This window comes from Prevotella sp. 20925_1_30, assembly GCF_041433025.1.
Lineage (GTDB): Bacteria > Bacteroidota > Bacteroidia > Bacteroidales > Bacteroidaceae > Prevotella > Prevotella vespertina.
In genome coordinates this window covers 1-44,078 of record NZ_JAPWAR010000021.1, presented here as the reverse complement: position 1 = coordinate 44,078, position 44,078 = coordinate 1, and the positions used below count along the sequence as shown (strand labels likewise).

Below are 44,078 nucleotides of genomic sequence, written 5' to 3'. Positions count from 1 at the left end.
TTAAGAACATTCGAATAGGGTAGAGGAGAACCTTTCTTAATTTATAAATTAATCTATTATTATATTTCTTCTTGCCTATTTTCTTTCTTCTTTTAGTTTATTTATTAGAATAAGAAGAAGTATTCTTCAATTTAGGGAAGTTCTATCTCGATTACACACAGGCATTAATAGAAATAAAGGAAGCACATTATTAAAAGGAGACAAGTAATTACATCTTCAATAAGCAACAATATAAAGAATAAAAACAAGCCATAGATTGGCTTTAAAAAACAACTTTTTAAGTATCGAGAAACACATTAAATAGATAACTATTAAAACTCTATAAGACTTGAAAATTATACATTATAGACAACACGCTATCGTTTTTTTTTGGTAACTTTGCCTATATCAAAATGGCAAATTAATTATAACTATTTGATAAATAATTGTTTATTAAGAACATACTCGTTGTTCATTCGATTAAAAGTAGATTAAAATAGAAAACTTATAAATAGATTCAATGGATATAATAAAGCGTAATGGCGAATCGGAAAGATATAATAATAACAAGATAGCGATAGCCATTAAGAAGAGTTTTATCAGCACTGGTAAGACCATAAAGGACGAAGAGATAGCCGCAATGGTGGCTGAGGTTGAACAGATTATCATTGATAATCCAGACCAAAGAACCGTTGAAGAGATTCAAAACCAAGTGGAGAAGCATCTCATGATGCATGGTCATTATGATGAAGCAAAGAACTTCATCCTCTTTAGATACCAACGCAACGAGCAGAGAAAGGCTATCAATGATATCGCTCGAATGGCTGATGATACCGAATTAACCACTGTTCTGCAAGACGTGGCACGTGAGTATCGAGAGCGTGTATATAGTATGGTGACTCTTCAAGAGAAGTTTGCTAACCTTTGCAAACCAGGTATGTCGCATAAAGAAGCTATAGACACTCTTATCAAAGCTGCCGTAGAATTGACCACTCCTGAAGCTCCTGCATGGGAGATGATATCGGCTCGCATCTTATCATATAGGGCTGAACAGAAGATAAAGAAACAGGAAGATGAAATTGGAATAGATGGTTTCTACAATAAGTTGAAATACATGACTTCCGAAGGTCTATATGGTGAATATATCCTACAGAACTATACTGAAGAGGAAATCAATGAAGCGGCTACCTTTATCAAAGAAGAGCGTAACAAACTATTGAACTATTCGGGTTTGGATCTTCTTCTAAAGCGTTATGTCATTAAGAACTATGCGGGTAAAGCCATTGAGAGAGTACAGGAGATGTATCTCGGTATAGCCCTTCATCTTGCCATGCCAGAGCAGAAAGAGAACCGCCTCATGTGGGTTCATCGCATCTATGACATGCTTAGTAAATTAGAAGTTACTATGGCAACTCCAACGCTTTCGAACGCTCGCAAGCCTAATCATCAGCTATCAAGTTGCTTCATCGACACCGTTCCTGACAGCCTTGATGGTATTTATCGCAGTTTGGATAACTTCTCACAAGTAAGCAAATTCGGCGGTGGTATGGGTATGTACTTTGGTAAGGTGCGTGCCACGGGAGGTAATATCAGAGGATTCAAAGGCGTTGCTGGTGGTGTAATTCGTTGGATGAGACTTGTTAATGACACAGCAGTTGCGGTAGATCAGTTGGGTATGCGTCAAGGTGCAGTAGCGGTTTACTTGGATGTATGGCATAAGGACTTACCAGAGTTCTTACAACTTCGCACGAATAACGGAGACGATCGCATGAAAGCACATGACATCTTCCCGGCTGTTTGTTATCCTGACCTTTTCTGGAAGATGGCGGATGAGAATTTGGATCAGAATTGGTATCTTTTCTGTCCAAATGAGATCATGCGCATCAAAGGATATTGTCTTGAAGATTGTTACGGAGAGGAGTGGGAACGCAAGTATCTCGATTGTGTCAACGACCAAAGACTCACGCGTCGTGTGATAAGTATCAAAGATATCATCCGATTGGTTCTACGTTCTGCAGTCGAGACGGGTACTCCATTCACATTCAATCGAGATACAGTTAACCGTGCAAACCCTAATCACCACAAGGGCATGATATACTGTTCTAATCTCTGCACAGAGATTGCGCAGAACATGGCACCTATAGAGACTGTATCGAAGACTATCGAAACGAAGGACGGAGAAACGATTGTTGTCACAACCACCAAACCGGGTGAGTTCGTCGTTTGTAATCTAGCCAGTCTTTCTCTAGGTCGCCTTCCTTTGGAGGATGAAGAACAGATGAGAGAGAAGGTAGCAACGATAGTTCGTGCCTTAGACAATGTGATAAGTCTTAACTTCTATCCCGTTCCTTATGCAGAAATAACTAATCAGAAGTATCGCTCAATAGGGCTCGGAATCAGCGGTTATCACCATGCTTTGGCTAAGAGAAGAATAAAGTGGGAGAGTGAAGAACACCTACAATTTATGGACAAAGTGTTCGAAACTATCAATCGTTCGGCGATACTTGCCAGCTCTAATTTAGCCAAAGAGAAGGGCAGTTATCAGTACTTTGAGGGTAGCGACTGGCAAACAGGTCTATACTTTGACAAGCGTGGTTACGATAGCGATGAGTGGAAAGAAGTGCGCAAAACAGTGGCTTTACAGGGTATGCGCAATGCTTATCTATTGGCTGTTGCACCAACCAGTAGCACCAGTATCATTGCAGGAACTACGGCTGGATTAGACCCTATTATGAAGCGATTCTTCTTAGAGGAAAAGAAAGGAAGTATGCTCCCTCGCGTTGCTCCAGAACTATCTGACGAAACTTACTGGATGTATAAGAGTGCATATCTAATCAACCAGAAGTGGAGCATAAAGGCTTCTGGTGTTCGCCAGCGTCATATTGACCAAGCGCAGAGCATGAACCTATATATCACCAACGACTTCACCATGCGCCAGGTGCTCGACCTGTACTTATTGGCTTGGAAGAGCGGAGTAAAGACGATTTATTACGTTAGAAGTAAGTCATTAGAGGTGGAGGAATGTGAGAGTTGTGCATCTTAACTTTCCGAAAATAACTTACATTTAATTTGTATCTAACGGATGATTCTCATCATAAAAACAAGCATTTATGTCATAAACAACCATCAGTTGTAACTGTCTAATAGCTAACGTGTTATGAAAAGTATAATCGATTGAGAAAAAACGTATATTCGTTTTTAATAAAACGTATATCCATTTTTAGTAAAACGTATATCCGTTTTTGGTAAAATGTACCTCCGTTTTTAATGAAAAGTACGTTCGTTTCATCTGAAAGGTATAATCAATCAATGAAAAAGTATTACATATTTTAGGAGTAAGTAGGGTTGAAAAGGAATGAAAGGGAGTGAAGACAAATGTATTTATTAATGATAGATAAAGAAAAAAGAAGTATTCATAACTTCTCAAAGCAATGGAAGATAAACTAAAACGAAACACCCTGTTTAACCCTTCAGGGGATGTGGATTTGCGTTTAAGACGCATGATCGGCGGTAATACAACCAATCTGAATGACTTCAACAACATGAAGTATTCGTGGGTTAGTGATTGGTATCGTCAGGCAATGAATAACTTTTGGATTCCCGAAGAGATTAATCTTTCGCAAGACTTCAAGGATTATCCTCGATTGGATAAAGCCGAACGAACAGCATACGATAAGATTCTTAGTTTCTTGGTATTCCTCGATTCTTTGCAAAGTAATAACTTGCCAACTGTTAGTGAGTATATTACTGCCAACGAGGTGAATCTATGCCTTCATATACAGGCATTTCAGGAGTGCATACACAGTCAGAGTTATAGTTATATGCTTGATACTATCTGCTCTCCAGAGGAAAGAAACGACATTCTCTATCAGTGGAAAACGGACGAACACTTGCTAAATCGCAATAAATTCATCGGTGATTGTTACAATGAATTCCATGAGAAGCGCGATAAATTCAGCTTGATGAAGACTTTAATTGCTAACTTCATCCTCGAAGGTATCTACTTCTATAGCGGCTTTATGTTCTTCTATAATCTCAGTAGAAATGGTAAGATGTCAGGTTCTGCTCAAGAGATTCGATACATCAATAGGGACGAAAACACGCATCTCTGGCTCTTCAGAAGCATAATCCTTGAATTAAAGAAGGAGGAACCTGATATGTTCACCGAAGAAAAGGTAAAGGTTTACGAGGATATGATGCGCGAGGGAGTACGTCAAGAGATAGCATGGGGACAATACGTTATTGGAAATGATGTGCAGGGTCTAAACTCGCAGATGGTATCAGATTACATTCGTTATCTCGGTAACCTTCGTTGGTCAGGATTGGGCTTTGGTTTCCTCTATCCAGACAATCAGAAAGAACCAGAAAACATGAAGTGGGTGGGGCAATACTCGAATGCTAATATGGTGAAAACCGACTTCTTTGAAGCAAGAAGTACGGCCTATGCAAAGAGTACAGCTCTTATCGACGACCTTTAAAAAGCTATTTTATTTATTCATTACACCTATCATTCGGGCAAGTCAGCTATTCTGATTTGCCCGAATGATTGTATATAAAAGCAATCCCTCGTATCTCATCTTTCTAAAAACACAATCCTCATAAGTAGGAAAAGTTATCCACAAAACTGTTGAAAACTATGTTGAAAACACATTTCATAACCCTTTTATAACCCTGTGGATATCCACATCCCTCAGTAGAGATCCCCTTCTTAGTGGATATCCACATAGTTATTAACGGCATTTTAGATAAGTTTTACACAAGTTATCAGTGTAAAAAGATATAAACTTATTATCTTTGCACCACTTGTGGAAAGTGTGGATAACTCATAATAAAGGTTGAGTATCAATCAAAAGAAGTACGAATAACTTTTTAATAAGTATCTTTCTCAAGTTGATAAGCAATCTAACAAGAAAAGAGAAGATAAGTTCTGCACCAATCCACAGCCCATCATACTAAATCATTCTTTATCTTTCAATAAAAGAAATAAAGAATATATATAATATGAATTGAACTTTTAAACTGGTTAAGATGAAACACTTTAAGATTTATATAGTTTGTCTCTTGGCTGTTCTTAGCCTGCGCGTCTCGGCTCAATGCACGTTTCGTAACACAGCATTCAGCAGTGGAGAATATCTAACTTACAATCTCTATTACAATTGGAAGTTTATTTGGGTAAAGGCAGGAACGGCTTCCTGGTACACAGTCTCGTCTAATTATAAAGGTACACCGGCTTATCGTGCATCGTTGACAACGCGTGGCAATGGTAAGCTCGATAATTACTTTGTATTACGTGATACGCTCCTTGCTTATAACTCAAAGCAGATGGCACCATTGTACTATCGCAAGGGCGCAAGAGAGGGAAAGCGTTATACGGTGGATGAAGTATTCTATTCTTATCCTAATGGTAAGTGTCATCTTCTCCAGCATCGTATCAATAGTGAAGGGAAACATAAGTGGATAGAACGCACTTATGATGATTGTTGCTTTGATATGATGAGTATTTTCCTTCGTGCTAGGAGTTTTAATCCTGAGAGTTGGAAGAAAGGTGAGGTTGTAAACTTCCCTATCGTAGATGGAAACAGCCGTGATCCTGCACGTATTATATATAATGGTAAGGAAGATGTAAAGGCGGATAATGGTCATAAGTATCGTTGTTTGAAACTTACTTATTGGGAATACGATGATGGAAAGTGGCGTGACATAGCAAGTTTCTACGTTACAGACGATAAGAATCACATTCCTGTTCGTCTCGATATGCGCTTAAAGTTTGGTTCAGCCAAGGCTTTCCTTACCTCCATGAAGGGAATCAATAGTCCTGTAACAGCTGAAGTGAAATAAAGAAAGGAATCTTTTCCTTACGATATACAAAGAACTTATCTTGTTATTATTGATTTAAGCGAGAGTTTCTCAAAAAGGTCTTACCTTTTATATGAGATATTCTCGCTTTTTATATAGTATCATCCTTTCTCTGATGTTCGAAACACTTATGTTGATTGTAAGAGAGCCTCTCTTCTAATGTAAGAAGTGCTCTCTTATAATGAAGGAGAGCCTCTCTTGTTATGGAAGAAAGCGTTATATGGAATGGAGAAGAGTCTTATGTGGATAATAAAACCTAAAGTGAGGGAAAACAAAAAGGAGCTTGTCTCCCGACAAACTCCATTTTGCTTAATTAAAAAGTGATGTGAGTTTAATTAAAATTTCATTATTTAAAATTACCCAAATAACAAATACATATATACCAAATATCACAACGAAGTGTTTCAAATAACACAAAACCTAACTTTTACTTACAATTCTTTCGACCTATTCTTACGATAAACTTAAACCTATGAAATCATGAAAACCTTATTTATGAGTAAATTAGTCTAATCGTTTCTGTAGGCAAAATTACAATAAAAAGCGCAAGCTCAAAGCCTATATAAGGCTGTGCTTCTATAAATATAAAGGTTATAAGGTAATTAAAAGGAGGTTATTTTATTAAGTAACTGATAATCAGTATATTTAAAATACATTATAAGAAAGTAAATTATAAGCCTTGTTATTGGTATAAAGTCTTGTTATAAGATAATTTATTGGACGTTTTGAAACAAATAAATCATTTGTACTCAAGAGAGTGATAATGGTATGTAAATGGTTGATAATGAGTTGTTATTATTATTATTAAGGCTTATAATCTTTGTAATTGAAGTTTTTTTAGCATTTACACCTATTATTATAAGGAAGGAGAGGAGTGAAGAATTAGATTAGAAAAAGGCGTCAATAATTTTGTTACTGTCTAATAAAATCTTTATATTTGTGGGCTATAAAAAGACATGTCTTTTATTGGTTTACTAATAAAGAATACCTAAGATGAATACATCAATAAGACTATATCTATTATGTGTGCTGTTTTCTTTACCGCTGATAAGTTCAGCCTCTGATGGAAAATGGTCTGAAGAATTAAATAAGTTGGATGCGAGTTTATCTCAAAAGAGCGTCTATGAGCAAAGAAAACTTGATGAGATAAAGGCTTTGAAACGCAATTTGAAAACAGCATCACAGGCTGATAAGTTTAAAATCAATCGTATGTTGTTTGATCAATATTCATCTTATCAGTACGATTCAGCTTATGTTTATGCGAATCATTTACTCTCACAAGCTCTTAAAGAACGGAATTGTGATTATGAATTAGAGGCTCGCTGTGATATTGTCTTCTGTCTTCTTTCGGCTGGATTATATACTGAAGCGTTCAATGAGTTGGCTACAATTCGTCTTGAAGGAACCAATCAGCAATCTAGAAAGCTTTATTTTAAGATGGCATCACGCTTGTATTATGATGTCTCAGACTATACTAAGACCGAACCTTACCAAAGTCAATACATCAAACAAGGTAGTGTTTATACTGATTCGTTGCTTCATTATATTCAAAAAGACTCTCCAGAGTGGTATTATGCGGTAGGAATAAAAGAAATGAAGGAGCATAATTTTGCAGCTTCCCTTGATTACTTTAATCAATATATGGAGCAGAAAGGGGGCGATGTACATAGTAAAGCTATTGTTACCTCATGTCTTGGATGGCTTTATCTGTACCAAAAGGATTTAAACAAAGCTATTAAATATCTTGCACAAGCAGCCATTTATGATAATAAAGGAGTTGTAAGAGAAACCACAGCATTGTGTACTTTGGCAAGACTTCTTTATAAAGAAGGTGATATACAACATGCAACTGAATACGTCAGACAGTCACTTTCGAATGCAAATTTCTATGGGGCACGACAGAGAGTGATAGAGGTAAGTAGTATTCTGCCCATCATTGAGCGGGATAGATATAATATTATGCAGGGGCAAAGGAATGCAATAGCAGTGGCAGCTGTGGTATTTATCCTTTTTGTTATTGGACTTTTCGTGGCGTGGTGGTATATTCGTAAGCAAATGATGGAGCTAAAGAAAGCGCAAGTAATTATCGATCGACGTAACAAACAACTTGAGACTAAGAACAACCAGTTGGAAGAAGTAAACAAAATAAAGGATGAGTATATTGGGAGATCATTCTACATTAACTCAGAATATATTAATAAGGTAGAGAAACTCTATCGTACCATTGATAGAAAACTCATGACTCGCCGAATTGAAGACTTGCGTTCGTCACTCAAAGAGAGTGAATTGATAGCAGAAAGAAAGTCGATGTTCGTTGATTTTGATGAGACTTTTTTGAAGCTTTTCCCACATTTCATCGAGAAATACAATGAGCTTTTTGATGATCCGGATAGTAAGTGTCTTGATCCGAAACAGCTCACAACAGAGATGCGAATCTTCGCTCTTATTCGTTTAGGAATTACTGACTCTGAACGTATAGCAACATTCCTTAATTACTCAGTTCATACCATTAATACTTATAAAACACGTGTCAAGAATCGTTCTCACATAGACAATGATAAGTTTGAAGGCTATATCATGAAGATATAGTAGGCTTTTCTTTTATTGTAATGGTGCTTTCACAATACTTCTAAAGAGCATAGTCTTATGCTTAAAGAGGTTTAGTGTAAGTGCTATTAGTTCCTATTTGAATGTTTTAAAAAGCTTATTTTGTAGTTGAAAAATAGTTACTTCTTTATTATAAAGGCATTATAAGCCTAATATTTTGATTATATTTACCAACGAAAAAGATAATTGATAATACTTGATAATCAGCTTGTTGATAATTGATAAAATCATTTTCTGTTTATATAATAAGCAGTTTTATTTATTAAATGTGAAATCATCACTATCTTTGCGAATAAAGAATAAGAACAAAAGAATATATTTTAAATAACTAAAAACATGGTTCACTATGAGGAAAATCACAAGTAATTTGCTTGGTGCAGTGTTACTACTATCTTCAACGATGACGTTCCTAGGATGCTCAACAGTTGATGATGGCAGTTATACAGCACCCATTACACTGACCGAGAAGATTGGTAGTAAGTGGGTTGTGAACTCAGTTATGCAGACTGATGAAACTAACGCGCGAACAAAGACACTAACAAATCTACTCGACTTTGACACGTTTGTTATTAATCTTAACCAAGATGAAGCGGGTAATGCAACCACTTTCTCTGTTGAAGGTAATGCACCTGCACTACTGCCAACCAGCGGTACGTGGAAGATGGATTATAACTTCACAAAGAGTGACAATACAGCTAGTAATCTGATTCTTAACGATGGTAAAGCAGAAACATCTCTCACGGTAACAGCTGTACCGGGTAATACTAAGACTCTTGAATATCGTTTGACTCGTAAGACAAACGGACAGTCTTTTGTTTCATATACGTATAATTTAACGCAAGCTGTAAAGTGATTTGGCTATGAAAAAGATATTTTTAGCATTGATGTGCTTGTTCCCTTTGGTTTTATTTGGTCAAGGTACGGAATTAAGTACGGCTCCTAAGTGTTGGACAGTACCAGCAGTCTTCACTGCAGATGAGGAAGTTACGTTCTATTATGATATGACAGATGTGGGCTTTCAAGAAGGGGTTGATCTCTATTTATGGGCATGGCAACCAACAGAGCCAGATGCTGGTCATGGTGGTAACTCTTCGGATTTTGCCAAATTGGAGTACGTTGGTAACAACATTTATAAGAAGACAATGATACCAACACAATACTTCCATTGTGATGTATCAAAGTTCGAAGACGCTGAATGGCCAGGCTTTTGGCAACGCTTGAAGACGAAAGATGGAAGTCTATGGTCAGGTGTTTTTGCTGCTCCCGACAGCCGTTTAGAGTTTGCAAACTTCAAGAAGTCAGGTGCAGGTATAACCTTCTTTAGTGGTAAGAAGTCTACTGGTTTAACAGAAAAGTTCACTTTGGATGAGCCATTGACAGTCCTTTTCAACCCTGATGTGTATAAGTTAGGTGATAAGACATTGACAGAGTTGGCTAAAGATGCTGATTTCGTTCAATTTGGTGTACACTCAGCTTTAAATGATTGGACCGTGCAACAAACACTTGATGTATGGCGTCCTGCTGTATTAAAGAAGGCTGGTTTGAAGAAACTCTCTAATGGTCTCTATGCTTGGAACGTTGGAATACCTAGTGAGTATTATGCTTATAACCCTCAAGATGCAGGTCAAGCTGATAAGCCAACAATCCTTGCTGATCCTGATCAGAAGGCTAGTTTCCAACTTGAAAACATGAATTATATTATAATTAAGGTGATTAAAGATGCTAATGGAGCTAATCAGTGGGGTGTAAATAGTGGTGATCAAAAGCAAAAGGCAGGTTCTGCTGCACCTTATCCAGACCCTATGTTCTCTTATTTCCCTACACGAGTAAGTGCAAAGGATATCCTTACTTTGACCCGTGAATACAATGAACGAACATCTGGAGATTTAAAGTATACAATCGTAGCAGGCTCTAAGACTCTTACAGGAACTATGTCTGGTGTTCGTGACAAGCGTGAGGTAACACTTGATCTTAATAAGGAGTTAGAAGGCGTTAAAGCATCTGAATTGAAATTAACTATCAAGGAACAGCATGATAGAGTGGTTGTTGAATCAACTATACCACTTGTTGTAGCTGATTAAATAAGGTGATGGGAGAGGGATTCTCTCCTATCTTTATCAATCCATAAAAGCATTAAATTCTATGAAACTAACATTTCAAAATAAACTATTGGGGCTCATCCTCTTTATGATGATGTTGTTCTGTAGCAATGTATCGGCACAAAATATCACAGTTAGTGGTAGTGTTGTCGATTCAGAGAAAGAGCCACTTATCGGTGCTTCTGTAAGTGTTGTAGGTGGTAAAGTAGGTGCTATAACTGACCTTGATGGTAAGTTTAGTATTGAATGTAAGCAAGGTGACATGCTCGAAGTATCCTATATTGGGTATACAACACGTAAGGTTCAAGCCGCAAAAGACTTGAAGGTTGTATTGGAAGAGGATGCTAAGAAACTTGATGAGGTGACTGTTGTTGGCGTTGGTTATGGTAAGATGCGTAAGAGCGACCTAACTGGTGCTATAGCATCTGTTAGTTCTAAGGACATGAAACAAGGTGTTATTACCTCTACAGAACAATTATTACAAGGTAAAGTAGCAGGTCTTTCTATCGTACAAAGTTCTGGTGCTGTAGAATCAGGAGCATCAATTCGCTTACGTGGCGGTACATCTTTGTCTGCAAGCAATGGTCCTTTGGTTGTAGTTGATGGTATTCCTGGTGTTGATATCAACTCTGTTCAATCGTCAGAGATTGTTAGTATGGACATTCTCAAGGATGCATCAGCGGCAGCAATATATGGTTCTCGTGGTGCAAATGGTGTTATCATCATTACAACTAATCGTCAAGGAACAGATACAGAAGTAAATACTATCCAATATAATGGCTATGTTGCCTTTGCTTCAGCAGCTCGCAAACTAGATGTATTATCGGCTAATCAATGGCGAAGCTATGTACGTTCTACTGGTAATATGAGTGCTTTGGACTTTGGAGCTAGCACTGATTGGCAGGATGAATTAATGCGTACAGCTGTCTCACATAGTCATAATATCAACTTCTCATCATCGAAGAAAAATCATGGATATCGTGCTAGTTTCACCTATAATAATAATGAAGGTGTAATCAAAACTAACACTATGAACAGGCTTGCAGGTTCATTGTCTGCATATCAAACAGGGCTTAATGGACATCTAAGACTAGATGAAGGTATCAATACAAACTTCGATAGTTGGCATCCAATCGATAGTCGAATATTCGAGCGAATGATTAATCTTCAACCTACGTTCCCTGTATATAATTCAGATGGAACCTACGCCCAATTGAATGGTACAAACACGGAGAATCCAGTTGAATTAAATAATCATCGTACAGAGGACCGAAAGCGTCATCGCTTCCTTGGATATATGAAAGCTGAATTACAGATTATCGATGGTCTCTCTGCGACAATGAATACTTCTTATGAGTTTAATTCCGTTAAGTCAGGTCTTTATAAACCAACTTATGCGCGCATGGAAGGGCAGAGTGAGAAAGGTTGGGGTCAACGTCTTTATGATGATTATACCAATAAGCAGCTTGAACTTTACCTAACTTATGATAAGAAGTTTGCTGATATTCACCACTTAAATCTGATGGGTGGTTACTCTTATCTTGATAATATCTATGAGGGTTTCAGTGCTACTCGTTCTGGTTATGACTCTGATGCTTTCGGTTATAATAACCTAGGTGCTGGTAGTGATTATAGGCAAGGTGACGCCGGTTCTTATAAAGGAGGTTCTAAGCTAATATCGTTCTTTGGACGTGTTAATTATAGTCTTCTTGATCGTTACATGCTTACAGCAACCTTACGTCGTGATGGTTCTTCACGTTTCGGTGAGAACCATAAATGGGGTGTATTCCCCTCTGTTTCGTTTGCATGGCGTATCTCTGAAGAGCCTTTTATGGCATCAACTCGTGAATGGTTAGACAATTTGAAACTTCGTGCAGGCTTTGGTGTAACTGGTAACCAGAATGGTATTGGTGAATATAAGTCGCTCTCTATTCTTTCGGCAGCAGGTTCTGCTTATTACGATGGAGCAACTAATACATGGAAGAACTCCTACACACAGATTCAAAACCCTAACCCTGATCTTAAGTGGGAATCTACTGCTCAATGGAACCTAGGTGTTGACTTCTCTGTATTCAATAAGTTGAATGGTACTTTAGAATTGTACTATAAAAAGACATCAGACCTTCTTTGGACCTATCCAGTGCCACAACCTCCATATCTCGTTGGTACTATGTTAGCTAATGTTGGTGACTTAGTGAACAAAGGATTTGAGTTAACTCTAGGTTACAAAGCTGTTCGTACAAAGGATTGGACACTTGATGCAAACATGTCTCTGTCGTATAATAAGCAAGAGATAACCAAGTTGTCAAATGATCAATATCAAGCTGTTGGTTTGCAGGCAGGACCTTTGCATAGTGTACGTGGTATGTCTAACATCTATTCACAAGTAATTAAAGAAGGTTATCCAGCTGGTGCTTTCTGGGGACCACATTGCCAAGGTATCTCTGAAGATGGCAAATATATGCTTGAAAAAGATGCTGATGGTAAAGTGAAGGAAGGTTATCTTGGTTCAGCAATGCCTAAGTGGAACATTGGTTTAAGTCTAAATGCTACATGGAAGAACTTCGATGCTAGCGTTGCAGCCTATGGTATGTTCGGACAGAAAGTACTGAATGTTAGTCGTATGGTATTATATGATCCAACGCGTTTCCCATCACAGAATACACTTGACGACTTCATGACTAGTGGTATAACTGATAATCCAACTTTCTCTGATTACTTCATAGAGAAGGGTGATTTCTTCCGTCTTCAAGCTATAACATTAGGTTATTCTCTACCATTGAACAGCCTCAAGAAGCTAGGTCTCACTCGTCTACGTTTCTATGTAACAGGCGAGAATCTCTTCTGTATAACAGGTTATAAGGGTATTGATCCAGAGGTTAGTGTACCAGACAACGTACTTAACTCACCAGGTATAGACTTCTTCAATAGTTATCCACGACCACGTACTTTCTCTATCGGATTGAACGTTGGCTTCTAAGTTCATCGTAAATTCTAACTTTAAAAGATTCTATCTATTATGAAACGATTGAATTTCAATATATCAAATATGCTCCCTAAGAAGGCATGCTTAGGCTTAGGTCTTCTCTTGGCACTATCTTCTTGCACCGATCTAAACGAACATCTTTATGATAAAGTATCGCAAGACAACTATGGAAAGACATCATCAGAAGTGGCTACTATAGTCGGTGGTGCGTATGCCACATTACGTGGTTATGGAGCTAACACACCCGAAGGTGCAGGTGTTATTTGTTATCCAACTTGTGAGTACGTGTTCTTTACTCAGGAGTGTTCAAGCGATGAGGCTTGTATTCCAACACGTGGTACTGACTGGTTCGATGGCGGTCGTTACCAGCAGTTCCAGCGTCATAATTGGGACGTAAAGAACACGGGCATCCTTTCAGTATGGCGTTATAACTTCACCGGAGTATCGAAGATTAACGCTATTATTCATCAAGTAGAACAAAGTGGATTAAGCACTGAAGACAAGCAAAAAGTTGAGGCTGAGCTACGCGGTCTACGTGCTTATTACTACTACAACTTGCTTGATTGTTTTGGAAATGTGCCTATCGTGACCGACTTCACACAGAAGGAGTTGCCTGCAAACTCGCCTCGTAAGGATGTCTTTGCATTTATAGAGAAGGAGCTTAAGGATATACTTCCAATACTTCCATCAGGTACTACTTATGCTAAGTTTACGCAGAATGTGGCTAATACCTTGTTGGCTCGTCTCTATCTAAATGCTGAAGTTTACACAGGAACTCCGCGTTGGCAAGATTGCTTGGATGCATGTAGTAAGGTTCAAGGATATAGCTTAACTCCTAACTATAAAGCCAGTTTCGCCATCCAAAATGAGAAGTCTCCTGAAATTATCTTCTCTATTCCTTATGACCATAAACAAGGTACTGTTGGTAACTACTTAGCTAGTATGACCTATCATTACAATCAGAAGTTAGCCTTCGATCCAGCTGGTGTTTACCAGTGGTGTGGTAATGGTATTTGTGCACAGCCAGGGCTTTATTCTTCATTTGATGAGAAGGATGTTCGTCGCCAATGTCTGTTAATTGGTCAGCAGTATAGTGCTAAAGATGGTTCAGAAGTATTGATGGACGATGGTTCACCATTGAACTATACTGAAGAAATAGACAATTTCACGGATGCAGCGAAGAATGCTGGTGCACGTTTAAATAAGTATGAGTGGAGTGCAACTGACTCTTGGGAGCGTGATAATGATTGGGTTCTTATGCGTTATGCAGAAATCTTAATGATGCAAGCAGAGTGTAATTTCCGCCTCGGCTATACCCCAACAGCCCTCACATATATCAATCAGATTCGCAAACGTGCAGGTCTCAACGATCTTACAACATTGACACTTGAGGACTTAGATACCGAGTGGAAGCATGAGTTTGTATTTGAGAATCTTCGTCGAACAACCAACATTCGCTTTGGTACCTACTATCAAGCATGGTGGGAGAAACCAGCTGATCCAGCCGATCATCACACTGGTATCTATCCTATCCCACAAGAGGAACTGAACAAGAATCCTAATTTGAAGCAGAATCCAGGTTATAGTTCACAACAGTAAAAAGCGTTGAAAGCTCCATTATAAGTATATAATAAGGATGAAAAGCAAGATGGTTTTCTATCGTAATATATACTTATAAATGGAGCTTTTTCATGCTCTTAATTATCTTATAAAGGCTCTTTTTTGTGAGTAATGAGGCTTATTAATGAGTCTAAACTTATTGCCTTATCATGGAAAAGAGTTTCTTTATAATTGAAAAATAGATTAAAAATAGAAATAAATTAAACTAAAAAGGATACAAAAATAGATTATTTTCTTAGTGAGAACAATCTCTTTATTCTTTTAATCAGTTGTTTCTAGCGATAGAATCAAGTGTTTTAACCATGATAAGAGAGTGTTTTAAGCATTTAAGAGAATAGCGTTATGAGATAGTTAAAAGTTATTTTTAGATAAGAGAAAATGATTTTTTTGTTTAATTTTGTTCCTCTTTTTAACGATACATGTTGAGGGGCAGGATAACTTTTAACGTATCTCAGTATTACTTATTACATAATGGATAATGAATAAAAAGATATGGATTTAAAGTCAATACTTACTTTAGCAGCTACTGCTGGACTCTTATTTACATCTTGTGCAGATAGTTATGAGGGTGCACCCAAGAAGGTGGATGGAAGGCAAGAGGCGCATCAAGTGATGCCATTAGCTGTCCAGAAGACTAATAGTATGCAGGTTTATGCTCATTACATGCCATGGTTTGAGACAACAACGTCCAATCCGCAGAATGCAGGTAAGTGGGGTTATCACTGGACAATGAAGAATTGTGACCCTAACAAGATGGTTGGTAATGATAAAAGAGAGATTGCTTCGCACTATTATCCACAGATTGGTCCGTATGCAAGTGGCGATGAGGCAGTGCTAGACTATCAATGTTTGTTGATGAAATATGCAGGTCTTGATGGTGTAATGGTCGATTGGTATGGTGTAAATAGCGATAATTCTATTGCTCAACACAAGTCGAATACAGAGGCATTGTTCCGTGCTTTGAAGCGAGCAGGGCTCAAGATGAGTGTCGTCTATGAGGATCGTACATTGGACGGAGCGTCTGATAGGGTAGGAACAGCTCGTCAGGATATGCGCTATTTGGCAGAGACATTCTTCAAGGATGATAGTTATGTGAAGGTAGATGGGCGTCCACTTCTGCTCAATTTTGGTCCAATTACGATGGAATCACCGAAGGATTGGTATCGTGTCTTTTCTATCTTGACCACAAAACCGATGTTCCTTGTATTAGATGGAAAGCTCAGCAGCGTTAATAATACAAGCTATTCTGACAATGCGCAAGGCGTCTATACATGGGTAAATGCCAATCCGAACTATGCTATAGCTAAGAACTATAAGTGCTTTGTGGGTGGTGCTATGCCTGGATTCCATGACTATTATAAAGAAGGTGAGGGCAGTAATGGTTATACAACATACGATGCTGAGGGTGGAAAGTTGTTCCAACGCCAGCTAGATGCAGCCAAGAACGCAGGCTTAAAGTACCTTCAGATTAGTACATGGAACGATTACGGAGAGGGTACAACGATAGAGCCTACATTGGAATATGGCTACAAGTACCTCGAAATGTTGCAGAAGTTTACAGGCGTGAAGTATACAGTTTCCGACCTCGAAGTTATCTATCAATGGTATAAAGCACGTGTTGCCGAACCTAACAATCCTAAGGTTAAGGAAGCATATAATGCCCTTGTGCAACTGAAAATGGATGAAGCAAAGGCTATCATCGGCACTTTGAATAGAAAAAGATAAGGTAATTAATATCTCAATAAATGAAAACTAAGATTTTAAAACACTTCATTTTAGCAGTCTGTTTATCGCTGTTGCCAATGGCAATGGTGGCTAAGCAGGAAGCAATGGTGAGTTCACCATCAGGTAACATTACGCTGACGACTGGTGTAGATAATGCGGGTCGTCCTTATTACTCATTGAATCGTGGGAAAGAGGAGATACTTCTTCGTTCGGCACTTGGGTTGAAGTTGAAGGATGGCGACTTGTCTAATGACTTCCGACTCATAGGTTTCTCACGTGCAACTAAGGATGAAACGTGGCATCAACCATGGGGAGAAGAAGATGATGTACGCAATCATTATAACGAATTGACGATGAAGTTAGCACAGAAGAAAGGACTTCAACGCCAGCTGACCATTGTCTTCCGTGTCTTTGATGATGGTATGGGCTTCCGTTATGTATTCCCACAACAGAAGAACCTAAGCGACTTCATTATCACAGATGAGCTCACAGAGTTCTGTTTCAAAGGTGACCCTGAGGCATGGACATTGCCTTTTGATGCCGATTACTATGAGGGACTTTGGACGAAAGCACCATTGAGTAAGAAGCAGAAGGTGTGTACACCTGTTACAATAGAGGCTAAGCCAGACCTTTATATGATGTTACATGAAGCGAACCTGACCGATTACTCTTCATTAAATGTCAAGCCGATAGAGGCAAAAGAGGGTTATGTGCGATTGAAGGCAGAGTTAGTACCATGGTCAAATGGCGACTTGGTGCGTGCAAAAGCACCTTTCGTCTCTCCTTGGCGTATGTTATCAGTAGAAGACCATGTGGGTGGTTTGATAACAAACCGCGTCATGTTGAACCTTAATGACCCTTGTAAGATTAAGGATACATCGTGGATTACAACAGGAAAGTACGTTGGTGTGTGGTGGACTTACCACATGCAACATGCCACATGGGGTATTGGTCCAAAGCATGGAGCCACAACTGAGAATACAAAACGCTATATCGACTTTGCTGCCGAGCATGGTTTTAAAGGCGTACTAGTAGAAGGTTGGAACTATGGATGGGAGAACGACTGGGGCAAGGAAGGTGATAAATTCAACTTCACAAAGCCTTATCCAGACTATGACTTCGATGGTTTGCAGAAGTACGCATTGTCGAAAGGAGTCTCACTGATTGCTCATAACGAGACAGGTGGTGCTGCAAAGAACTATGAGGAACAGCTTGAAGCAGCCTTCTCTCTCTATGAGAAGATGGGAATTAAGGCTATTAAGACAGGCTATGTGAATAAGGTTATGGACAACAAGGAGCTTCAACACTCGCAATATGGTGTGCGTCATTATCGCAAAGTGATTGAGGCTGCAGCCCGACACCACATCATGGTGGTCAATCATGAGCCTGCTATGCCAACTGGTCTACAACGTACTTACCCCAACCTCATCGCTAGTGAGGGTGTGAGAGGACAAGAGTGGAATGCTTGGGATGGCGCTGGTGGCAACCCACCTTACCATCTTTGTGTGCTCCCATTCACACGTCAATTAGCTGGACCAATCGACTTCACGCCTGGTATCTTCAAGCTCGAAGGACAGGTTTATACGCATACTCATCCACACACAACGCTTGCTAAACAGCTTGCCGAGTATGTTGTCATCTACACTCCATGGCAGATGGCTGCTGACGAGATTGAGAATTACAAGGATCAACCAGCCTTCACCTTCATTGAAGCAATGCCTTCTAACTGGCAGAAGACGGTTATCCCAATGGCAGAGATTGGTAAGTACATCGTTACTGCACGTCAGAACCGTGATAATCAGGACTGGTTTGTGGGTGGAATGACCGATGAGAACGCTAGAGACATCAGTCTTAAACTCGATTTCCTAGCACCAGGTACAACTTATAAGGCTATTATCTATAAGGATGGACCTGATGCCGAGTATGACAAGAACCCTTATCCAATGACCATCGAACAGCTTGTTGTGAACCATGATAGTGTATTGAAACTACACATGGCAAAGAGTGGTGGCTTTGCAATTCAGCTCATTAAGCAAGCGTAAGGAGCAATAGCTTATAGCTTATTAAACTTATATTCATCCCTGCCTTATCATCTTGAAGGGCAGGGATTTTGGTTAATATTATGGTAAGAAATACTTGCCTTATATGTGATTTATTGTTACCTTTGTACCGTTTAGTACGTAATAATATGAGAAAATACAAGTTATTTGTAACATTTGGACTATTGACTATGTCTGTAGCGGTACATGGTCAGACCTCAACAATATCGGGAGTTCTACTCGACTCATTGACCCATGAGGGGGAACCCTACGCTACTGTTCGTGTTTATAAAGGTAAGAAAAGCGACAAGCCAGTGGCTATGTCGGTTACAGCTATTGATGGTAAGTTCTCTCAGCAGGTAACAGGACAAGGCAACTTCTTGGTTTCTTTCACTGCTATGGGGCGTAAGGAGGTTCTCCGAAAGGTGCAACTTACAGCCACAGGAGGCGTTATCGACTTAGGTCAACTGCTGGTTCAAGATGATACGAAGCAGTTGAAAGGTGTGGAGGTAGTGGCACAGAAGCCACTTGTTAAGATGGAAACGGACAAGATGTCGTATGATGTTCAGGCTGACAATGACGCTAAGACGAACACAGTACTCGACATGCTGCGTAAGGTTTCGATGGTAACTGTGGATGGACAAGACAATATTTCGGTCAATGGACAGTCCTCCTTCAAGGTTTATGTGGATGGTAAACCGAACGTAATGTTCTCTTCCAATCCCTCACAAATATTCAAGTCAATGCCCGCCTCGGCTGTTAAATCAATAGAGGTAGTGACTAATCCAGGTGCTAAATATGATGCTGAAGGAACAGGCGGAGTGCTGAATATCATCATGAACCGCGTTAATGGCAAGAGTGCCGTTAATATGAATGGATATAACGGAAACCTTGCTATCTCTGCAGGAAACAAGGGTTGGCGGTCGTCTGGGTTCCTTAGTGGACAGCAGGGAAAGCTGACGTATAGTGCTAACATCATGTATAACGCAGCAAAGTCGAAAGGTACTGTGACCGAGATGAGCCGTACTGCGAGTGATGGGTCACGTATGGACTATCGTCAAAAGGGCAATACTCACATCCCATTCACCATGGGTAACCTTAGTCTGGGCTATGAGCTTGATTCTATGAGCAATATTGGTGCATCCATCGGACTCACTTCCTTCGCTATGAAGAACGATGGTCACCCCATGACAACCTTCTCTGGTGGTCCTTACGGAACAGGTTTCTCGTATGGTAACGAGATGACCATGAAGAATAAGAACACCTCCTTTAATGGTAGCATAGACTATCAGCGATTCTTTAATAAGGCTCGCACAAGTAGTTTGACATTGAGTTATCTCTTCTCAACAACGCCTGCCGAGAACACAAACCTACGTGTTTATGATCCCTTACCAGCGGGTGTTACGATTCCATTAAAGGATCTTTATTCAGAGGCGAAGATGCGTGGAACGGAGCATACAGTGCAAGTCGACTATACCACACCGATAGGGAAAGGACAGACCTTAAGCACTGGTTTGAAGTTTATCGCACGTCGCAACTCTTCCGACTCGAAGTTTTATGACATCGTAAGTGGTGCTAATGTCTACAATGCCAACAACAGTGTGAATTATAGGAACACGCAGAGCATCCTTGCCGAATACGCTGAATATGCAGCAACAATGGGTAAGTTAGGTGCTAAGGTGGGGCTTCGTTACGAGCATACATGGGAGAACGTGAAGTTCATAGTAGGTCCTGGTGCCAACTTCAAGAAGCACTATGGCAACTTAGTACCATCTGCCAGCCTTACTTACAACCTATCAGCTGGTATGAATTTAGGCGTTAACTATTCTATGCGAATCAGTCGCCCAGGTATCAGTTATCTGAATCCTTACCACGACATAAGCAACCCGACCGCCGATAGCTATGGTAATCCTGACTTGCAAGTAGAGAAGAGTCACAACATAAAAGTAGTCTTCAACTCCTTCACACCGAAGTTTATGATCAACGTAACACTCGGTGAGAACTTTGCCAATAATCAGATAGAACAGTACTCATTCATGCATGGTTCGATACTGAATACCACGTATGGCAACATCGTTAAAAGCCGTTGGACGAACTTCAGTTCGTTTATGAATTACGCCGTTACTAATAAGACTCGTCTGATGCTAACAGCCAATGTTGACTATGGAGATATTCGATCAGAACAACTCAATGCACATAACTATGGATGGCAAGCCACTACATTCCTCGGTGTGCAGCAAACCTTCCCTTGGGATTTGAAATGGAGTATGTTCGTGGGTGGAATGACGAAGAAGTATTCTCTACAAGGCTATAACAGCGGCTTCAATATGTTTAATACAACGCTATCAAAGAGCCTTATTAAGGATAAACTCGACTTGAGTTTGATGTATTTCGTGCCATTCACTGGTAAGATAAAGATAAATCAGTATAGTCATGGAGCCGACTTTGAGAATCGTATGAACATCTCAATTCCTGCCCAGATGGTATCCTTCACACTTACATGGAACTTCGGTAACACCAAGAAGCAATACCAGAGTCATGAAACAAAGATAACTAACGACTTCCAAGAAAAGAAGAACGACCAGCAGATGAACGGCATGGGAATGGGTGTCGGGATGTAATCTTCCGTACTTGTTTATCGTTATTAATGTTCCTAATGGGCATTAATTAAAATCATAAAGGGCTGTAACACGAATGATGTTACAGCCCTTTCATTGCCTTAATAGTCTCTCTTTGAATCATTCGATAGTATCTCTTTTATTCGTTCGATAGTATCGCTCGTATCCACAAGATACTTTATTAACGGGATTATACACGTCTGTATAACTAATTATACACACCTGTATAACTGATTATACACGCCTGTATAACTGATTATACACACCTGTATAATTGATAGTACACGTTTGTATAATTGATAGTACAGCCTTGTATAAAAGTCTTCTAAGCCTTTCTAATGGATTGGAATACTAATAGAAAGCCTTTTGATGAGCTTCTTAAAGGAGGGAATAAGTCTATGGTAGTTAATTAAAGAATACTCTTTGCCATTTGAAGAGGGCGTTTCCTTGATGTGAGAAGAGCCTTTCTTCATATCAACGAAAGGCTTTCTTTAATTTGAAGAAAGCCTCTCATAGTTCGCTCCCGTTAGGCACTCCTCCCCTTGGGGGAGGTTGGGAGGGGTTTAAGTCAAGCGTCTTTACTCCTTTGTAATCATGTTACGTGAAAGTCTCATGAGGATGGCGAAGATGATACAAGCAGTGATGAAGCCAGCGATGGCATCGATGAGATAGTGTGCTTGAATATATACAGTTGCACAACAAAGGAGGATGTAGAATGGTGCAAGAACAGCCAAGAGACGATAGTTGCGATCGTGCCATAAGAGCAACATACACACTGTGCTCACGCCAACATGCGAACTCGGGAACGCAGCCGTTGGTCTTTCGCCTGCCGCCTTAGCGTCTTCAACGAGGTGATAGAATATGCCGTCAGTATAACCAGGGCTTGGTAAGCACTCTTGATGATGGTTGAAATAATCGTGCAAGTTGGGGAATACGCCCGCAGCAGCTTGTTGTAAGCCTATCGCCTTATAGTAGAATGTAGGACCAACGACTGGTAGGAAGATGAAGATAACATAATAGATAAAGAACGAAGAGAGAATGACGAAGGCTGCACGATTGAACTCCTTGTAATGCCAACCGAAGTAGTAAACGGCGGTTGCAGCTATCATTGGATAATAAGCAGCGTATCCCATGTCGAATAACTCACTGAAGATGTGCCCTGGAAGAGCCTTTGCAAAGAGCAAAGCAGGCTGACATCCGAAGAGAGATTGCTCCCATGTAGCTGCTAAATGGTCAAGGTTTGGGAGGTGGCGGTTGATCTCGTAAGTATCAGGATACCACCATGCGAGTAATGCCATTTGCACTCCTACACGTGTGAAGCGTGTTAGTCGACAGGGTGCAATGCGATAAACAAGCCACATAACAGCCGTGAGAGCAACGATGCGGATGCGCCCGTAGATCATAGCTTGTGGGTTATTGATACTCGTGTACATGAAGAATGTGATGATAAGTGTCAATACCAAGTAAGCCATTACCACCCATTCGTATGCCATAAGACCCTTAACAGGTTTCTTCTCTAGCTTAAATAAGTTTGTTATGAATCGTTTCATTGTTTGTTGTTATTGGTTTTATTAGCCCCATTAGGCTTATTAGCCCAATAGGGCTTATTAGCCTAATAATAATTAGCTAATCTATAGCCAACCCTCTTTCTTATACCAATCAATTGTCTCCTTCACCCCTCTCTTGAGGTCATACTTCGGTTGATAGCCCAGTTCGTCGATAGCTGGTTGGATGTTACAACGCCAGTTTCGCTGTTTAAGAATCTGATACTTATCATTGTTAAGAGCCGATATTTTACCCGTGATATGCCCTATTAGGTCGCCAAAGAAGGTCACAATGCGCAGCAACCAGATAGGAGCAGTAATGCGAATCCACCATGGTTTGCCCAGTTCCTCATGTATCAAGTCGCTGAAAGTGGTGCTTTGATAAACCTTACCATCGCTTAGGAAGTATGCACATCCAGCCTTCCCGTGCTCAAGCGATAGGAAGACAGCCTGCACAACATCCCTTACATAGACGAAGGTGATGTCCTGTTGCTTGTAACCAACAGCAAAGTCGGAATGCCCCTTGATACTCTTTGCCATCAAGAAGTAATCCTTCTCTCTCGGACCATATACCCCTGTTGGGCGCAGGATAATATAAGGAAAGTCGTCGGGGAGCATTGCTTCGGCCTTTAACTTGCTTTGTCCGTATGCCGTGTTAGGCTTTGGAGTGTCCGTAGGTTCAATCTCCTTGTAAGGTTGTTGTTCTCTGATAGCTCCAAAGATACTAAGACTTGAAATGAAGACAAAGCGTTTCAGTGCTGGTTGAGTAGCCTGAAGTGCCTTCACGAGATTGCTTGTTCCATCCGTATTGATGCGGAAGAAGTCTGTTTTATGCAAACACTTCGTCACACCAGCAGCGTGAACAACGTAGTCGAAGGCGTGCCCTGCAAGCTGTTCTGTCAATTTATCGACAGAAGAAAAGTCTAGTTCTATGAAATGAATGCGCTCATCTCTTAAATACTCTCTCGATGACGAGCGACGCACGGCGGCCCAGGTTTCATATCCTTGACGTATTGCCTCTTCTACTATAAATGACCCAATGAAGCCTGAAGCACCTGTTATTAATATCTTATTCATCGAAAATATCTTAGCAAACGTTTGCAAAGATACAAACTTTTTCGTTACTTTGTCGAATATATAAACATACTAATTCCATTATTTATGACGAAAGATAAGAAAGGTGGAAAGCGATTAACTAAGAAGCAACTAGCCGAACAGTTGACTTCTTTCTTTCAGTCGCAACCTAACGAAACATATAGTTTTAAAGAGATATTCCGTGCTTTGAAGTTAAAGACACATCCGGCTAAGATGTTAGCAATTGATGTGATGGAAGAGATGGCATGGGACGACTTTCTTGCAAAGGTAGGCGATAGTGCCTATACTCTCAATACAAAGGGACAGGTGCAAGAAGGTACTTTCATTCGCAAAGCTAATGGAAAGAATACCTTTCAACCAGACGATGGTGGCACTCCTGTATTCGTCTCCGAACGTAATTCAATGGCTGCTTTAAATGGCGATCATGTCAAAGTGCAGTACATGGCAAGACGCCAGAATCATATTAAGGAGGCAATGGTCATTGAAATATTGCAGCGCAAGAAAGACACCTTCGTGGGCAAGTTACGAGTGGAGAAGGACATTGCCTTCCTTGTAACTCTGGAGAATCTCTTTATCCATGACATACTAATTCCTAAGAAGAAGTTGCGTGGTGGAACCACAGGTGACCGTGCTTTGGTGAAGATAACACAATGGCCTGACGCAAACCACAAGAACCTTATGGGCGAGGTAGTCGATGTCTTGGGTGCAGCTGGTGATAATGACGTTGAGATGAACACCATTCTTGCACAATACGGATTGCCTTATAAGTATCCTAAACGTGTCGAGGATGCTGCCGAAAAGATAAGTGCTGAGATTACAGAGCAGGACTTTAAGGAGCGAGAAGACTTCCGTGACGTGTGGACTTGTACGATAGATCCAAAGGATGCAAAGGACTTTGATGATGCTCTCTCTATCCGAAGACTAGAGAAGGAAGGGCTTTGGGAAGTTGGTGTACATATAGCAGATGTATCGCATTATGTCAAAGAAGGCGACATAATTGACCGTGAGGCACAGCAGAGAGCGACCTCTGTTTACCTTGTGGATCGCACTATACCAATGCTTCCAGAGCGTCTTTGCAATTTCATTTGTTCGTTGCGTCCCAATGAGGAGAAGCTCGCCTTCAGTTGTATCTTCAATCTTGATAATGACGCAAATGTAAAGGCTTACCGCATTGTACACACTGTTATCAAGTCTAATAGGCGTTACGCTTATGAAGAGGCACAGCAATTACTGGAAGATAATGGTGTTGTTGATGGTACAGGAGAGCCTGCCCCAAAGCCAGGGAAGGATGGTTATAAGGGCGAATATGCCGAAGAAATCATAACACTAGACCGCTTGGCAAAACTTCTTAGAGCACGTCGTTTCAAGGGCGGAAGCGTTAAGTTCGATTCAGAAGAGCTCCATTTCGATGTAGATAACACTGGTAAGCCGCTCCGTTGTTACTTCAAACGATCGAAAGATGCCAACAAGTTGATAGAAGAATTTATGCTCCTTGCTAATAAAACAGTAGCGGAAAGCATTGGAAAGACCGTTAAAGGCAAGAAAGCAAAGACTCTCCCTTATCGAGTTCACGATAATCCAGACCCTCAGAAGTTTGAGAATCTGCGTGAATTCAGCGCTAAGTTCGGTTATAAACTTAAGTCTTCGAGTACGAAGGGGGCTACAGCTCGTGCGTTGAACAAGCTCATGGATGAGGTACAAGGTACTCGCGAAGAGAAGGTGATACAAACGATTGCTCTGCGATCGATGATGAAAGCGAAGTATACAACGCATAACATTGGGCACTTCGGACTAGCTTTTGATTACTACACACACTTTACTTCGCCTATTCGTCGCTATCCCGACACCATGGTGCATCGCTTGATAACACGTTACCAGAATGGTGGTCGTTCTGCAAACAAGGATCACTATGAAGAGTTGTGTGAGCATTGTTCGGATATGGAGTTGGTTGCACAGAATGCAGAACGCGACTCCATCAAGTATAAGATGGTTGAGTTTATGGGCGAACACATCGGTGAGTGTTACGATGCACATATATCAGGTATCCAGAGCTTCGGTATCTATGCAGAGATAGATGAGAACCATTGCGAGGGTATGATACCAATGCGTGACCTTGATGATGACTATTACGACTTCGATGAAAAGAACTATTGTCTAGTAGGGCGACGCCGTCATCACGTTTATCAACTGGGTGATCCTATCCGCATAAAGGTGGCTAAAGCGAACCTAGAACGCAAACAGCTCGACTTCACACTAGATGATGGTCGACCTGTGAAGACGCCCCAACAACCTGTAAAGGAGCAACCAAAAGATAGGAAGAAGAAGGAAAGAAGGCGGAGAAGATAAGGCTTTCTCTAATTCAAAATGCATAATTCACAATTCAAAATTGAGATTACTTCGAGTTGAAGAGTACACGAGTTGACGTGTAGACAAGTTGTTAGGTAGAGTTGACAAGTACACGAGTTAACGGGTAGACAAGTTGTTAGTTCTATTGGATGTGGCTTCTCTTGGATGAGAAAACACCTATCCTAACTAGCTCCCATTAGGCACTCCTCCCCTTAGGGGAGGCTGGGTGGGGAGTCCAGACGAGGGCGTCTGTCCCTACATCGTGGGGTTACTTTCAATTTAAGAAGAGCTTAACAATGGTAAGCATAATGATGGATTTTGAATGATGAATTATGAATTAAGACTGAAAAATGATTCTATTTTATGTGTAACAAACGACTATTTCTACTCTTACTCGGCGTTTTCTTTGTTCTAATAGTGCATGCGCAAGAGCAGAGATACACTCGTTTAAAGGGTTATTATCGTGTTTATCAGGCGACAAATAGCATGCTCTCTTATTTTGTAGATGGCATGATGGAGTTTTATATACCCATATCTGACTCCATAGCAGGCAACTCTGACAATAAAAAGAAGTCGCCCTTTATTGATAGAAAGTTCCTTGGTGAGCGTCGTCGAAAGGCTCCGAAAGCCAATGGAGACGATACCTTTGTGCGGATGTCACTGCCAAATCTAGAGCGACAAACGCTTATTGAGAGTATAAACAGCGAAGAGTATTCAACGAGGAACAATGGAGATGTGTATCGATGGGCGGATAAGTGCGGTAAAATAACGCATGACAAACAGAAGATTAAAGGGCAGACAGAATTGCTGACAACTATCGAGATGGATGAGTTAGTGGGGCAACCTAACCATGAAATAGACATGAGTCAGTTGCGTATGTATGGTATCGTTGCTCGTATGACACAATTTGATGAGAGCGAAACTTACCTTTCTAATTATGCTCTTAACGCCTTTCAAAAGCATCAAACCTTCTTTGCTCGTTATCGAGGAGAGGATGTTGACGATCGTATTGATGTATGGAGTGAGTTCTATGTATCGGATAGAATGACGATAACAGAGGCTGAACTCAAACAGATAAAGAAGGAGAAAAACCATGTATGGACGTTCTCTATTCCCGCTTCTGTCCCTCCTTTAGATAAGGAAGTAGTTGCTGCTTGGGAAAAGATGATAGAATACTAAGGCTTCAGACTACCAATAATTGAAATGTAAAATGAGGAAAATTCTTTATTTATTCATGCTTCCCTTGCTTATTGTTAGTTGTTCACAAGGGACAAAAAAACGTAGTTTTCCAAAGGAGAAGTTCACCATTGACCTCTTACTTCCTACTTCCCCCGTGAAGAATCAAGGCTCTAGTTCACTTTGTTGGGTCTATGCTATGCTTGCAACTATTGAGACTGAGCATATCATACAAGGTGATTCTGTCAACCTAAGTGCCGATTATGTGGCTCGAATGTACCTATATGAGCAGGCTAGAAAACGCCAATTTCTACCGAAGAGAGTGGCTCGTTTAGAGCGACCTATCACCACTCGCGGTATGAGTACAATGACACTTGACCTCATCAAAGATTATGGTTTACAGCATTATGATGCCTATCATAGTGAGCCAGATATGGACTATAATGTCCTTTGTAGGCGTCTTGATCGTTCGAAGAAGGTTGATGAACTCTTGGATAAGAGCATCGGAACTTTGCCTAAACAGGTCTTTATGTTTGGTGTGCGATACACTCCTTACGAGTTTGCACGCAGCGTTTGTATGCCAGATGAGTACACAGCGGTAACGAGTTTCCTACATCATCCATTACATGAGAGTTTCCCTTTAGAAGTTCCAGATAATTATTTCCACGATACCTTCCTAAATATTCCAGCAAAAGACATCATCTCCTGCATCGTAAATAGCCTGAAGAAAGGGCATCCCGTGTGCTGGGAAGGTGACGTCTCAGAGCCCTTCTTCTCCTTTGAACATGGATATGCAGTGTTGGATGATGAGGCTCGGCAATGGACAGAAAAGGACAGACAGGAAGCGTTTGAGCACTTTCAAACAACTGACGACCATTGTATGGAGATTGTTGGAATAGCCCATGACCAGTATGGTAAACGCTTCTTTCTTTGCAAAAATAGCTGGGGTACGAAAAATCCTTACCATGGTTTTATGTTCTTGAGCGAGTCTTATGTCTATATGAAGACTATTGCCTTGGTGGGAATTAGCCTATAGTTATCTACTCCGAAAAGCTTCTTTATCATGGAGAAAACTTTTCCTTGAAATTAAAAATAGATTAAAAAGCAGATGAAAATAATCTAATAATAGAATAAAAATAAACTAAAAACAAAAACAAACGACGCTTATCAGTATTATTGATGAGCGTCGTTTGTTGGATAGATGAGGCTTATTACTTAGTAAAGAGTTGCTTTGCAAACTCCCAGATAACGATTCCTGCGGTCACACTAACATTCAGAGAGTGCTTCGTTCCGAACTGTGGTATCTCCAAGCAAGCATCACTCATGTCTACAACAGATTGTTTTACGCCCTTCACCTCATTGCCCATGATGATGGCATAATGGCTGTTGTTTGTAGTCGATTCAGCATTGAGATTGAGCGTATGGAGCTTTGTTGAATGTTCAACCTGCTCTACACTATAAACGAAAACACCCTTCTTATGCAAATCTTCAACGGCATCTTCTGTCCGTTCAAAGTATTTCCAATCAACCGAATCTTCACCTCCTAAAGCCGTCTTATGTATCTCGGCATTAGGAGGAGTAGCCGTTATACCACATAGATAGATGGCTTCTATACGAAAGGCATCGGCTGAACGGAATACACTTCCTACATTATATAATGACCGCACATCGTCCAGAACGACGATGAGAGGCAACTTCTCGGCTTCTTTAAACTCCTCAATGGAGAGCCGACTCATCTCTATTGTACGTAACTTGCGCATTTATTTCATACTAAAAGCAACCGCATAGGCTTTGATCTTAGTAACCATTGACAGCAAACCATTGCTTCTTGTAGGTGAAAGATGCTGTCTCAAGCCTATCTTATCAATGAAGTATAGGTCGGAATCTATAATCTCTTGTGCGGTATGCTGACTTAGAACGCGAATCAAAAGAGCGATAATACCTTTCGTGATAAGCGCATCTGAATCAGCTGTAAACACCAGTTTGCCATCGACATTATCGCATTGGAGCCATACACGACTTTGACATCCGTCTATGAGATTCTGCTCGTTTTTATACTGTTCAGCCAATGGCTCAAGGTCATTACCTAGGTCGATCAACATCTGATACTTGTCCATCCAATCGGAGAAGTCGCTGAACTCTTCTATTACAGCATCTTGCGCTTCGTTTATTGTCATAGTTTCTTTTATTTAAAGGAGTGGTAGGAGTGAAGGAGAAAAGGGGAGTTAAGACAAGTGTAAAACGGCTTGATGTGTTTCAATCTACTATACCAAGAATCGGTATTGTTGCCTTGTATATCCTTAACGTACCATCAAGAACATTTGTCTTAACGCCCTTTCATTCCTTAATTCTTGGCACTCTTGATTAGTTTAAACAGCTTATCATTCGGTCTTACCTTATCTGGTACGGGGATAGAAACACGCCATCCTTGCTCTGCAACATCCACTGGTTTGAGGTCATAACGTATCTCTTCAGCATTGAGGAACATAGCTCCAGTGGTGTTACCAGTGATGAGTAGCTTGTCACCCTTTGCGAAGGTGTTGGCTTCAACGGCTATTTCTGCAACGCCAAGACGCGAGAAGTACTTCATCACCTTACCGATGAGAACCTTCTTTTCAGTTGCTTTGTTACCATATTCCTTGGTCCATTCTCCCATCTTCTGACCCTGATAGTAGCCATCCCAGAAACTGCGATTGAAGACGGTAGATAAGCGTTCATCCCACTTGTCTTTCTTCTCTTCTGTGAAGGTTCCATCCAATACGCTCTGTATTGCCTCTCGATAACAAGTGACCACAGTGTGTACATATTCGGGTCCACGAGCACGACCTTCTATCTTGAAGACACGTACTCCTGCATCCATCATCTTATCAATGAATCGAACGCTCTTAAGGTCTTTTGGACTCATTATATACTTATTGTCTATCTCCAACTGATTGCCAGTCTCGTTATCAGTCACAGTATAACTACGACGGCAAATCTGCACACATTCGCCACGATTAGCCGATCTGTTGGCATCGTGAAGACTCATATAACACTTGCCAGAGATAGCCATGCAGAAGGCTCCATGACAGAACATCTCTATGCGAATAGGCTGTCCTTTAGGACCACAGATGTTCTGTTTTATAATCTGTTCGTGTATCTCCTTTACCTGATCCATGTTCAGTTCGCGTGCTAAAACGGCTACATCTGCAAACTGCGCATAGAACTTTAAGGCATCAATATTTGATATATTCAATTGGGTGGAGAGGTGGACTTCAACGCCAACTTGCCTACAGTACATCATTACAGCTACATCGCTTGCTATGACAGCAGTGATATTTGCATCCTTAGCAGCGTCTATAATCTCGTGCATCGTTGTAATGTCTTCACCATAGATAACTGTGTTTACCGTTAGATAAGTCTTGATGTTCTGTGCGTTGCAAGTCTCTGCTATCTCCTTAAGGTCGTCTATTGTGAAGTGATTAGCAGAGTGGGAACGCATGTTCAACTTACCTATTCCGAAGTAAACAGAGTTTGCTCCAGCATGTATAGCAGCCGCTAATGACTCACGAGAGCCAACGGGTGCCATTATTTCAAAGTCGTTTATATTCTTATCCATTTATGTTTATTATCTTGAATGGGTGCTATCAGTTAGTAAGGAGTTTGTTTCCTTTTATGTTATACCTCGCTAAGGTGTTATGTAGATACTGATGAGCAACTCCTTATAAAGTAATCTCTTTTGCTGAGAATAATCACTTTGCAAAGGTACAGAAAATATCCGATAAAGGGCGTAAAGGACTTTGTAACTTTTGTAAAAAGCCTATCCTCGTCCGTTCTAAAGGTCAAATAGTCAGGCTGTTCTTCGACTATCTGCAATCTTTTTAGTATCTTTGCAAGCTGATTTTTATCGGTTAGAAAGGTATGAAAAAACTATATATTGAGACGTACGGATGCCAGATGAACGTGGCAGACTCTGAAGTGGTTGCCTCTGTAATGAAGATGGCTGGGTACGATGTATGCGATAATGAAGATGAAGCAGACGCTATCTTCTTGAACACATGCTCGGTTCGTGAGAATGCAGAAAACAAGATTTATCATCGCTTGGACACCTTACATGCAGAGCAGAAGAAGGGTCGCAAGCTCATTCTGGGTGTATTGGGATGTATGGCAGAACGCGTTAGGGACGATCTTATTCAGAACCATTTTGCTAACTTAGTATGCGGTCCTGATTCTTATCTGAACCTCCCCGACATGATTGCGCAATGCGAGAATGGGAACAACGCATTAGATATTGAACTATCAACAACAGAGACTTATCGAGACGTAATACCGCAACGCTTCGGTGGAAACCGTGTATCGGGATTTGTTAGCATCATGCGTGGTTGCAATAATTTCTGTCACTATTGTATCGTTCCATTTACGCGTGGTAGAGAGCGTTCTCGTGATGTGGATAGTATCTTGAAGGAGGTTAAGGACTTGCATGATAAGGGCTTTAAGGAGGTGACGCTATTGGGTCAGAACGTTAATTCCTATGGTCTTTTGCCAAACGGGAAACGCCCCGAAAATGGCACATCATTCGCAGAACTCTTGCGTAAAGTGGCTCAAAGTGTGCCAGACATGCGCGTTCGCTTCACTACTTCTAACCCAGAGGATATGACCGTAGATATTATCGAGGCGGTAGCGTCGGAACCGAATCTCTGCAATCATATACACTTCCCTGCACAGAGTGGAAGCAATAAAGTCTTGAGGTTAATGAACCGTAAGTACACTCGTGAAGACTACTTAAGTAAGATAGAGGCAATACGTCGTCTCATTCCTGATTGTGGGTTAACAACAGATATATTCATCGGTTATCACGATGAAACAGAGGCTGATTATCAAGAGACCTTGTCGTTAATGCGTGAGGTTGGATTCGACTCCGCTTTCATGTTCAAATACTCTGAACGCCCAGGAACATACGCTGCTAAGCACCTTCCTGACAATGTTTCAGAGGATGAGAAGATTCGTCGTTTGAATGAATTGATACGCCTTCAGACCGAAATCTCTGCTGAACAGAACAAGAAGGATGAGGGGAAAGAGTTTGAAATCCTCATCGAACGCTTTGGAAAACGAAGTCGTGAGCAACTTATGGGACGCACTCCTCAAAACAAAGCAGTCGTTATTGCACGTGGTAATCATCACATCGGTGAGTTCGTTCGAGTACGTATAACAGGCTCAACTAGTGCCACTTTATTTGGTGAAGAAGTGTAAAATTAGAAAATGGGATAAGCTGACAAAACACTTATGAGAGAGTTTCTACACGTATTACGGAGGTTCGTTCCACCTTATAAGAAGTATCTTTTCTTGTCGATAATATTCAACATCTTATCGGCAATACTCAATATCTTTTCCTTTGCAACACTGATTCCTTTGCTCCAAATATTGTTTAAGGTGGATGCAGGAACAGGTGCAACGCATTACATGTCATGGGATGCTGGGTCAATAAAGGAGGTTTTATCCAATAATGCCGATTACTATACACAGATCTTTATAACCAGTGTTGGACCAACGACAACATTGTTAATTATAGGTCTGATACTCGCTTTCATGACTTTCTTAAAGACGGGTGCTTACTTCTTATCATCGGCTTCTATCATTCCAATTCGTACAGGAGTTGTACGTGACATACGTAATCAGCTCTATCAGAAGATAACCTCTCTTTCACTTGGCTTCTTTAGTGAGGAACGTAAGGGAGACATAATCGCAAGGATGAGTGGAGACGTGCAGGAGATAGACAACTCCATCATGTCTTCTATCGACATGTTGTTTAAGAACCCTGTTCTTATCGTCATTTACTTTACCACCTTATTAATAATATCCTGGCAGTTAACGCTCTTCACTCTTCTTTTTGTTCCTATCTTCGGATGGTTCATGGGCTTTGTTGGACGTAAACTAAAGCAGAATAGCATTACAGCACAGGGTCTTTGGAGTGATACCATGAGCCAGGTTGAAGAGACTCTGGGCGGTTTAAGGGTCATCAAAGCCTTTTGTGCCGAAGCACTTATGAATGAACGCTTCAACAAAGTGAATACTTCTTACCGCAACGACATCATGCGTGTGAACATTCGTCAGCAACTGGCGCACCCGATGAGTGAGTTCTTAGGAACGGTGATGATTGTTGTTGTACTCTGGTTTGGTGGTACTTTGGTACTCGGGCAGTACCCAATTATCAGCGGACCAACCTTTATTTACTATCTTGTCATCCTTTATAGCATCCTTAATCCACTAAAGGAATTCTCCCGTGCAGGCTATAATATCCCTAAAGGACTTGCTTCCATGGAACGCGTGGATAAGATTCTTAAAGCGGAGGTAGACATCAAGGACTGTGAAAAACCAGTACATCTCAAATCATTCGAGCATGAGATTGAGTTCCGAAATGTTAGCTTTGCTTATACAGATGAGAAGGATAAAGACGGCAATCCTGTCTTACATTGGGTATTGAAGGACATCAACTTGGTGATTCCAAAGGGCAAGACCATAGCCTTGGTGGGGCAGAGTGGTAGCGGAAAGTCCACTCTCTTAGACCTTATACCACGTTATTACGATGTTCAGAAAGGTGAGATTCTCATTGACGGAATCAACGTGAAGGATTTAGGAGTGCATGACTTGCGCCAGTTGATAGGTAATGTAAACCAAGAGGCAATCCTCTTCAACGATAGTTTTAAGAACAACATCTCCTTCGGAGTGACTGCTTCTGATGAGGCAATAGAGGATGCTGCGAAGATAGCTAACGCCCATGACTTCATCATGCACAGTGAGAAAGGTTACGATACAAACATCGGTGATCGTGGAGGAAGGCTCTCGGGTGGTCAGCGCCAACGTGTGAGTATAGCGCGCGCTATACTCAAGAATCCTCCAATTCTTATCCTCGATGAGGCTACGTCGGCGTTGGATACAGAGAGCGAACGCCTTGTCCAAGATGCTCTCTATAAGTTGATGCGAACGAGAACGACCATTGCTGTGGCGCACCGACTATCTACTATCAAGAATTCTGATGAGATATGTGTGATGCACGAGGGCGAGATTGTAGAGCGAGGAACGCATGACGAACTGATGGAGATGAATGGTTATTATAAGAAGTTGCATGATATGCAAGAGATATAAAAAGCCCCCTCTCCAAGGCTCATTGTCGAATGGATGGGGGAGTGAATAGTATTATTTACAAATGAAGGGGGCGTTTCTTTGATGTGAGAAGGGCGTCTCCTTGCTATGAAGAGAGGCTTTCCTTCAATGGAGGAAAGCCTCTCTTTCTTTTTAGCCTCTTGATTGCTACTAATGAAGATATGTGTTTTTAAAAAATACCTAACATGAGTTTCAAGTAAAAGAAATAATATCTATATTTGCAAACAATACCAATATCTAAAATAGATAACTAATTTTTATATACATTTAAACAGCTTGGCTTATGAGAAAAACAATTCTTTTAATGCTTGTACTATTGGCTACTTGCGTAAGTGTTAGTCGTGCTCAAACGAGTAAGTATAATGTGACTTTCGCCACAGATTTGGGCTTGGGTGGTAAGTCATATAAGATCGTAACCCCTCATATCTCTGCCACTTATGATATTACAAAGAGGCTTTCTGCGGGCTTGAGAGTCGAAGAAGCCGTTACTTTAATGAAGTCTCAAGGGATTAAGACACACGATTTACTCACTACCTTTGGTGGGCAAGTAGGATATGATATAGGTAAGATTTCTATTGCATTTGGTAATGTATTTAGTCTGCTCGTACAGCCTCGAGTAAGCGTAGGGCATACTATCGGCGGTGGACATAACCGCGGCTACATGTATTATCAAGGTGGAATTTACGTTAGGAAAAGTAGCGGTAGCATTCGTTCAGAGCTTGGTTTAGGCGTTAGATACAATGACTATCGTAGCGACCTAAACAAAGATAAGGCAGTGTTCTACGTCTCTTACGGATTCGTTCTGAAGTAAGCTCGATTTAAAGTAAGTAAATCTTAGGGTTGACATAACTTCCTGTAGGGGAATTTGTCAGCCCTATGTACTATGGAAACTCAATCTAGTAGCGATGTTCGTAAATAATGTGTTTTTCTTTGAAAAACATTTTGTTTTCTCGATAATATTTCGCACTTTTGCCCTTAGATATACTAACGTAAACAGAAAGAGCAACTAAAAACCATGTTAGATAAGGAGAACAAGCGCCGCACGGTGGTCTTACTTCTAATGGTATTATCCGTGTTGAACGTCTTTGCGCAACAGTCAAGTCGAGGAAAGGATACGCCTACTTCGACAACTGGCCGCTTATCCCCTGGCTCGGAATATAAGCTTATCTTTAATGATGAATTTAATCAGCCAGATGGCACGTTGCCTGATATTCAATACAAGAAAGAGCCAGATAATCCAGAACAATGGCCTTTTGACAAGTCCGATTTCTATCTGATACTTAACCAATCAGTGGGTGACGGTTCTTGGGCAAAGCCCGTTGATACTACTCATACATACCAAATGGAGATAGATTGGATACGTGTTTACCAAAGAGATAAAACTAACATAAACAAAAGGAAATAATCTATGGAAGAACAAATCGAAGTCAAAGAGCTTGATAATGTGGTCGTTCACTTCTCTGGGGATTCGGGGGATGGAATGCAGTTAGCCGGTAACATCTTCACAACAATATCCGCAACTGTGGGTAATGGAGTGTCTACGTTCCCTGATTATCCAGCTGATATCCGTGCCCCGCAAGGCTCGCTAACGGGTGTGAGTGGCTTTCAGGTGCATGTTGGTGCAGGCAAGGTATATACACCGGGAGACCGTTGTGATGTGCTCGTAGCCATGAATGCAGCAGCACTGAAGATGCAGTACAGGCATTGCAAACCGAATGGAACCATCATTATTGATACCGATTCCTTTGGTGCGAAAGACCTCCAAAAGGCAGAGTTCCGCAGTGATGACTATCTAGGTGAGATGGGTATCGACCCCGATAGAGTGGTTGCTTGCCCTATAACAAAGATGGTGAAGGAGTGTCTGGCTGATACGGGCATGGATAATAAGTCCATGTTAAAGTGCCGCAATATGTTTGCTTTGGGACTTGTCTGCTGGCTTTTCAATCGTGATTTGAGCTTAGTAGATAGTTTCCTAGAGGCTAAGTTCAAGAAGAAACCAGCTGTTGCCGAAGCCAATAAACGTGTTGTAAGAGCTGGATATGACTATGGTCACAACGTACATGCGTCCGTTCCGAACACTTACCGCATAGAGTCTAAGGTGAAGGAAGCGGGTCGCTATATGGATATCACGGGTAACAAGGCGACTGCCTACGGCTTGATGGCAGCAGCAGAGAAGGCTGGCTTGCGTTTGTTCTTGGGTTCTTACCCTATCACTCCAGCAACAGATATCCTCCACGAATTGGCTAAACACAAGTCAATGGGCGTTACAACGGTGCAATGCGAAGACGAGATTGCAGGTTGTGCATCGGCTATCGGTGCCGCTTTCGCTGGTGCTTTGGCTGCTACCTCAACCTCTGGTCCGGGTATCTGTCTAAAGAGTGAGGCAATAAATCTAGCCCTTATTGATGAGCTACCATTGGTAATCATTGATGTACAGCGTGGTGGTCCGTCTACTGGTTTACCAACTAAGAGTGAGCAGACCGACCTCTTGCAGGTGCTTTATGGGCGTAACGGCGAAAGCCCAATGCCTGTTATTGCAGCCACAAGTCCCACTGATTGCTTCGATGCAGCGTATCACGCATGTAAGATAGCATTGGAACACATGACGCCAGTAGTGCTCTTGACCGATGCATTCATTGCTAACGGCTCTTCTGCGTGGAAGTTACCTAACATCGAAGAGTTGCCCGAGATTCATCCACATTATGCTACAGAAGAACAGAAGTATAAGTACACTCCTTACAAGCGTGACCCAGAGACGCTCGCACGTTACTGGGCGATACCAGGCACAGAGGGCTACACACACATCCTAGGAGGATTGGAGAAGGATGGAGAAACGGGTAGTATCTCAACCGATCCAGAGAATCATGACAAGATGGATAGGCTTCGTTGGGATAAAGTGGCACGTATTCCTGTACCCGACTTACAGGTGTTTGGTGATGAGAAAGACGCTGACTTGCTCATAGTAGGCTTTGGTAGTAGCTATGGTCACTTGTATTCTGCAATGGAAGAGTTGCGTCGTAAGGGTAATAAGGTAGCCTTGGCACAATTCAAGTACATCAATCCTCTGCCAAAGAATACGGCAGAAATACTGGGAAGATACAAGAAGGTGGTGGTTGCCGAACAGAACCTTGGTCAGTTAGCAGCCCTTCTACGTATTCGTATCAACCATTTCGCTCCTTATCAGTACAACCAAGTAAAGGGACAGCCTTTCGTTGTTACGGAATTAGTTGCAACATTTGAGAAACTCCTTAAGGCTCCATTACCAAAGGAAGAGAGTGGTACGTTCTATACAAAGATATTGCAGTAAGACCCCTAAACATAACTTCTTTAAATTCTAAACAGATTATGAACCAATATACAGCACAAGACTTTAAGAAGGGACAACCACGCTGGTGCCCCGGATGTGGCGACCACTTCTTCCTTGCCAGCTTGCAGAAAGCAATGGCAGAACTAGGTGTTCCACCTTATGAAACTGCTGTTATCAGTGGTATCGGGTGCTCAAGTCGATTACCCTATTACGCTAATACCTACGCCATGCAGACCATTCACGGTCGTGCCGCAGCCATCTCTACGGGTGCAAAGGTAACCAATCCCAATCTTACCATTTGGCAGGTATCGGGCGATGGTGACGCTCTTGCCATCGGTGGTAACCACTTCATCCATGCCATGCGACGCAATATCGACTTGAATATGATTCTGTTGAACAACCGCATCTATGGTCTCACGAAGGGGCAATACTCCCCAACTAGTCCTCGCGGGTTCGTCTCTAAGTCGAGTCCCTTTGGTACAACGGAAGATCCGTTCCGCCCTGCTGAACTCTGTTTCGGTGCTCGCGGCAACTTCTTCGCACGTAGCGTTGCCAGCGATAACAATGAGACAATAGCCATACTCAAGGCTGCTTACCAGCATAAGGGGGCTGCCGTGTGCGAGATTCTGCAGAATTGTGTGATCTTCAACGATGGTTGTCACAACTCAGTCTACACCTCTCAAGGTCGTAAAGAGAATGCTATCTACGTTAAGCATGGCGAACCTTTGATCTTTGGAGCTAATAAGGAGTATGGACTCATGCAAGAGGGATTCGGCTTGAAGGTAGTTAAGATTGGCGAGAATGGCGTTACGCAAGATGATATCCTCGTACATGATGCCCACTGCCAAGACAATACTCTACAGCTGAAGTTGGCTATGATGAGTAATGAAGATGGTTTCCCAATAGCCCTCGGAGTGATTCGTGATGTTGAAGCACCTACTTACGACGCTGCAGTGAACCAGCAGATAGAAGAGGTGAAGGCGCAGAAGCATTATCACACGTTCATGGAAATGTTGGAAACCAACGATATATGGGAAGTAAAGTGATGTGAATCTCATTTATAGCACTTGTGTTTGTAATAGAAAATGTGTATCTTTGCGCTTAGGTTAATAATACGTTGAGCCATGCACAGATTCACAGAATTCCTACATAGCAAGTGCCCCTTGCAAGCTAATGTCAGTTCTTTACGCTCATTGTTAGCGTTAGGGACTGGCATTTTTATACTCCTTTATCTCTTCCAACCATTTGGTATTAGCAACTATTCTGGCAGTATCTTTCTGATGTGTTTGGGCGTAGGCATACTCTCGTCATGCGTTCAAGGACTCTGTTCATTGCTTTTCTTGGGCATACCAAGGCGTAAAAAAGGATTCGTTACCAATGGTGATGTGCTGATATATTCGGTTGCAATCGAACTAGCCATGGCGCTTTCCATGACCATTTACGCCTCATTCTGCTTTGAGGTACCGCTCTCGTGGCAACTCTTCTTAGTCTTTTTCTACTGGACTTTCCTAATTTGGTTACTCGTGACAGGTATCTCCACGCTGATAAGTTACAACCGAATGTTGCACAACAGACTTGAGGAAGTGAAGGTTAAGACCAATGAGGAGCAGGTAGGAATTATGATTACATTACATGACCAGAATCTGCGTGGCGAGGACCTATCGTTGCCTATAAACAATCTCTTGTATATCGAAGCGCAGAAGAATAACGCATTAGTGTGCTACGTGGCGGGCGACAAGATAGAACGTAGGGAACTTCGCACCACATTGACCGCCTTGAAAGCCGACCTGCCGTATGATAATATCTTTCAATGCCATCGTTCCTTCCTCGTAAACATCAATAATATAGAGTCGGCAAAGGGTAATTCCAATGGTTATCTCTTGCGCTTTAAGGTGTGTCGCGATACGATTCCTGTGTCCCGCACCTTTGTTCCTAGTTTGCGAAAATACCTTAGTTAAAACCGCACCTAACCTTATTTAAAGCCCTTTCTGATAACCTTTCCAAGCCCTTCTCATAGTAGGAATGTCCCTAACAGAAGTGAGTTTGGATAGGCAAATCATTGTGTTTTTGTCAGTGCCTAACGCCATTTCTTCCTGTCGTTAGGCTATGCTTGAGGCACTCTTACCTATGTAATGATGCTCGGAATAGCGTGCTTGCGAATGCTAATTCCTATGAGTTGCGTTACAAACTAAGGGACGTTTCATCTTTTTGACCTATGCCTTCTGTTAGTTTCACCATGGTGAAATTTTTGTTTCATCGTGATGAGACACTCGTTTCATCATGATGAAATCTATGTCTCTTCATGATGAAACTGAAAAAAGGTAGCTACAAAAGAGATGAAAGTGAGGTTGGAAAGGGATGTAATGTATATGCAAAAGAGATGGACGGGAGGTTGGAAAGTGAGCTTTAGGATAGGTAAAAGCATTGCAGAAAAGCTGTATTGAGCTTGTAAATCATAGTATTGGATGTTCTTTAACATTTTTACCTTCGTCGTTCTTTCTGTTATACATAACTTCGCACGGATTGAAAAGCGATTAGTCATTAGTCCCAAAAACTAGTATTTCAGCTGAGCACATAGTTATACAGCCCATAACTTGGTCGTCTGTCCCCAATATTTGGAGCTTGCTAAAAGGCTTACTACATTTGCAGCAGACAATATGTTTCACCTTTTAAAATTAGGACTTATGAGAACTTTAATTTCAAAACTCGTCGTTATCGTTGCCCTTATGTGCGCAACTAGTGTTTACGCAGCTGATGTTCAGCCTATGGAAAAGGCTTTGAGCAATACACTAAGTAAAGTAAATGCAGAAAATGCAGAGTCTATTGTCGTTGGTATGGATGCTTTGGATCGACTGGCGAAACAGTATCCTAACGAATGGTTACCGCTTTATTACAAGACTCTCTTTGCTCTTCAGTATGCTGTCCACTTCCCACAAGACAGTCATTCGGGCTTATTCCTTGAGTCAGCAAAGCCTGATTTGGAGGCGTTACAAGCACTCTGTCCGACTGATCGTGTAGCCCGTTCGGAGGCATTAGTGCTTAAAGGACTCTATTACACGGCACTCATTGTACAGAATCCTATGGTGAATGGCAAGTCATATTATATGGATGCAATCATCAATTACAAGTCAGCTATTGGTGTAAATCCTGATAATCCACGTGCACATTTGCTCCTCTACATCTTCTTTGATAACATGAGTAAGATTACTGGGCAACCTAGTATGAACGAACCAAAGGAATTGACAACCATCAAGCAACTCTATGCTAGTGAGCAACCACAGGGCTTGTTGCCTTCATGGGGGAAGGAATTGATGAACCTTTGTGGAATAAAGTAGCGCACACACATACATCTATCACTGCAGGGGAGTAATCCCTGGTAGTGATAGATGTCATTAATAAGCATGCTTCCATTGAAATATAAGGTAAGTATGTTTGCTTATTTACTAGAAAACCATTACCTTTGAGACCTAAATAAATCATTTCTATAAGAAACAACTAATACTTAGCTTATGGCAAATTTACTAGATGAAGTGACGGGACCTGTTAATGAGTCAGGTCGTGACGTACATGTAATTGACAAGCAACTGGCAGTGACTGTTGGTACAGGATCAACCCTATTTCAGATTGCTCTGTGGGTGGTAATACCCGTATTGGTGCTCCTGTTTGTAGCGATAATGGGTAGTACGATGGAGAATCCGTTGTTAGTAGCAGTTGTCGGTTGTCTTGTTGGAATCCTTCCTGGTGTAATCTTTATCTTTATGAAGATATCGGCTCGTAACTATTTCCAACAATTAGAGCAGCGTATTCAGGCTGAGGCATCAAATATCGACAACTATCTAGAACAACGTGTGCAGATTCTTCAGAACGTTGTAGGACTTGTTGAGCGTGCTATCGACTTAGATAAAGATGTGATGAAAGCCGTTGCTGCTCTACGTGGTGGTAGTGTCAATGAGACAAATCGTAACGAGGTGAGTGCGCAAGTAGGTTCTGCCTTAGGTCGCTTGTTCCCACAGGTTGAAGCTTATCCAGAGTTGAAAGCACATAGTGCCATCGCTGATGCTATGCAGCAGAACAATTATCTTCAGCGTGAAATCACAGCTGCCCGCACCGTATATAATAGTAGGGTGACCCAATGGAACACTGATATATTCTCATGGCCAACGAAGATGATTGTTGCAGCTCAGCAGGGCTACACTACTCGTATACCATTCACCGCATCGGCTGAAATACGTGAAGCTGCAAGAAGTAAGTTCTTCTAAGGATAAAAGATGGTTGAAGATATTTACGATCCACTCGATGAGTACATCAATGTCTTTCGTGACAAGTTCAAGAAGGTTAGTGAAGAAACCTTTGAGGAGTTGGCTCGTGAGGCTGCTATTGATGTAGAAGCTAATCGAGAGACGTGCCGAAAGGTCTATGATAATGAGGCAGTCTTGGCAGAAGTAAAGAATCGGATTACATGGTGGACGGTTCTTTGTGTTGTGCTATGGTTGCTCGTGATTGGCGGAGCATTGGTCATCTTGGCACAACATGAGAACTGGCCAATAGAGAATCTTTTAATAGCTGGTGCCGTGTCAGTACTCTCGCTTGTCTTTTTGTTGATGAAGGTACACCCGAGGTTGTCTGATCTAAAGCGTGAACGGAATAACATTTCGGCGATACTTTCCCGTTTGAAGGAAGAGGCGTGGAGCCAGATGGCACCACTGAATAGGCTCTATGACTGGGATGTTCTGACGAGAATGATGTCGAAGACTGTGCCTAGACTGGAGTTCGATCCTTATTTTACGACCCAACGTCTAGCCGATTTACGCAAGAGTTATGGTTGGGATGATTCCTTCAATGCAGAGCGTTCTGTTGTTTATTCCCATTCTGGACTAATCAATGGAAACCCCTTTGTTATCTGTCGAACACGTAAGATGGAGATGGGAACAAAGACTTACTATGGCTCAAAGACGATTTATTGGACAGAGACGGTGACGGATGGAAATGGTAATAGGCGGACGGTGCAACGTTCGGAAACCTTACATGCTAGTGTGACGGCACCTTATCCAGAGTATTTCGAACGAACAAGGCTCATTTATGGTAATACTGCTGCGCCTGACTTAGTGTTCTATCGCAAACCAAATGGCTTGGCAGGAAAAGAAGGATCGCTACGTTTTAAATGGGATAAGTATCGCTTACATCGTAAAGCACGTAACTTGAAAGATGGCGACTTTGCAATGCTAACGAATGAGGAGTTTGAAGTTGCCTTCAATACAAGTAATCGAAATAATAATCAGCAATATGCTTTACTCTTCACACCATTGGCTCAACAGAGTATGATGAAGCTATTGCAGGATGAGGAAACAGCCTTCGGTGATGATTTCGACTTTAACAAAGCTAAGATGATTAACGTCATTATGGCGCGTCACATGCAGGACTTAAACCTCGATTTGAACCCTAGGCAGTATCAAGGATTCGATTATGATAAGGCACAAGAGGATTTTCATAGAATCAATGCAATCTATTTCCGTGCTATATACTTTGCTTTCGCTCCCTTACTTTGTGTGCCTATGTATCAACAGATACGTCCGCAGTCAGCAATTTATGGTCAAGACATGCAACAGAAGAGTTCGTTCTGGGAGCATGAGGCATTAGCTAATTTCTGGGGGCAAGATCATTTCAAACATCCCGATTGTGTTACAAATTGCATCTTAAAGACAGAAGAGAAACAGCAAGGGGATGGCAGTACGCTATTGACAGTGACGGCTTATGGTTACCGAAGTGTGCGTCGCCTTACTTATATTAGTAAATATGGTGGCGATGGTAGGTATCATAATGTACCCGTGGAATGGGATGAATACCTACCTGTAACAGGTAATGGGCGTATTCTCATGCGCGAAGATAATACACAAGAAGAAGCAAATATTTCTCAGAAGCAACGTTTAAATCATATTGGAGA

General features: G+C 41.2%; 29 protein-coding genes. 24 read left to right on the top strand and 5 right to left on the bottom strand.

The features are described 5' to 3' along the window. The first annotated feature begins 499 nt into the window (after positions 1-499). The 11 genes from O3603_RS09285 (at position 500) to O3603_RS09235 (ending at position 21,532) form a co-directional block, all read left to right on the top strand. Positions 500-3,022, top strand: coding sequence for a ribonucleoside-diphosphate reductase subunit alpha (locus tag O3603_RS09285; protein ID WP_314867775.1), 2,523 nt, complete (start codon positions 500-502; stop codon positions 3,020-3,022). 388 nt (positions 3,023-3,410) lie between these two features. After that, the gene (locus O3603_RS09280; RefSeq protein WP_004383091.1) at positions 3,411-4,457 is read left to right on the top strand and encodes a ribonucleotide-diphosphate reductase subunit beta; all 1,047 of its coding nucleotides are present in this window, start codon (positions 3,411-3,413) and stop codon (positions 4,455-4,457) included. Positions 4,458-5,007: 550 nt separating this feature from the next. Beyond that, a complete protein-coding gene (locus tag O3603_RS09275) occupies positions 5,008-5,817 on the top strand; it encodes a DUF3108 domain-containing protein (protein ID WP_371522396.1) in 810 nt (269 codons plus the stop codon). Between the two features lie 1,011 nt (positions 5,818-6,828). Then, entirely contained in the window at positions 6,829-8,424 is a 1,596-nt protein-coding gene (locus tag O3603_RS09270) for a DUF6377 domain-containing protein (RefSeq protein WP_371522394.1), read from the top strand. A gap of 364 nt (positions 8,425-8,788) precedes the next feature. Beyond that, positions 8,789-9,295: a DUF5004 domain-containing protein gene (locus tag O3603_RS09265; RefSeq protein WP_371522392.1), complete on the top strand. Its 507-nt coding sequence runs from the start codon at positions 8,789-8,791 to the stop codon at positions 9,293-9,295. Positions 9,296-9,302: 7 nt separating this feature from the next. Continuing rightward, entirely contained in the window at positions 9,303-10,523 is a 1,221-nt protein-coding gene (locus O3603_RS09260) for a hypothetical protein (protein ID WP_009434322.1), read from the top strand. Positions 10,524-10,584: 61 nt separating this feature from the next. Beyond that, positions 10,585-13,521, top strand: coding sequence for a SusC/RagA family TonB-linked outer membrane protein (locus tag O3603_RS09255; RefSeq protein WP_371522390.1), 2,937 nt, complete (start codon positions 10,585-10,587; stop codon positions 13,519-13,521). Positions 13,522-13,560: 39 nt separating this feature from the next. Beyond that, positions 13,561-15,126, top strand: a complete 1,566-nt coding sequence (locus tag O3603_RS09250; protein ID WP_009434328.1) for a RagB/SusD family nutrient uptake outer membrane protein — start codon at positions 13,561-13,563, stop codon at positions 15,124-15,126. A gap of 513 nt (positions 15,127-15,639) precedes the next feature. After that, a complete protein-coding gene (locus O3603_RS09245; RefSeq protein WP_314572073.1) occupies positions 15,640-16,872 on the top strand; it encodes a glycoside hydrolase family 71/99-like protein in 1,233 nt (410 codons plus the stop codon). A 20-nt stretch (positions 16,873-16,892) separates the two neighbouring features. Continuing rightward, a complete protein-coding gene (locus O3603_RS09240; RefSeq protein ID WP_371522387.1) occupies positions 16,893-18,914 on the top strand; it encodes a glycoside hydrolase family 97 protein in 2,022 nt (673 codons plus the stop codon). A 146-nt stretch (positions 18,915-19,060) separates the two neighbouring features. Further along, positions 19,061-21,532 carry a TonB-dependent receptor domain-containing protein gene (locus O3603_RS09235; protein ID WP_371522385.1) on the top strand — a complete coding sequence of 824 codons (2,472 nt, stop codon included), beginning with the start codon at positions 19,061-19,063 and terminating at the stop codon, positions 21,530-21,532. 575 nt (positions 21,533-22,107) lie between these two features. Here O3603_RS09235 and O3603_RS09230 read toward each other — a convergent pair. Both O3603_RS09230 and O3603_RS09225 read right to left on the bottom strand, forming a co-directional pair. After that, a complete protein-coding gene (locus O3603_RS09230; protein ID WP_009434399.1) occupies positions 22,108-23,079 on the bottom strand; it encodes a phosphatase PAP2 family protein in 972 nt (323 codons plus the stop codon). Between the two features lie 81 nt (positions 23,080-23,160). Next, positions 23,161-24,150, bottom strand: a complete 990-nt coding sequence (locus tag O3603_RS09225; protein WP_371522383.1) for an NAD-dependent epimerase/dehydratase family protein — start codon at positions 24,148-24,150, stop codon at positions 23,161-23,163. An 84-nt stretch (positions 24,151-24,234) separates the two neighbouring features. Between O3603_RS09225 and rnr the strand changes: the two genes are divergently transcribed. From rnr to O3603_RS09210, 3 genes are all read left to right on the top strand, one after another. Continuing rightward, positions 24,235-26,514: a ribonuclease R gene (gene rnr, locus O3603_RS09220; RefSeq protein WP_371522381.1), complete on the top strand. Its 2,280-nt coding sequence runs from the start codon at positions 24,235-24,237 to the stop codon at positions 26,512-26,514. 363 nt (positions 26,515-26,877) lie between these two features. Beyond that, positions 26,878-27,693 (top strand): hypothetical protein, encoded by an 816-nt coding sequence (locus tag O3603_RS09215; protein ID WP_371522379.1) that lies wholly within the window; start codon positions 26,878-26,880, stop codon positions 27,691-27,693. A gap of 31 nt (positions 27,694-27,724) precedes the next feature. Continuing rightward, the gene (locus tag O3603_RS09210) at positions 27,725-28,726 is read left to right on the top strand and encodes a cysteine protease (RefSeq protein WP_371522377.1); all 1,002 of its coding nucleotides are present in this window, start codon (positions 27,725-27,727) and stop codon (positions 28,724-28,726) included. A gap of 175 nt (positions 28,727-28,901) precedes the next feature. Here O3603_RS09210 and O3603_RS09205 read toward each other — a convergent pair whose 3' ends face one another. The 3 genes from O3603_RS09205 to O3603_RS09195 form a co-directional block, all read right to left on the bottom strand. After that, entirely contained in the window at positions 28,902-29,450 is a 549-nt protein-coding gene (locus O3603_RS09205; RefSeq protein WP_009434333.1) for an RNA methyltransferase, read from the bottom strand. Continuing rightward, positions 29,451-29,867, bottom strand: coding sequence for a SufE family protein (locus O3603_RS09200; RefSeq protein WP_371522375.1), 417 nt, complete (start codon positions 29,865-29,867; stop codon positions 29,451-29,453). A gap of 167 nt (positions 29,868-30,034) precedes the next feature. After that, positions 30,035-31,288, bottom strand: a complete 1,254-nt coding sequence (locus tag O3603_RS09195; protein ID WP_371522373.1) for a peptidase U32 family protein — start codon at positions 31,286-31,288, stop codon at positions 30,035-30,037. 302 nt (positions 31,289-31,590) lie between these two features. Here O3603_RS09195 and miaB point away from each other — a divergent pair, with 302 nt between their 5' ends. The 10 genes from miaB to O3603_RS09145 all read left to right on the top strand — a co-directional run. Beyond that, positions 31,591-32,919 (top strand): tRNA (N6-isopentenyl adenosine(37)-C2)-methylthiotransferase MiaB, encoded by a 1,329-nt coding sequence (miaB, locus tag O3603_RS09190; protein WP_287315340.1) that lies wholly within the window; start codon positions 31,591-31,593, stop codon positions 32,917-32,919. A 33-nt stretch (positions 32,920-32,952) separates the two neighbouring features. After that, positions 32,953-34,812 carry an ABC transporter ATP-binding protein gene (locus O3603_RS09185; protein ID WP_371522371.1) on the top strand — a complete coding sequence of 620 codons (1,860 nt, stop codon included), beginning with the start codon at positions 32,953-32,955 and terminating at the stop codon, positions 34,810-34,812. Positions 34,813-35,113: 301 nt separating this feature from the next. Further along, positions 35,114-35,641: a hypothetical protein gene (locus tag O3603_RS09180; RefSeq protein ID WP_371522369.1), complete on the top strand. Its 528-nt coding sequence runs from the start codon at positions 35,114-35,116 to the stop codon at positions 35,639-35,641. A gap of 204 nt (positions 35,642-35,845) precedes the next feature. After that, positions 35,846-36,235 (top strand): hypothetical protein, encoded by a 390-nt coding sequence (locus tag O3603_RS09175; RefSeq protein ID WP_371522367.1) that lies wholly within the window; start codon positions 35,846-35,848, stop codon positions 36,233-36,235. Positions 36,236-36,238: 3 nt separating this feature from the next. Next, a complete protein-coding gene (locus O3603_RS09170; RefSeq protein ID WP_371522365.1) occupies positions 36,239-38,137 on the top strand; it encodes a 2-oxoacid:acceptor oxidoreductase subunit alpha in 1,899 nt (632 codons plus the stop codon). Positions 38,138-38,175: 38 nt separating this feature from the next. Further along, positions 38,176-39,183 carry a 2-oxoacid:ferredoxin oxidoreductase subunit beta gene (locus tag O3603_RS09165; RefSeq protein WP_009434398.1) on the top strand — a complete coding sequence of 336 codons (1,008 nt, stop codon included), beginning with the start codon at positions 38,176-38,178 and terminating at the stop codon, positions 39,181-39,183. A 78-nt stretch (positions 39,184-39,261) separates the two neighbouring features. Further along, positions 39,262-40,095 carry a LytTR family DNA-binding domain-containing protein gene (locus O3603_RS09160; protein WP_371522362.1) on the top strand — a complete coding sequence of 278 codons (834 nt, stop codon included), beginning with the start codon at positions 39,262-39,264 and terminating at the stop codon, positions 40,093-40,095. 726 nt (positions 40,096-40,821) lie between these two features. Then, positions 40,822-41,472: a hypothetical protein gene (locus tag O3603_RS09155; RefSeq protein ID WP_371522360.1), complete on the top strand. Its 651-nt coding sequence runs from the start codon at positions 40,822-40,824 to the stop codon at positions 41,470-41,472. Positions 41,473-41,646: 174 nt separating this feature from the next. Then, positions 41,647-42,396, top strand: coding sequence for a LemA family protein (locus tag O3603_RS09150; protein ID WP_004383119.1), 750 nt, complete (start codon positions 41,647-41,649; stop codon positions 42,394-42,396). Between the two features lie 9 nt (positions 42,397-42,405). Next, on the top strand, positions 42,406-44,078 hold a 1,673-nt coding region (locus O3603_RS09145; protein WP_371522358.1), incomplete at its 3' end, for an MAG1210 family protein.

What these genes read in the sequence shown, in the direction of transcription:
- O3603_RS09285 (WP_314867775.1), top strand. Translation starts at nt 500, where the DNA reads ATGGATATAATAAAGCGTAATGGCGAATCGGAAAGATATAATAATAAC.
- O3603_RS09280 (WP_004383091.1), top strand. Translation starts at nt 3,411, where the DNA reads ATGGAAGATAAACTAAAACGAAACACCCTGTTTAACCCTTCAGGGGAT.
- O3603_RS09275 (WP_371522396.1), top strand. Translation starts at nt 5,008, where the DNA reads ATGAAACACTTTAAGATTTATATAGTTTGTCTCTTGGCTGTTCTTAGC.
- O3603_RS09270 (WP_371522394.1), top strand. Translation starts at nt 6,829, where the DNA reads ATGAATACATCAATAAGACTATATCTATTATGTGTGCTGTTTTCTTTA.
- O3603_RS09265 (WP_371522392.1), top strand. Translation starts at nt 8,789, where the DNA reads ATGAGGAAAATCACAAGTAATTTGCTTGGTGCAGTGTTACTACTATCT.
- O3603_RS09260 (WP_009434322.1), top strand. Translation starts at nt 9,303, where the DNA reads ATGAAAAAGATATTTTTAGCATTGATGTGCTTGTTCCCTTTGGTTTTA.
- O3603_RS09255 (WP_371522390.1), top strand. Translation starts at nt 10,585, where the DNA reads ATGAAACTAACATTTCAAAATAAACTATTGGGGCTCATCCTCTTTATG.
- O3603_RS09250 (WP_009434328.1), top strand. Translation starts at nt 13,561, where the DNA reads ATGAAACGATTGAATTTCAATATATCAAATATGCTCCCTAAGAAGGCA.
- O3603_RS09245 (WP_314572073.1), top strand. Translation starts at nt 15,640, where the DNA reads ATGGATTTAAAGTCAATACTTACTTTAGCAGCTACTGCTGGACTCTTA.
- O3603_RS09240 (WP_371522387.1), top strand. Translation starts at nt 16,893, where the DNA reads ATGAAAACTAAGATTTTAAAACACTTCATTTTAGCAGTCTGTTTATCG.
- O3603_RS09235 (WP_371522385.1), top strand. Translation starts at nt 19,061, where the DNA reads ATGAGAAAATACAAGTTATTTGTAACATTTGGACTATTGACTATGTCT.
- O3603_RS09230 (WP_009434399.1), bottom strand. Translation starts at nt 23,079, where the DNA reads ATGAAACGATTCATAACAAACTTATTTAAGCTAGAGAAGAAACCTGTT.
- O3603_RS09225 (WP_371522383.1), bottom strand. Translation starts at nt 24,150, where the DNA reads ATGAATAAGATATTAATAACAGGTGCTTCAGGCTTCATTGGGTCATTT.
- rnr (WP_371522381.1), top strand. Translation starts at nt 24,235, where the DNA reads ATGACGAAAGATAAGAAAGGTGGAAAGCGATTAACTAAGAAGCAACTA.
- O3603_RS09215 (WP_371522379.1), top strand. Translation starts at nt 26,878, where the DNA reads ATGTGTAACAAACGACTATTTCTACTCTTACTCGGCGTTTTCTTTGTT.
- O3603_RS09210 (WP_371522377.1), top strand. Translation starts at nt 27,725, where the DNA reads ATGAGGAAAATTCTTTATTTATTCATGCTTCCCTTGCTTATTGTTAGT.
- O3603_RS09205 (WP_009434333.1), bottom strand. Translation starts at nt 29,450, where the DNA reads ATGCGCAAGTTACGTACAATAGAGATGAGTCGGCTCTCCATTGAGGAG.
- O3603_RS09200 (WP_371522375.1), bottom strand. Translation starts at nt 29,867, where the DNA reads ATGACAATAAACGAAGCGCAAGATGCTGTAATAGAAGAGTTCAGCGAC.
- O3603_RS09195 (WP_371522373.1), bottom strand. Translation starts at nt 31,288, where the DNA reads ATGGATAAGAATATAAACGACTTTGAAATAATGGCACCCGTTGGCTCT.
- miaB (WP_287315340.1), top strand. Translation starts at nt 31,591, where the DNA reads ATGAAAAAACTATATATTGAGACGTACGGATGCCAGATGAACGTGGCA.
- O3603_RS09185 (WP_371522371.1), top strand. Translation starts at nt 32,953, where the DNA reads ATGAGAGAGTTTCTACACGTATTACGGAGGTTCGTTCCACCTTATAAG.
- O3603_RS09180 (WP_371522369.1), top strand. Translation starts at nt 35,114, where the DNA reads ATGAGAAAAACAATTCTTTTAATGCTTGTACTATTGGCTACTTGCGTA.
- O3603_RS09175 (WP_371522367.1), top strand. Translation starts at nt 35,846, where the DNA reads ATGTTAGATAAGGAGAACAAGCGCCGCACGGTGGTCTTACTTCTAATG.
- O3603_RS09170 (WP_371522365.1), top strand. Translation starts at nt 36,239, where the DNA reads ATGGAAGAACAAATCGAAGTCAAAGAGCTTGATAATGTGGTCGTTCAC.
- O3603_RS09165 (WP_009434398.1), top strand. Translation starts at nt 38,176, where the DNA reads ATGAACCAATATACAGCACAAGACTTTAAGAAGGGACAACCACGCTGG.
- O3603_RS09160 (WP_371522362.1), top strand. Translation starts at nt 39,262, where the DNA reads ATGCACAGATTCACAGAATTCCTACATAGCAAGTGCCCCTTGCAAGCT.
- O3603_RS09155 (WP_371522360.1), top strand. Translation starts at nt 40,822, where the DNA reads ATGAGAACTTTAATTTCAAAACTCGTCGTTATCGTTGCCCTTATGTGC.
- O3603_RS09150 (WP_004383119.1), top strand. Translation starts at nt 41,647, where the DNA reads ATGGCAAATTTACTAGATGAAGTGACGGGACCTGTTAATGAGTCAGGT.